The sequence below is a fragment of the Commensalibacter nepenthis genome, from assembly GCF_029953305.1.
GTDB classification, from domain to species: Bacteria; Pseudomonadota; Alphaproteobacteria; order Acetobacterales; family Acetobacteraceae; genus Commensalibacter; species Commensalibacter nepenthis.
Genome location: NZ_JASBAN010000001.1, coordinates 57,672 through 115,342 on the forward strand (window position 1 = coordinate 57,672; position 57,671 = coordinate 115,342).

Below are 57,671 nucleotides of genomic sequence, written 5' to 3' on the forward strand. Positions count from 1 at the left end.
AAATAATGTTTCATAAACACTACTAGCAGTAATTCCATCCTCTACTTTTGTTACAGAGGTGCCTTGAGTTTTTTTTGAAGCAATTTCTGACATAATTCTTTATTTCCACTTATGAGATTAAATTTTTTCGGGAGCTAGCTCTGATAATTCAGCTCTAAGTTTGTCACTTAAAGATTCATCTTTAAGAATATTTTCCAACTCACGGCGGAACTTTGCATTATCAAGCAAATTAGACTTCAAGTCACGAAGTAGGTTACGCATAGAAAGAAGAGCTCTTAATTGGGGAACTTGACGTGCTATTTGCTCAGGCTCAAAATCCTTCAAAGATTTAAAATCTAAACGAATATTTTCTTCACTGTTATCACCAGCAAGCGTATTTTCAACGGTCATATTCACTTTTGGATTAAAATCCGCAAGAACATTATCGAAATTATTTTTATTAATAGAAACTTTTTCTCTTTCTGATAAGGGTCTGTGTTCTTGACCATTACTATAATCTGCCATTGAGATTAATTTTAACGGCAATTCTACTAACTTTTGCGCTCCCCCCGTATGTAAATCTAATTTAATGTTAATACGTGCTGGAGGCACTTCTTTTTGAAAACTATCTGACATATAAACCCCTCACATTCGACGATATCAAAAATAACAAACATAAAATTAATTATTTTTATATCATAAAGTAATAATATTGATATAAGAATTATACTTACACCAATAAAATGATTCTTTCAAAACAAAAATATCTTAAATTTGAGTAATCTAATGGATAAAAATAACAAAAAATCTTTTAATTATAAATGGTTATTAGTTTTACCTATTGTATTATGTATTCTTTTTTTATGTTTTTATTATTCCTTTTCAGAAGTTGAAATTCAAAAACAGTTTTTTTCTTTATTTATTATTAAAATATATAATGTTTTATTATTAATATTAATAAGTATTTTAATTTTAATTAATTTTTATTTTTTTATAAAATATAGAAAAAAAAATATTCTATTAAGACCAAAACAAAATTCAAAAAATAATAAATCAAACGAATATATAAAAAGTATTTATATACATATTCAAAAATACTTAAAAGATAAATATGGATTATTATGGAAATACAAAACAAAAATTATTATTATTTTTGGAGAAAAAGAAAGTATTTATAATTTATCCTCTGACTTTATCCAAAATTTATGGAAAGAAGATAAAAAAGTAATTTTTTTATGGTTAGATAATGAAAGTGAAACATTTCCACACGAAGATGTGATTGAATTCTGTAAGTTACGAGGGCGACCTATTGATGGAATTATTTTTATAACATCAAATCATTATTTATCTAACACCATCTCTGTGCAAAAAATTTCTGTTGATATTCATCAACTCTATCAAGAATTGAAGGTTAAAATTCCTTTTTATATGTGGATGGTTAATAAGGAAAACAATGATAACGAAAAGGTTTTTTCTCAACCCATTTATTGTGCATTATCAGATCATAATTCTATAAATATCTTACAGGAATCATTATCTTCTTTTATCCCTCCTCTGATTTCTGCTGGGATAACACCTTTAACTGAGAATCATAAAAACACTTATTTACTTCAGCTGGCATCTAACTTGCTAAATGGCGGAAAAGAGCAATTAGCAAATAATTTAAAACCATTTATTGGTGGGAAAACACCTATCTATTTAATGGGTTTAATGTTTTCTCAAAAATTAAATATAAAATCTACTTATAAAAAAAATTGGTTTCAACACTCTAATTGGGAAGCCGTTGCAAATAATTTAAACTACATCTATCCCAAACGTATTAGCATGTCTCATGCTGAAAAATTCCAACTTGGATGTATAGGATTAATCTTAATATGGGGAGTAGGAAGTGTTGTTTCTTATTTTGTAAATAAGAATTCAATCGTTCACAATTCACAATTGGCTTATCAAGCAATTAACGAGCGCTTACCAACTGCACAAGGTTTATTAATACAAAAACAATTACAACAAGAAATAACTCATAAACAATTGCTTATTAAACAAGGATCTCCTTGGTATAGTCGTTTTGGATTAAATAAAAATACACAACAATTAACGGCATTATGGCCTTATTATAAACAGGCCAATCTGAGGTTAATGCAAAACCAAATTATTACTTTACTCAATAAAAAACTTACTTTTTTTACTGAAAATAGTAAAAACTCTGCAAATAACTTACAAACAAAAGAAGCATATGCTCTATTAAAAGCCTATTTGATGATGGCAAAATCAGAAAAGATGGATGCAGGATTTTTTGAAGAAGTTATTTTTCGACATTGGCAAGAACGTTCTAATGTAACTCAAGGAATCTGGGAGAATACAGCTCCTTCTTTATTAATTTTTTATGCGCAAAACCTTCCTAATCATCCTGATTGGAAAATTAACCCTAATATGATGTTGGTTGAAAATACTAGAAAAATACTGTTACATCAAATTGGAAATCATAAAGTCGAAGAAATCCTATATAATGATATCATAGGAACAGCATCACCTCATTTTGCAAAAGTAGAATTAAAAAATATTGTTAACAATACAGATGTAAATCAAGTTTTTTTTACAAAAGAAACTATTCCAGGTGTGTATACACGCAAAGCATGGGAAAATGAAATTAAAACAGCTATTGATCAAGCTATTGAAGCACCAAGACAAAATGTTGATTGGGTTTTAAGTGATAATCCAGAAACGACCAATGATCCCAATGACAATAAAGCACTTAAACAATTATTAACTGATCATTATTTTAATGATTTTCAGAAAAAATGGGCTATATTTCTAAACAGCATACAATGGCGTCAAAGCCAATCCATCGAAGATACAATAAAGCAATTAACTTTATTATCTGATGTAAAACGCTCTCCTCTTATCGCATTAATTAATACAATTAACTATGAAGGCAAAACAGGAAAACAAACAGAAGATATTCCTGGATCTCTAGTCCGTTCAACACGTAAATTGTTTTGGAATGATAAAGATGATGCTATCAACCAAAAAGAAACGGTTTCTTATCCTATGGACGATACTTTTGGATCTCTATTTGCAATTATAGAGGGAAAAGCAGGAGGAGATGGCACAACAAATATTAATATTCAATCATTTTTAACCAAGGTAACATTACTTCGATTAAAATTGCAACAAATTGCTAAAATTAATAACCCAAGAGCCGTTAATAACATGGTTTTTCAAGAAAAAGATGAACAATTAGCAGAAAGCAGTCAATATAGCCAGTTAATGGCTGCTTTTATAGGGGATTCGTTGGGAGGATTAGGAAATACTCTATTTGTAAAACCCATAGAGCAAATTAAACAATCCGTAACCCAGCCAGCTTCTCAAAATATGAATAATGCTTGGCAAAAAAATATTGCAGATGAATGGAATAAAGCCTTTTCCAAAAAATATCCTTTTGATCCTCAATCTAAAAATGATGTTTCTTTTGATTTGTTAGGACAATATCTGCGCCCAAATACAGGGCGTTTAGATCAATTCATTCAATCTCAACTTGGGCATCTGATGCATAAAGAAGGAAATATATGGGTCGTTGATCCTATGGCATCTGATGGTTTGGTTTTTAATCCTCAGTTTTTACAAGCTATTAATCAACTAAATGAACTATCAGAAGCTTTGTTTATTAGCCCAGATATGCGTTTTCATTTTGAAATTCAAGCTGTTCCATCCCCAAAAATTATTCGAAGTGAGTTTTCAATTGATAACCAAAAAGTTATTTATTTTAATCAAGCAGATGAATGGCAATTAGTAGATTGGCCCGGAGATGATGAGGTTCGTGGTGCTTCTCTTGCGGTTATGGATTATTCATCAAAATTAAAAAATTTAGCAGAATATGATGATAAATTAGGAATTATCCGCTTACTTGATAAAGCAAAAATTAAACAGCTTGATAGTAATATCTTTCAATTAACGTGGAAAATACCTCGTTCTAAACAAACCATAACATATCTATTAAGAAATGATAATGGAAAAGGAATATTAACATTTCTAGACCTAAAGAGCTTCCAATTTCCACAACAAATTTTTGAAGAGCAGTAATAATGATGCTTAAAAAACTAATTACAGGTTGCTTTCAACAAGAAGATGCCATCTCTCAAGCTCGCAAAGCATCTATAAAGTGGCAAGATTGGATATTACCAATTCCTGGTGTCAGTAAAGTAGGAAACGATCCAACATATGAAGATGACTTTCAATATATGCGTGATGAAATCAGCAAAATAACGGATACCAATACTCAAAATATTTTAATTTACGCAGAAGAACTCTTAAAAAATCATTGTAAAGATGTTCGTGTCATCACTTATTATATTTGGGCGCGTTTACATCAAGACGGTGAAAGTGGTTTTGCTGATGGATTATTATTATTAGCAACATTAGTGCATGAATATGGTGAAGAGCTACTCCCAACTAGGACAATCACGCGTAAACTAGCCTTTGAATGGCTTTGTGGTGTAAAAATACAAAATAGCCTATCTCTTTATCCAGAGGTTGAAAAAAATAATTTTAAAAATATTATTGCTGCATTAGCATGGTTACAGTCACAATTTGAAAGTTGGTCAGAAGAAAATCGTCCAAACCTCAATGGGTTAATTACTATTTTAGAAAATAGATTAGAAAGCTCTGGTGGAATTAATACAATTATTCCTCAAAATAGCACGGCTTCTTCTATATCTTCACCACAAGAAAAAAATAATTCTGAACAAAAATTTTCTGTTATTACCATTAAATCTGGTAGAGAGCTTTTAGAACAATCTCGCTTATTATCCTCTTACTTACACGAACAACCACAAGGATGGCTTTCCTCTGCCAGATTAATGCGTTGTATTCGATGGGATACAGTACATCAACTGCCATCACATGATGGTGGAAAAAAAACCAGACTTACTCCACCTCGAAGCGAGTTAAAAAATGCTTTAAAACGTTTATATATACAACAAAAATGGATAGAACTTCTAGAGCAAGCTGAAAACATGTTTATGGAAGGCGTTAACCATTTTTGGCTTGATATACAATGGTATGTTTATCAAGCTTTAAATAAATCTGACAATGAATATACAGAATGGGCAAAAATTATCAAAAACGATCTACAGATGCTATTAGATCGCTTACCTGGATTGCATGACCTAACATATGATGATGGTACTCCTTTTGCAGACGAGGTTACTCACCCTTGGATTGAGCAAAATGTTCTTTTAACTGAAACCAATTTCTTTGCCGATAAAACAAACTCATCTTTTCATGATCAAAATAGTATTTTAGATATGGAAAGTGAAGCGCTGACCATGATTGATAAAGAAGGGGAAGAGGCAACCTTAACATGGTTAATGCAATTGCCTGGTATTGATTCAACCAAAAGTCGTTGGCTACAAAGGCTTTTAATGGCACGTATCACTGAACAATGTGGAAAAATAGATATGGCTGTTCATTTACTAAAAGAGCTAGAAAAAGATGCAGAACCCTTTCAATTACAATTATGGGAGCCTGAATTAATGTTTGAAGTTAAAGCACGCCTCTTAAAGTTATTACGTATGAAAGCACAACGTAACGAAAGCGATAAAATTCGTTTATTAGAAAAAATGGAACAGCTGCTATCTGATCTAGTATCAATAGATCCTTCTCGAGCCTTTATATTATTTAATTAAAAAAAATAGGAAAAAATAATGGCTCATGACGATTTAATATTACGCTACTATGAAGCAGAAATGATGTATTTACGCGAGGCTGGAAAAGAGTTTGCGCAAGCTCATCCAGATCGTGCTGCACTACTAAATTTAGATAAAGTTAGCGACAGAGATCCGTATGTAGAACGTTTGTTTGAAGGTTTTTCCTTTTTAATGGGAAAAATGCGCCAAAAGCTAGATGATGATTTACCCGAATTAACTGAAGGTTTGGTCAGTTTATTATGGCCACACTATTTACGTACTATTCCCTCTTTGGCAGTAGTTGAATTAACCCCAAACTATCATAAACTAAAAGAACCAGAAATTTTATCTAAAGAGTTTGAAATTATTTCACAACCTATTGGTTCTAAAAAAACAAAGTGTCGTTATAGATCTACTAGAGATGTAGAGCTGCTACCTTTAAAATTAAGTAATGCTCAATTATTACATGAACCAGATGGTCGTTCAATCATTAGAATTCGATTTAATTGTGGTGATTTGGCTGAATGGGGCGATATTCATATTCACTCTTTACCAATTTATCTTAATGCTGATTCCCCGATTAGCTCTGCCTTGCATCTTTATCTAACACGATATGTTCAACATAGTTTTATCCGTTATTCAAATGCTTTTAATTCAGATCGACGACCAATAGATTTATGCTTTTCTCCTATGGGTTTTGATCCAGAAGATCGATTATGGCCTAAAGGAGAGACCGCTTTTAGTGGGTATCAACTTTTATTAGAATATTTCTCTTTTAGAGAAAAGTTTATGTTCTTAAATCTAAAGGGATTAGAAAAAATTCACTTTCCAGAGGCAATAGAGTGGTTTGAGCTAGACATTGTTTTAAACAAATTATGGCCACAAGATTTGCTATTTTCTGAAGAAAATTTTGTTTTATATTGCACACCTGTTATTAATTTATTTGAAATTGAAGCTGACCCCTTACGAATTTCAGGTTTACAACACGAATATTTACTGCGCCCATTAAGAATTCAAGATGGTCATACTGAAATATATTCTGTAGATCATGTAAAATCATCAAAACGTGCCGAACAACATGATTTTGTTCCCTTTAGCAGTTTTCAACATCGTGGAGGTATGTTACGTCATACAGCCCCAGAACGTTACTATCATACACGAGTACGCCGTGGAGCCTCTGGTCTATATGATACTTGGTTAATTCTTGGCGGGGATGCTTTTGAAAAAAACTTTGACTTTGAAGAAGAAATTTTATCTCTAAGGATTACTGCAACCAATGGGCAACTCCCACGTAGCTCTTTACGTAACAGCATATTAAATCAACCGCTTCACTCAACACAATTAGAGGTTAAAGTTCGCAATTTAAGTGCCCCTACAATGCCATGCTACCCACCATCAACAGATCGCTTTCATTGGCGTGTTCTTAGCCATTTAAGCTCTAACTTTTTAAGTATGCTGGATAATGCTGAAATCTTAAGGGGAACCTTGGCTTTATATGACTGGACAGATGATGAAATGAACCGTCGTCGTTTAGAGGCAATTATTCATGTAGAGCATTCTTTAATTCAACGTTTTGAAAAAGGCTTCTTATTAAGAGGCGTTGATATTGAAGTAACAATCAATAGCAACGGATTTTCTGGAGAGGGGGATATTTGCCTATTTGGCGAGATGTTAAATCAATTCTTTGCTTTATATACAGATATTCATTTGTTTAACCAGCTAACAATTACATTAAAACCTACTGGAAAGAGTTTTAGATGGAAAGAAAACCACAGTCAGAAAATTTCTGGTTAGTTAAAAAAATTGAAGATAAAATTATATCTATTAATTTCTATCGTTTTTGTCAGCTGATAGAAAAAACAGATATACATTATCCTGCGCTTGGAACAACCTCTTTGCTTAAAAACGACCTTATTCGTTTTAGGTCAGTTGAAGATATGGGGTTTCCCGTTAGTGAATTTAAAGAGGTTCAATGGTCTAAAACAAACCCTTCACTCCCTCCAACGATTAGAACGACTTTTCTAGGTCTTTATGGTATTGATTCTCCATTACCAACAATATTCTTAGATGATATTGCTCAAAAAAGAGAAGGATATGAAAGTGTCACTTCCTTTTTAGATATTTTTCATCACCGTATGATCACGCAATATTACCGTATATGGCGTAAATATTCTTACCCAGCTTCTTTTCAATCAGGTGGCACGGATGAAACCTCACAATGTTTACTCGGATTAATTGGTCTAGGCATCCCAGGAACACAAAAACATATAGCAACCCCAATATCCCGTTTTTTGGCATTACTGAGTGTAATGCGCTTACCAACACGTAATGCTGAGGGGCTAAGCGCTTTAGTGTCTGTTCTTACAAAAAATACCAAAGCTACTGTCAAACCTCATTCTGTTCAACATATTCCATTACTTAACCCCATCAAATTAAGCTCTAAAACACCTGTTCATTTAAACATACGCCATACTTTGGGAAAAACTGGAAGAGATGTGAATAGTCAAATTGCCTTAAATTTATATACAGAAGACTTTGAAGAAGCAAAATCTTGGCTGCCAGGAGGTGTTTTATTTATAGATTTTTTAATCTTATTGAGAGTTTATTTAGGATGGAGATATACTGCAAAAATACAATTAACTGTTCCTAAACGCGTCCTGCCTGATGCTAAACTAAACAAATCTCAGATTCAATTGGGACGAACAGGAATATTAGGATTAACCAAAGAAAAGAAAAAACATTCTAAAGAAATTATTACTGTCAAAATAGGAGGATATAAAGGCTTAAAGCCTCTTTCTAAGGTAACACAAGCTGAAAAGGTCTCTTATGTATATTAATAAACAAAAATTATTAGGTCTAGGGGTATGTTTGTTAATACTTTCTGGATGTTCCTCATCTAAAAAAGATGTACAACAGGCCTCTGTCAATGAACCTAAAAAAGCACGTCATATTAAAGAATTATATTTGCAGTTTAATACTGATAAAGAGTTAAATTTAAATCAAGACAAACAGCCATTATCTGTAATGGTAAGAATTTATCAATTTAAAGACAACCAAGCTTTTCTTCAAAGCAATTATAAGGAGTTATTGAAGGAAAAAAATAATGATATTAAACAAAACACTCTTAATCAATACGATATTATTCTTAAGCCAAACGAGAAAATATTATTACATCGCCCCTTAGAAAAAGATAGCATTTATATTGCTATAGTTGCCTTTTTTAGAAACCCAGACTTAGAAAAAAATAATTGGAAAATTATTATTCGAAGAGATTACCTCTTTAAAAAGAAACCAAGGATAATCGAGATTAGTTCAAATAAATTATCTTTAGAACCAACAAAAAAAGAGTTGAAAGCACAAGGAAAAAAATGAATCCTTCATTATATGAGATGTTAACTTTTAATTTTACTGGTGAGCTTGATCTTGATCAAGTCAACGATAAAGATCAAGTTATTTTATCTGTTATGAATAACATTGAAAGAATTCTAAATTGTCGTGCAGGAAGCCTTGCTCATTTACCAGATTATGGAATTCCAGACATGCATTCTATTCTACAAAATTTACCTGGGTCTGCATATAATTTGATGAATATTATTCAAAGAGTTTTATTAAAGTACGAACCTAGATTGAAGTCTGTAAACGTGGATCTAACTGCTGAAGATAAAACAGGATGTTTATATTACACAATAGAAGCACATTTGCATAAAGTAGGATTAGTTCGATTTGGTACAGAATTTGCTCCTGAAGGGCGTATTCTGATTAATTATTTGCGTCAACGTCAACAAATCGATTGAAGGACAGCAACATGACATCAATATTATCAGATAAACTTGGAAAAATTGGAAAAACACCAATTGCACTGAAAGAGTTTATGTCTTTAAAAGAGGAAGTGGGAAAACTAAACCACCCCGCTCGACCAGATATTGACTGGAAAAAAGTAGAGGAGCTTTGTAAAACTATATTACGTAAAAATGGAGCTGACTTACAAACTCTTTCCTACTATACTATTGCATTGACAAAATTATATGAATTAAAAGGATTAACCGAAGGTATAGATCTGATTGATACACTTATCGGCAAATATTGGTTTAATTTTTGGCCAGAGCAAACACATATTAGAGTTGAAATTATTGCTTGGTTAGTAAAATCTATTCAACAGTTTTTAAGATCCTATCAGTTTTCATATACTGACCTAACATCTCTTTATCATCTAGAAAATTTATTTAATCATTTATGTCAAAATTTCCAAGACTTGGAAATTAAACATTTAACAGGCATGACAGATTTATATCTATTAACATCTAAAACGGCAAAGCAACTTGAACGTCTTGAGCAAGAAAATGCGCTATCTAATACTGTTTCATTTGATCATATTAACAAAATAAAAAAAAACAGAGATCTTAAAAATAGCAATGATATACCCAACCTAACAAAACAAGAAAAAAACATCAATCCAGAGGTTAAAAAAACAACTTTAGATGGTGAACCTCTATCCTCCACCACGCCCTTTATTCAATCGGAGAAAAAACATCCAAAAATTATTTTTTGGAAAGGTTTTATAACTGGAGCCTGTGCTATTATGTTCGTTGGCATTGTTTCAGGAGGAGCTTTGTTTTACAAACAACACATAAACTTGCAAAATGTTCCTATAGTTCACAGTCACTATTTCCCTGAAAATTTAACAGATAGCCAAATTAATATATTAACCAAACTTGCAGAGAATAAAATTTCAAAAGAAACAACTGATAATATTTTAACCAATGGTCAAGAAACCCTTAATCAAATTGAAATACAACCTCTTTGGGGAGTCTATTATGGTGACTATCTGATTAAGTTATACCAATCCTTATTTCCTCAAAATGCACAAGTTATAAAACTACAAAAACAGTGGCAAAACAAACAGAAAGAACTAGCAGACCAATATATACAAACCAATACATATCAAGTAATCCAAAATCAATTACAAAACCTGCTAGATCGATTAAATGGACTTGATGAAAGGAAAGGTCGATATATTACTGTATCAGAATTAAAATCTATTGTTTTTTCAATTCAAAAACCTTTGCTTCAATCCCCACCTTTAGATGAATTGTTAAGGCAAATGAAAGAGCAAAAAAAGCAACAAAAAGATACCACAACTTTACAACAACAAATAGATATGCGCTTCATACAACTTCTTAATTATTATTATATGCTTCAACAGTCCAAATAATTTAACCTTTTATTTAGAGATTTCCCTATGAGCTGGCCTATTCCAACTTTGACAAAAAAAGAACTTCCCTCTCCTCCTAATTTATGGTTTTGGGGTATATTTTTTATATCCCTACAAATTGTTGCAATTATTATTGGAATATTCATTCTTAACTATGAAAACCCAAAACAAATTGTTGGATTATGCCTAATTCCGACTATTTTAGGATGGATTATTTTATATGTATTTTGGGTATTAAAATATGTAGGCTCTTCTTTATTGGTAAAATATTGGAATAAAGAAACAGATAAAACTGATTCTTTATGGAAAAAATGGGGGAAAAATAAAATTACTATACTAGGCAATGCTGTATTAACGCCTGAAGAAAATGGAGTAAATGAGCTACTAGGAGATAATCCTCCTGTTTTTCCACAAAAAGCACGCCCTTTACATCTACACCATCTTCCTATTGAGGAGCTTTTCGAAAACATTCATCAACAATTAGAAAAACAATATCCTAACTATACAAGTGATATACAAGAAATATTTTTATTACTGCCTGAATCCTCTTCTTCTAAAGAAACAGAGTATCAAAGCACTATAAAACAACAATGGGATAATAGAAATGTTCATATTTTACATCATATAGAAGAATTATTTCCAATATTTAACAATAAAATAGAAATAAAGAAAATAATATTACTTTTGTCATTACAATTATGGGACAATAATCAAGAAATTTATAGTGAATTTATAACAGCTCAACTATTATCCTCAGAGCTATTTGAAAAAAAGCAAGATATTAAACCTATATATGGTTATATCAGTCGGAATATGCTGCTCCCTTTATATAATATTGAAAATGACTTTCAGAAATTTATGACTTATGGGTGTGACGATAGTAATCAAATAAAATCAATTTGGACAAATAATATAGAGGACAGTTTCTTACCAAATATTGTTTTAGAATTAGAAAAACATAAAATCTCAGCGTTAACACATAATATCAACTATTCGTTTGGCCAATCCAGCCCCATATCGTTAATGCTTGCTATGACAACAGCACTGAAAGCTATAAAAACACAACAAGCAGAACAGTTGGTGTTTAATAAAATACAAAATAATATAGTATTATTTAGAATATCATCATAATCGATATTTTATCTGTAAACTCATTAAACAATATAAATTTACGGATAAAATATTTAAATCCATCAAATTGGGTCTTATGGAACGCTTGGTTTATAATCAGAAAAAACTTCGTTGCGACTGATTTCGACTTTTTTAATTTCTATTTTTTGTGAGTCTTTGATCAGATATAAATCTACTTTGCTTAACTTCTCATCAATATCCAAATAGAGTTGTATTGGCTCTGGTCCTGTCTCTTTTGCCAGTTTTTCAAACGCATCGATAATTTCGTTTTGATTAAACTCATAATCCAAGCGAATATCTTTATGTGTTTTTTTATCCCTTATGAATGTAATCAGACTAATAGGAACGGCTCTGGGTTTAGTTTGATCTTGATTTTGATAGCTGTAATATTGCTCCCCATTTGCATAAGTAGTTTTATAATCTTTTAATTCATATAAATTATTCGTTTTTAAAACCCACGAATATTTATTCATTAATCGTAGCCAAGGTTCAGACCCTGGAACTTTATGCTCTAAAATTTCTTTGCGAATTTTCTCACTGATAACGCGGTTAAAATTTGTAAATTTTTCAGGTGCCATTTGATCAGCTAAATATCGTTTACGACTCATTTGCTCTCCAAACACACCTTGAACAAAGCGATCCCAGTTCGGTTCCTCTATTTTATGGGCTTTAAATTGGGCAACAACATATTGTTCTCCTCCCCCGAATATCCAAACAGTGACTAATCCACCTGGGGCATAGGCTATATAGAAAGTAAAATTTTCCAAAAAAATTCGATAACTTCCTGTTATAATATTATTAATTTTATAATTTTCTAATTGCTTTAGTTTTTCCTGATCTAGGATCGCAGATCCCTCCCAAAATTGATTTTCAGGAATAGAAAAATAACGCACCGTAATTTTATAAGGAAGTTCCTGTTTTAACCCCAAAGGCGTTGCTTGCTCACCACCTCCCCAAGCCTCCATAGGTGGCCCACCAAAAGAGGTAAAAGCCATGACAATTTTATTGGCCTGATTGGTAAAATAATTATGGTTAAAATCCAATAAAACAGAATAATCCCCTGCTGATGCTACATTGACATCATATTGATATTCTTTGGATGCTGTAAGCATTTTAAATCCCCCTACTAAAATAAGAACTAAAATCAAGCCAAAAATTATTTTAAGTTTTTTATTCATGTTAAACATTATCTTTGATTTCCGCCCTATGGGGAGGATCAGTCTGTGCGTCTAACCCAACATTTGCAGGGATTATTGCGTCTGCCTCAAGGGAAATATGCAAATAATCATGATAAAGCTGCTGTTGTTCTTGGGCTGATAATCCTGCTTGAACCAAAGAGAATGTAGAACATTCATTATTTTTATAATTTGCCAATAAATATTGGGTAACCTGACCGTCAAGCTTATTTAACAAAGAATGGCTTTGCATGGAAGTAATCCCTTGATTTAAATATTTTTTCTTTAACCCATTATATTCCATTGCTGCCGCTTTTTTTGTTATTTCTTGCATCCCTTTGGCCAAGATAAATTGATAATCTTTACACCAAACAGTACGATTTCCATAAACAACAGTTGTGACAGAATTACCACCTATTGGAGCTTTATATCCTATTTTAAACTCCCCTCTTCCAGCCATATCAGAAGCACGAGGATCCCCACGAAAATATCCCTTTTCTTTGAACCATTCCCAACGAATTTCCCCTCCATAATAAGGAACAGACCCTTTATCAAGTTTAGATAAATATTTTTTTTCTTCAGTCTTAACCGTATATCCACCCCCAATATCGGAATGTGCCCCTGGGAAACTACACTCAAACCCAATACCATCACCAATGGCGGTATTAATATGGGTCAACGGAAAATGGTAACGATAATCATTTTGTGCCGTTAAATGCACAATACGCCCTGCAACATGTTTTGAACCTGTATTTAACTCAAACTCTTTGACATCATCATAATGATTTGTTCCTGCAGAAGAAACCGTATCATAAATCCCAACAAAATTAATTTGAACTTTTTTATTTTTCAGATCCGCATCTTCTTTTTTAACTTTTGTCAGTTGAGCACAAAAATATCGCGCGTAAAAAGATCCCCGACTAAACCCAAAAACATTAATAATAACTCTTTGAATTTTATCACTTTTACTTGTAAAATTCTTTAATTTAGTAATCGCCTCTTGAACCCTACTTTCTACCCCACTGGTTGACCAATATGTATCTGCAGGTCCATCCCCTGTAACCAATCCATCTTTGGCCATTCCTGCCCCCCATAACAAACTATCTGCTTTATATTTTGTCGTTCCTGCCCCTTGGATATAAATAATCTCGACTTTCCCATCTTTCTTTGTCGAGGCCATGTATAACAACGCAACATTAGAAAAATCATTGCCTTTACTGGTATCTCCAGCCTTCGTTTCACGATCCTTGTCTTCTTGTGTAGGTTGCCCACCCTTGCTGATTATATCCGCATTATCCAATCGAATTTGCGTATTAAACATATTATTATTCGTGCCATCAAAAAAAACATTGACCGTTAAGATTTTAATATTCACCTCAACTTGCGAGTTTTTTTGAGTATTTGTTGCAGCATCTTTATTTTCTGGCTGATTATTCAGCTTTTGTCCTGGTTGATTATCACTAATACTTGGCATAATAATTTTCCTTAGGTCTTACTTTTTTATTACTCAAAAAAATCATTCATCGTCATCTGCATAAAGATCAAGTTTATCCTTATTGGTGCTACTCTCTATTCTGGCTGTTTCACCTTTTTCATTAGTAACACCACGAATGATCTCCCCATCTCCAGTAACCAATTTATATTTAAAATGAGGAATTGGATTACCTTCATCATCCTTTACCACGAACATCTCATCATAATTCCCAATCGGTTCTGGCAAAGGTGGAATATTGAGTGGCATTGAGCCTGGGCTTTGCTTCATCACCACGGCAGTTCTTTCGATGATGTGGTCGGGTGCGTTAATAATGATCTGATCTGGGTTCATATGAATAAAGCTATTCTTTCCACAGACAAGGTTAATCTCTTTAGGTGAGTAAAGAGTCAACTTTCCATCATGGCTGGTAATCTGAATATCTTGCTTGGCATCGAGGTTCATGACGTTTGTTTGTGCCTGTAGCTCGACTTTGCCATAACCTGCGACGGCTCTAAGGTCTTTATTATGAGCAAAAAGAGATATTTCTTCACTAGCTGCTAGTGTAACATTATTCTTGGCATTGAGACTAACATCTTTCCCAGCTGTGGTAATCACGTTGCGCCCTGCATTATGTTGGATCGTAGATGGGGTAGTCTGGGCAATTCCAGCAGGGGCTGAGATTAATACACTGGCTTGTTGCAGCATCGTGATGGCACTCTCGATCAGTGTCATAAGGTTTAATGTATCCAATCCCGTTGCCTTTGACGCATCGGCTGCTTCTCTGAGCTGCTTGGCTTGATTAAGGGCTGCACTAAGCTGTCCTGTCGCCTCGATCATATCTAGCGAGGTAGAACTTGCCTTTTGTCGTCCATCTGCACTGATAAAGATGCCATTATTCGCTCTAATTGCTCCCCATTTATCGGTTCTCAGTTCAAATCCTTCTCCACGCTTTTGCCTCGAACTATCGACGAGATGTCCCATATTGAGTTGGGTCTTACCCCCATATTCTGTAGAGAGCTTAATATGCTCTTTACCTCGTTCATCCTCCATACGGATCTTGTTATTCGATGGGGTTCTCAGAACATTACGTTTATAGTTCTGAATAGTCACATGATCGCCATTACTTGAATCATGCAACGCATAGGCAATATACGGTCTGTCTGGATCACCATCTTCAAACGCAATGGCTACTTCTGTCCCATCCAAGAGTGGCCAGTGAAAGCCATAGGTGCCGCCACTATAAGGTTTGGCTAATCGAACCCACAGACTTTCTTTGCCCTTATCCCAAGTATCAAGGTCAAAATCGAACTGAACTTTATAGCGACCCATCTCATCAATATGACTGTAAGTATCAAACTTCTCGGTGCTACTTACTCGTGCTGGAATGGTTCCTGCAATATGCGGACGATCCAAGAGCTTAGGCCTAAAACCTACTTGATCGCTATAAGGAATGGCTTCAAAAGACATTTCATATTTACCATCCCTTGAGCCTTTATTGGTTGTAGAGACAATGAGAAAGCCACGCTTTAACGCTGGATCTGTTGAGCCTCCTTCAAGATCTAAGACCTTCCCAGGGTAAAGGGAGGGATCATTAGTCGTGCCGTAAATACGGATCTTACCATTTTTATAACGCTCATTATGCAGTCTTGCATGGAAAGACCCCGTTTCTATTTCAGGGTCTATATCTGTGCCTCTTTGCAGGTAGCGATCCCCATAATGATAGGGCACTCCATAAGTGGTATTATCTGGCTGCCAACTATCCGTCTGGCTATTCTGAGTAGCATTGGCGGTGCGATAGTTATAATCCTTAACCTTAGCCCCTGCTTGCACGACCTTATGATGGACAGATAAACCCCATACAGAGAGGATCCCTTTATCATTCATGCCAGAACCTGCTGGATTACGTACAGGGAGTGTATTGCCAAAGACATATTTAGTCTGGTCATCAGAGAAGACAACAACGTCTAGTTCAAGCCTACTATCCATATCAAAGCGATACCAAATCCCATCCCATGCGAGTTTACGGGCAATAAAATCATAATCCGTTTCTTTATATTGCATATCTTGTTCATGGGCAGGATAGGTATGAGCAATATCAAAATGGAAATCCTGACCTTCAAAGCTATGACGATCTCTAAGCACTTTCTCGACAATTTGAGGAATGGATTGGTTTTGAAAGATGGAGGTATATTGGGTCTTACGTAATAAGGCTAAACGAGGCTCAAGGGTAACTGCATAGGCTGTTTGGTCTTTAGAACTCCCAAGCTTTGAAAAGCCTGTAATAACGCCATAGACACGCCGTTGAGGCTCTAAATCTTGAGGGGCTTGAAAGAAGAACTTAGCCGTGCAGTTGAGTACATCTTGAGGGGTGATCGTGGGATCAACAGAAGTGAAATTAATCTGATACGAAAAAGGTTCACTTAAACACTCTTTACCTTCAAAACTCTGAATATCAATAGGGGAATTACAACCAGAAATAGTGAGATGATACCGATTATGCCCTGATCCAACAACACCTAACCCTTTGCCAGTAAGAAGAGCCTTAGTTGCATCGTCCACAACGTCAAACATTCCCATCTCATTACCATAATAATTATTAAAACAATATTATTTCAATATCAAAAAAATAAGAGGTTTTAATAAACAAGACAAGTCACAAAATTAAAATATTACTAACTAAATTTATTCATACAAAATTATACAGGGTCAATATAAATAGTTTGGTGACGATATAACGCTTTTAGCAAGTCTTGTCTTGTATGAAGTATAAGCAAAATATAAATGATTTTTGTTTTCTCATTGACTTCAAATAATATTCTATAATCGTCTTCATCTATTCTTTCACGAACGCTTAATCCATAATTTGCAAGGATAGTATTATATTTATATTGTTTTGGATTACGTCTAATTCTATCTATACTGCGTTTTAATAGGCTATCCGTAAACTCGGCTGTAGCCTTAGCACTTTTAAGCGTTATCGTTTTAAAAGCTTCAATATCAAATAGACATTGAATAGCTGTATCGGTTAGCTTTACCTGATACATAATATCTATTCTCTCGTTGCATTTAATTTTTCTAATACTTCTTCAAGAGTATGCGTTTTACCTTCAACAACATCCTTTTGTGCTTTTAACGTTAATTGCAACAAAGCTATTGCTTGTTTCTCTTGCTCTATTTCTTGAAGTTCCCTTTCTCTTGCCTCAACTGTTTGAATATAAAGTTGTGCGACCCCATTGCGCGTCACATAAACCCCATTTTCAAATAGAGCTACATCATTTAGTTTTTCTCTTGCTTCTTTTTGTGAAATAGTCATCATGATAAATCACCTCAACTAAAGGGTTATAAATTTATACTTAATTTATATCTTTTGATTAAAAAATACAAGTAAACACTGATAAAAAAGGGTCTTGTCGCAAATTTAATTATGTATTTTAGTATGATATAAAAATGGAGTGAGTATTTATATTTTAGGAACGATTTATGTCTATTGGTATCTATAGCAAGCTTATATTAAGATCTAAGGATGATTTTAAAGGTCGCCACTTTAGTGGGTTGATGATTATCCAAGCGGTAAACTGGTATTTACGCTATTGTCTTAGCTATCGAGACATTGAGGAATTGTTTTTAGAGCGTGGGATAAATATAGATCATAGCACGTTAAACCGTTGGGTATTACGCTATGCTCCTCTATTAGAAAAACGTTTGAGAAGCTATAGAAAACCCCATTGTGGTGAGGTGAGGATTGATGAAACCTATATCAAAGTAAAAGGTCAGTGGAAGTATCTATATAGAGCCATTGATAAGAATGGAACTGCTATTGATTTCTTGTTAACAGCTAAAAGAAATATCAAAGCAGCGCAACGTTTCTTTAGAAAGGCGTTTAAAAAAGATGGTCTATTCGCTCCAACCCATATTGGAACAGATAAAGCATTACCGTTTCCAAAAACCATACAAACCATGAAGAATGAGCATATCCTTCCCAATCACTGCGTTCATGAAACAAGAAATCTTTACAACAGGGAATAGAAAATGATCATTTTAGAGTAAAGAGAATTATCCCAAAGAATGGCTGTTTTCAATCTTTTCATACCGCAAGGAAAACACTCAAAGGATATGAGGCCATTCTCTGGATTAAAAAAGGACTGGGTTTTAAAGGAAAATGGACAATCAACGAACAAATAAAACTCATTCAAAGCATATTCGGTCTAAATAATAATATACCCGTCTAAATTAGCTAGCTTTATGGCTAATCACAGCACCATTCAATATTTGCGACAAGACCTCAAGCAGGCCTATCATTTGTGTCGGTTTCTAAATGTATGAATATTATGAATAACAACGCCCCATATATAGGTTTCTTTGTCTTTTATTTCTATGGAAGGATAATCAGGATTACCAGATTTAAGATAAGGAATACCATTTTTAAAAGTCAGACATTTACACGTCAGCTCCCCATCCAAAGCGGCAATAACAATATCCCCCTGTCCAGGGTTAAGAGATCGATCCACAATCAGTAAATCTCGATCAAATATTCCATAATCGATCATTGAATCTCCTGATACTCGAATATAATACGTGGAAGAAGGGTGCTGAATTAAATGTTCGGTAAGATCGAGAGGTCTTTCAATATAATCTCCTGCAGGAGAAGGAAAGCCTGCACAAACATAAATTTCGATATAAGGTTGGTAATGTTTTTTTTCATCATCGTAATATAATTCTTTGATATGCGTTACGATTGTGTGTTTCACGCTTAATTCTCCTGGATAGAGAACATAAATAGTGATTTTTTATCTAAAAAACAACACCATATCAAAAATGCCCATGAGCAAATTGACCGTTAAGAGTCAAAATTTGTAATTGTGTAGTTTTGATATGGAGGTTCAATTAATTATATTGAACCTCCCTTAATCTTACATCATTTCAATTTAAAAAGGTCAAATTATTTTGGTGGAGTAGAGGAAGTGCCATAACGGCCATTTTTTAATTGCACGGGATAACATTTTGCACGTGGATTACTCACAACTTTATAAGGCGATAATTCTTTCACGTTAATCCACACTGTTTTTCCATTAGGCCATAATATAGGAAGCCTATTATGGTCTTGTCGCAAATATTGAATGGTGCTGTGATTAGCCATAAAGCTAGCTAATTTAGACGGGTATATTATTATTTAGACCGAATATGCTTTGAATGAGCTTTATTTGTTCGTTGATTGTCCATTTTCCTTTAAAACCCAGTCCTTTTTTAATCCAGAGAATGGCCTCATATCCGTTGAGTGTTTTTCTTGCTGTATGAAAAGACTGAAAGCAACCATTCTTTGGGATAATTCTCTTTACTCTAAAATGATCATTTTCTATTCCCTGTTGTAAAGATTTCTTTGTTTCATGAACGCAGTGATTGGGAAGGATATACTCATTCTTCATGGTTTGTATGGTCTTTGGAAAAGGAGATGCTTTATCTGTTCCAATATAGGTTGGAGCGAATAGACCATCTTTTTTAAACGCCTTTCTAAAGAAAGGTTGTGCTGCTTTGATATTTCTTTTAGCTGTTAATAAGAAATCAATAGCAGTTCCATTCTTATCAATGGCTCTATATAGATACTTCCACTGACCTTTTACTTTGATATAGGTTTCATCAATCCTCACCTCACCACAATGAGGTTTTCTATAGCTTCTCAAACGTTTTTCTAATAGTGGTGCATAGCGTAATACCCAACGGTTTAACGTGCTATGATCAACGCTTACTCCACGCTCTAAAAACAATTCCTCAATGTCTCGATAGCTAAGACAATAGCGTAAATACCAGTTTACCGCTTGGATAATCATCAACCCACTAAAGTGGCGACCTTTAAAATCATCCTTAGATCTTAATATAAGCTTGCTATAGATACCAATAGACATAAATCGTTCCTAAAATATAAATACTCACTCCATTTCTACATCATACTAAAATACATAATTAAATTTGCGACAAGACCCGATGACTCGAATGGTATCTTCTGTTTTAGACAGTGGTTTAGCACTACCTAATTTATTATCGATAGGAATATAGAACACATCAGGACCACAAGCGGTCAGCCCCATACATAAAGATAGGATCGGTAATAAAGTATGTAATTTCATTTTTTATTTCCTGTTTGTGCTGGAGTATTTTTCTTATCAGCAGCTTTAGCTTTGGGATCTTCTTTCTGTTTTAAAGCAGGAGGTTTCATGGTTAATCCTGTTAGTCCGCCTGTGGCAGTATCAATGGCGATATTGCCCCCTGTTAATATGCCAGCCAAAGCCCCCATGCCACCAATAATCCCATCTTTAATGATACTCGATCCCAGCTTATTCAAATCCGTTTGGTCGTCGTATTTCGGAGTTTAGTTTGTAGGAGAATCTGTGACTTTGGTTACTTCGAAAAAAGGCTGACTGATTTGAAAGACCCGTTTTTTACCTAATAAGGTCGGATATTGATACAGAACTGATGATGCCAGATGATCTGCTATATAAGCAGGATCACGAGCATTGGTATCCATTGTACCATAACCCTCAAAAATCGTTTCATAGTCAGAGGGATTGTCTTGTGAATATGTGCAAAAATTCATACTTAAAGACGAGTTATTACAGGTAAAAAGGGGATTATCTTTGCCAATAGGTCTGACGATTTTAATTTTGTAATAGATGAGGTTCATGGTTACGGTTTGTCCTTGTGTATCCCACATATTGGGTTGCCCCGTGGTGGGATCTGTAGAAATCGGAACCTGCCATGTATAAGTCTTATCATACGTCTTTAATACTCCAGAATCAACCATCGCTATCACATTGGGTTTTCCACCTTTTGTCATTACTTCTTGTGAATTACCTTGACTATCTAACCAACTTATAGGTTTAGATGCCCCCCCCCTGACAATCGACCTGTATCCGTTAATTGATATCCTAAAGCTTGAAGATTTTCTTCAGTACTAAGCTTTGCCAAACCTATATAAAGAGCAGTATCTGTTGCTTTTGACCAATCGGAATCATCACTACGAGCTTTAGCAACATATTGAGTAATTCTCTCTGGCACGATGACTCGAATAGTATCTTCTGTTTTGGATAGTGGTTTAGCACTACCTAATTTATTATCGATAGGAATATAAAATACATCAGGGCCGCAAGCAGTTAGCCCTAAACATAAAGTTAGTACAGCTATTAAAGAATAGTTTTTCATTTTTTATCCCCTGTTTGTTCTGGAATGTTTTTCTTATCAGCAGCTTTAGCTTTGGGATCTTCTTTCTGTTTTAACGCAGGAGGTTTCATGGTTAAGCCTGTTAGCCCGCCTGTGGCAGTATCAATGGCGATATTACCCCCTGTTAATATGCCAGCCAAAGCCCCCATACCACCAATAATACCGTCTTTAATGATACTCGACCCCAGCTTATTCAAATCCGTTTGGTCGTCGTATTTCGGTTCTTTATTTGTATTTTCCTTATTTTTTTCATTTGTTTTATTCATGTTAGTTGTAGCATCTTCAGTTAGTCCTGTCTTATTCCCTATATTAGATTCATCTTTTTTATAATTAGGACTTTTAGGATCGAGAGGATTTTTATCTTTACCAAGGGGTCTGTCTGTTGGAAAAACGTTATTATAGATGGCATTTCCAACCAATCCCCCAGCCACACCTGCGGTTGTGGTTCCGACATTCCCACCCCCAATAATGGCACCCCCAATGGCAGATAATCCCCCAGCCAATGCAGAGGCATTATTCTTGTTCACCAAGGAAAAATCGTCGTTCTGATCAACAGCCTTGTTTAAACTGGTATTCAGATCTTTATCCCCTTGGGTTGCCGTATTAATCGTTGTATGAAGGTCATCCTTTTGTTTCTTCTCAGCATTATTATTCGCCGTTACCACGGTATTTATCCCTAGGTTCGCATAATTATTCATGACCTCGGTCGCCTTGTTTTGCAAGGCAAAGTTGCTATTGATTTCAGCAGCATTAAACTGATCTTTGATATAGCCATTGGCCGCGTCTGGATCACGCGATACTATACCCGTTGTTGATCCACTATTAATCGTGATATTCCCCCCAATAACAGAACTGGTTACAGAATGTTCATCATGGGAAATACTGTTTCCTGTAAAGCCCGTCGCCGCCGTACCCAAAACATTTCCTGGAATACCCATAACCTCTTGACCATTTTGGGTTCCAATCGCGTTAATACCGTGTTTATTACTAACGGTTTCGGTTCCTTTGATGTTCAAACCACTCCATTCTGAATGATTATCCAATGAATTGGCAACCAAGCTGCCTGTCGTAATTTGGTTTTTTGACGCATCCGCTGCACTGGTGATCGACCCCCCATTCAATGTCGTTGTGCCAGATACATTCACGTCCAATCCCCCTTTACCTGCTGAAATCCCAGATTGTGTTTTCTCTGTTGACTTGTAATCATTATGCATATTTTGATATAAACCAAAAGGTGAACTGTTTGAATAAGGAACCTCTGGTGCATCACCTTTGCTCCACCCAAAGCCAGAACCAATAGGCGTAGATGCACTGATCCCAACATTAAATTGATCGCTGTCAAATTTATTAGTATTTTGTGGTGTCGTAATATTCAAATTCCCTGTGTTAATCGTAATTGACCCATCACTAATCGTGCCATCAGCATTCTTGTTCGTAATTTGCGCACCATTGAGGTTTAAACTACCGTTTTGATTGTTTATCGTAACAGAATTCGTTCCGTTCACAACCGTATCAATTGCTGTTTTGCTGGAAGATTTAGAATTGCCAAACCCAAAGGATACATTTCCTGTTAATCCAAAACTGCCCCCTTTTGCCCCTAATGAAGTTGTCGCACCTACTCCAAATTTGTTACTGGAGGATGTTGATTTACTTTCACTCGTTTTGTAACCTGCATTTAAGTTAATATCCCCCCCTGCGTTAAAAATCACATCATTCCCACTGATATTCGAACCCGTGGCGTTAATATCATTTTTGGCATTAATATTCACTTTGCCGCCAGCAGTAACATTTGATCCAACATCTGTCGTCGTTTGTGTGATTGTATGCGATTTATTTGATTCATGACCAATCGTTGCCGTAGCACCAATCAAACTATAATCAACCCCTTTTGAACCATTCGCACCTAATAATCCCGCTTTTCCCATACCAGCATTTAAACCAGCATACCCTAGATTTGCAGCATTTAACATTTGCATATTCGAATCTGTGGCATTCGCAGCAGAAAATCCACTTTGTGCAGCAGAACTCAATATACCCGACGCCCCCACGGTTAATCCTGTGAATGAATCTTTGTGAGATTTATCATTATTAGATGTATTTGTGACGGTATTAAAATTAATACTATCCCCAGTCATATTCACATCTTGTTTTGCAATAATATTTGAACCATTGATATTAATATCACCATTGGCACTCATATTCACACCGCCACCCGTAGAGGCAATCGTGCTGCCTGTATGGGTTACTGAACTGGAAGTATTTTTGGTCGTGGATTTTTTCGTGCCAACTTGGGCGCTTAACCCTGTTTCATTGCCAAAGAACCCCGTCTTGCTTGTATGATGATAAGCATAATTATCAGACGTAGAGGTCAACGCATTCTCAGTAATACCCCCCTCTTTGGCAATCACATTCACATCATTCTTAGCAACCAAACCCCCAGCAATACTGATATTCTTTTTTGCCACCACATCCAATTGTCCACCAGACGTAATTGTAGAGCCAACCTCGTTCGTATAGGAATTGGTGCTTTGGAAAGAACTATGATTAAACGCCCCAGATTTATTGCCTTTGATGTCAGAGAAGCCACTGTCGGTCACGGCGTTTAGACCGATATTTCCCGCTGACGCTAAAGAGACATTCCCCCCCGCATTTAACGTGCTGCCAGAGAAATCTAAATCCCCGACAGTCGATTGCAAGGACGCATTGCCGCCTGCTTTGATCGTCGTGCCGTAATTTTTAATTTGACTGCCATTAAACGCCAACGTGCCATCAGACGCATGCGTCACACTCGATGCACCCGCATTTAACTCTATCGAACCAATATTAATAGACCCTGCTTGCATCGCCAAATCAGAGCCAGATTGAATGGTGCCACCATGGGTTATAATGCTGTCACTGGCTTTAATCCCAAGCGTGTCAGAGGCAATAATCTGCCCTTGCGATCCAAGGTAGGATCCCTTACCCCCATTCACAAGATAATCATTCACCGTATCCGCATTAATCACAGAGCCATTCTGTGCATTTAAAGAGATTTTCCCTCCTTTAATCGTCCCACCAATATTGCTGATATCTCCATTCGTAGCGGTTAGCGCAATCGAGTTTGTTCCTTGCATCAACCCAGAATTATAAATTGAACCCGCTGTGATACTAACGTCTTTCCCTTTGATCGCAGCACCCGCCAAAACATCCGTTTTAGGAGAAAGATAAAGCTTAGGCACTAAAACAGTTTGTCCATCAACGACTTGAGGCACATACCAAACAATATCTTCATCTAATGCTGCTTGTTGTTCTGAGGTCAAGGCTGTGCCAAATTGTAAACCCAATTTATCCTTCTGATGGCTCGCATTATCCAACATCGTTTTCATCGCATCAGAAGCCGTTTTATACGTCCCACCAGGATAACTTTGACCCGTCGCTTGTATATATTGTTGTTGAATATACTGAGTATCAAACCCTGAATCCCCAAGGAACGTATAAGACCCACTGATACTTAATCGATCCAACAAATATTGCGATCCATAAAAACTATTAATAGAGGTATATTGAGGACGCGTTTCAATTAAATAGTTTGAGCCCGGTGAAACAGAAGACGTATTGACGTTGGGCTGGGTTGGATTTTGAACAATAATCCCCCCAACAGAGACTGTGTTCCCTGTATTATTGGGCGAATTTTCAGATGGATTACCATTAATAATAATACCAGAACTATTATTGACAAGACTGCCTGTATTATTAGGCGATTGAACAGACGGGGCTTCATTCATAGCAACGCCAGAATGATCACTGACATTGTTTCCTGTATTATTAGGAGACTGAACAGAGGGAACCCCATTAATGGCAACACCAGAACTGTTACTGACATTGTTTCCTGTATTATTAGGAGACTGAACAGAGGGAGCCCCATTGATAGAAACATCATGATTATTACTTACATTATGCGTTCCCCCAGAATTACCAGTTCCTGTATTTGAACCTCCACCAGTAATTCCACCCCCTGCTATTCCATTTAGACTAGAATTACCGCCATTCACATTGGGGTTCGGTCTAAAAAGTGCTTGCCCTCCTGTTATAGAAGATAAAATATCATCAATAGTTACAGAACCAGACCCATTAAACCCAGGTAAATTTACATGTAAACCAGGATCAATCCCTTGTGGGTTTGTTACCCCACTATAGCCTAAATTATTCCCTTGCCCTTTAAGCGTATTCATATCAGAACCATTACTGGTTAACTGACTATTTCCTGGACCTGTTAAGCCATCTTTGCCTTTTTGACCATCGGTTGTTTGTGCATATTTTCCAGAAGGTAAATCAGGATTAGCATTGGTAAACTGATTATCCAAAGCATGCTCAATAATGGTTGTATTATTAACCTGCCCAGAAAACTGACCAATTAAGGTTCCTCCAGCAACAATCGAACCACTTAATCCTGTGTTAACTGTGTTATCCCCCCAGACTTTTTTAGGAGGGTTCGTCATAGAGTGCCCCCCAAAATCACCAAAAAATGGGTTTGTTATTTGAGAGGGATCTTTTGGATTTAACGTTCTGCAAAATTGCTTATTAAAACAAGTAACGGTAAATACCATATCATTTTGATAACCAACATTATCTAAAGATGCCCCCGCAAGCTGCATATTTCTGCCAGCTTCAATATGACTAACATCATTTGTAATGGCACCAATTGTCGTAATCTTTAAATCTCTCCCTGCAAAAATAATCGCAGATGTTCCGTTTAAGGTTGTTTTAGTACCTATACCAGTAACCTCCACACGCGTATTAGAATTGCCTGCGCCTTCAGAAAGAAAATAATAAACATAACCTGAAGCTGGTTTACCGTCTTGGGTATATAATCCTTCAGGCGCACCGATTTTTAAGATTTTGACATCACTGTTATAATAATACTGACCTAAACCCACAATTCCTGTCGTTGTCGTATAGGTATCAACGACTTGCCTATTCGTCAGCCCCTCATATTCTTGACCATCCGCATTAATAGCAGTGTTATAAACAGTAGTGTTATTTACGTTTTCTGTAGATAACGTCCCCACATACTTATTCTCAAAACTATTGGCATTCAGGGTAATATCCCCATTAGCACTTTGGGTGCGAATTAATCCCCCTGTATTTTTAACGTCCCCCATAGCATTAATGGTCATAGACCCTTGATCGGTTTGCAGAACACCAAAATTATCAATATTTCCTGATGAAGTAATCGTTAAATTATTCGTGCTGGAGATAAGCCCTTTGACATTATTCGTTAAACTTGCAACAGTTAAATTCACATCATTTGCAGCAATGAACACACCATTATTGGTAATAGTATTGGCAGTAACCCATAAATCCCCTCCAGAAGTAAGTCCGCCATCCTCGCTGATAGTATAATTTCCATTGATTGTTAAATGAACACCAGCACCTTGCACAGCGCCTAAAGATGCAAAAATAACGTTATTATTATTCACATCCCCATCTAAAATAGCAGTTAAAGTTTGATTGGCAATAATAGACCCCGTCGAGGATAATCCCCCACTTTGCACAGCCATGTTAATATCTTTAGAAGATTGAATAATCCCTTGATTAGTTAAATCCAGCGGTCTTGTCGCAAATTTAATTATGTATTTTAGTATGATGTAGAAATGGAGTGAGTATTTATATTTTAGGAACGATTTATGTCTATTGGTATCTATAGCAAGCTTATATTAAGATCTAAGGATGATTTTAAAGGTCGCCACTTTAGTGGGTTGATGATTATCCAAGCGGTAAACTGGTATTTACGCTATTGTCTTAGCTATCGAGATATTGAGAAATTATTCCTAAAACGTGGGATAAATACAGATCATAGCACGTTAAACCATTGGGTATTACGCTATGCACCACTATTAGAAAAACGTTTGAGAAGCTATAGAAAGCCTCATTGTGGTGAGGTGAGGATTGATGAAACCTATATCAAAGTAAAAGGTCAGTGGAAGTATCTATATAGAGCCATTGATAAGAATGGAACTGCTATTGATTTCTTATTAACAGCTAAAAGAAATATCAAAGCAGCACAACGTTTCTTTAGAAAGGCGTTTAAAAAAGATGGTCTATTCGCTCCAACCCATATTGGAACAGATAAAGCATCTCCTTTTCCAAAGACCATACAGACCATGAAGAATGAGTATATCCTTCCCAATCACTGCGTTCATGAAACAAAAAAATCCTTACAACAGGGAATAGAAAATGATCATTTCAGGTTAAAGAGGGGTATACCAAGAAATGGCTGTTTTCAATCTTTTCATACAGCAAGAAAAACACTCAAAGGATATGAGGCCATTCTCTGGATTAAAAAAGGACTGGGTTTTAAAGGAAAATGGACAATCAACGAACAAATAAAACTCATTCAAAGCATATTCGGTTTAAATAATAATATACCCGTCTAAATTAGCTAGCTTTATGGCTAATCACAGCACCATTCAATATTTGCGACAAGACCCTTCCTCTTAGGTTTGCACCCACAATATACCCATTACTACTTGTTGTTATCGCGATACACTTCCTTTAAACGCAAATAACTTAGTTTATTTTAAAAAGTTACGATATGTTACTTCATAAGCATTACCTAACTCCGCTTGTAATTTTTTTTGTAAGTTATCACCTTGTTTTATAAACGCAGTTTCATCTTCTAAATTTTTGAAGTTAGAAGATGCAGGATCATCATCATTAAATATCCCATCATATTCATTTGACCAATCCAATAATTCTTTTTTTAAAGCATCACTGATAGGTAAAATATTAGGATCAAAATCTCCTACCTCATAATCTGAATCATGTGAATTGTACCACAACGGATAACAAAAAAAATCAGCCATTAATTTTATCTTTTTCATTTAACACTCCCTTTTAGGTTTGCACCAACAATGTATCCGTTACTACTCGTTGTTATTGCGATACGTTCTCTTTTACCATTAATGGTAATTTCATAAATAGGTCTACCTGTTCCTTTCCCTTGATACCCTACAGGTTTTCCTTTAAGTGTTTCCATAATAAGATCTGGTATTTCAGATTCAGAAACCCCTTTACCAGCAAATTGGCTACCATGCTCTTCTATAATATGCTGTAATCCAGATTTATCATTCCCTTTTTCAAGAAAAACTATTCTACCATCTTCTAACTTCTCAACTCTTACAATTTTATCTGGTGAAAATTTCACACCATTAGCAGCCATTTCATCTAAATAGCTTTGGTTGATATTCTCATATTCACCACCATTATTATCGAAATCATCAAATTCTAAAGGCTCGTTTTTTTGAGGCGTAGCTTCTGGCTTATATTCACCTGTTTCATTGGTGATTATAGGTTTTAAAAGTGTTCCATCTTGAGCTTTTCTGAGGTCACTTTTCATCCCATCAAGAATAGATTGACTAATCGGTCTATCAGGATCTAACGCTACACTATAATCTTCATACCCGCTAATTGCACGTATTTGATCTTTAAGATCGTAAAAAGCGTCTCTATTTATTTTAGCTTGCGCGGGATCAATATACCGACCGTTACTATCCCAACCAGCTGGGTAATCACCTCTCCTTGCCTCCTCTTCGATCCTTTCGGGAGGTTCAGCTGCTTGATTATATTGTTGCAGATCGGAGGAAATCCCCAAGCCATTTAATGCACCAGAACCTCCATTAAGCGCACCACCAGCACCCGCACCAATTGCACCAGCAATCGCGTTTTCAATTGCGTTTGTTAATGCAGTGGCAACTTTGGGATCACCATTACTCTGAGCTTTTGCCCAATCATAAACACTATTGAAGGTTGTAGAAGTTGCTATATTCCCAGCAACAGCACTTCCCGCTGCAGCACCGACGTTTCCGCCAGTGGCTCCTGCGACGGCGGCGGAGCCAGCGGCTTCGAGAATGATGCGACCAATATCGTTCTTAACATTCGTTTCATCAAAGCCATTGACACCACTATTATGTAACGCATCAGACACTTGCCCCATGACTTCGCCGACCAGCTGCATGCCGAGTTGGCTGTTTTGTAGTTGGTTGGAAAGTTTATCGGCGTCAAACTTGTTGTCTAATCACTTGAAATTAAACTATATGAATAATTACCTAATATTTTATATAAAATCCTCTGATAAAACGCCTTCAGATTTTAATATTTCAATAAAACGATTAAATGATTTAGGGTCATGATCTATAACTTCATCTAATAAATCTTCTTCTATTAATGCCCAATGATATATACCATGCATTCTATTTTTAAAGTAAACAGCTCTATAATTAATTTTTGGATCAATAATTTTAACTTTATTAGAGTTAATCGCAGTTAATCCACCAAAATCTTTAGGTATCCCCAAAAAAAGTGTTTTTTCAGCACACCAATAAATTGCAACAATATCAATAACCTCACCATCATCTTCCATAATCTTCATTTGTTTACTCCTTTCATTGCATTCATTACATCAGTTGGGTTATTCCAGACTCTTTGAGGTGATGTTACCTTCATATCATACACTCTTCCAGTAATACTATTAAATTGATAATGAATACTAATAGATTTACCATCTGTATTTTTATAACGTGCCTGCATTTTCTTAAAACCTGCACTTTCAGGAAAGCGTGGATCATCATTTTTACCATCTAATGGTTCACCTTCAGTTGGATTTTTTTTGACTTGATTCCACCAAACTTGCTCTTGTAAATCTCTTGGATGGTCATAAGTTCCCTTTGATGGATCAGCAGTAGAGACATTGTCAGCATTTTCAATAATCTGCTGTTGTTCTGCTGTTAATTCAGGAGAAGCATTCGATGTTTTTTCACCTGTGACCACATCTTTGATTTTATCAGCAGCTTTAGATTCTGCATCTAAAATAGCGTCGCTGCCTTCCTGTATTTTTTTACCAACGGCACTATGTTCAATGGTTTCGACAACATCATCAATCTTATTAATATCTTTTGTTAAATTAATAAGGGTTTTATTTCCTGATAATTGTGCAGCTTTTTGAGCGGCTTTTAATGCACCTTCAACCAGTTTTTCTACAAGTCTCCCTCCAGCAGCATTATATTGTTGAAGGGCAGAACCTATACTAACACCATTAAACGCACCAGAACCACCATCAACAGCCGCCCCTGCCGCTGCACTTGCCCCACCTGCAACAATATTCATACCAAGATTGGTTAGGATTTTAGCGGCCTCTTCATCACCACCTGCTAAAGATACTGCATTATCCGCAATAAATTGTCCCATCGCTGCAACCGATGCGGTACCAGCAATAGAACTTCCCGTTGCGGCACCGACGTTTCCGCCAGTAACTCCAGCAACAGCGGCGGAGCCAGTGGCTTCGAGGAGAATGCGTCCCCAATCGTTGAATAGCTTTGTTTCATCAAAGCCATTGACACCACTATTATGTAACGCATCAGAGATTTGTCCCGTGACTTCGCCGACCAGTTGCATGCCGAGTTGGCTGTTTTGCAGTTGGTTGGAAAGTTTGTTTGCGTTAAACTTGTTGGCTAACTAGAAACTTTAACTAACTAAGCAAGTCTCGACTAACATCACCTGTTTCTAAAAACTCTTTAAATGCCTTGATAACCAAATCGAAATTTTGAACAATTGACCATGCTCCATAAGGTTCACCTAACATCGATGTAAACTCATCAAGAGCCGAAGGATTACGAAACGTTCTTATATCAATATCACCATCAGGCAATATTGTTTCCATCATCACTAAATAATTATGATTATCCGAATAAAGTCTTAACTCATAAGGTTTATGATTTTCCTCTTGATCATTACCAAGACCTAGAACTCCATCACGAATCTTTAAAACCGTTAAATGATTCATTAACTCTGTTATTGATGGTTGATTAATTAAAGGTAATTGCGTTCTTATCTCGTCACAACCTTGTAAATAATAACCTCCTAATCTAAATTTAATATTCATTTTTCAATCACCTTTAATGTTTTCATACCAGGCTCCCATATATACGTTTTAGGTAAATTAGTCTTTTCATCTATAGCATGAACCGTGACTAATTTTGCTCCAGATTCTTTTGCTGCAGCTGCAATATCTCCTCTACAAAAACCGCATACATCTTTACCTACCACATTTATTGTCAAATCAGCATCTTTAGTCAATCCTGCTTTATATGCCTGTTGAATCGCACCAATTTCTGCATGTGCATCAGCCATATTTCCATTAGGAAGTTTATCGTTACCAGTCTTTTCCTTTTTACTATTTATTCTATCTGCAATTAAAGTTGGCTCATCTTTGTTTGCTTGCTCTGCAGGTCGTGCTTTTTGATTGGTATCAGTAAATTTCTGACCATTTACTTCTAATTCTGCAGTAACTGTTGGTTTAACGGTGACATCGACATTGGTTCCGTCTTTGGTTTCGGTTTCTTTTGCAACACTATAATAAGTGTCGTTTTCCTTACTTGTCAGCAGTTTTTGGGCTTCTTCGGCAGCTTCTACTCCTCCTTTGACGATGAGTTTTCCTTCGCCAACTGTGAAGATACCCATTGCTGCTGCGGCAAGATTTAACGAAGCATTCTTATAATCCCCCTTGGTCGCATATCCTAACGCAAGCAACAGACTGGCTGGGTCTCCAATCACTGGGAAATAAGAAGCTGCTTCAAGCGAACGCATCGCCCAATCATATAAGTTATTTACAACTTTGCTTGTGGTTTTATCAACTTTGCCACCATCAGGGTCATTGGCTTGGTTATAAGCCTGCATGATCGCACCAAGGCTGGTGCCATTCATACCATTCCCACCCATTGCAAGATCAGTCAGACCACCCGTGCCACCCGCAATCGCATTACTCAGCGCATTCGCAATTAACAATTGAGTGTTCGGATCATCGCTCAGCTGCTTGCCAGCCTCCATCGCAAGCAATCGTGTTTGCGCAGAAACCAAACCACTCGCTGCCGTACTTGCTGCTGCACTTCCCGCATCACCACCCGTCGCTCCCGCAATAGCAGCATTTACAGCCGCTTCTAAAATAAGACAGTCAGTATTTACTTACTTAATAAATGCTCATAATCAACCATTAATTTTATCTTTTTCATTTCACACTTCCTCTTAGGTTTGCACCCACAATATATCCATTACTGCTGGTTGTTATTGCTATACGGTTTCTTTGAGTATTAAATAAACTCCATTTAGTTTAATAGCCACTACAATATTCTACTTCATAGTCACTGCCTAACTCTACTTGTAATCTTTCATACAAACGATATCCTTCTTGTATAAAGGCAGCTTTATCTTCTGAACTTTTAAACCCAGAAGATGCAGGGTCATCCATATTTAATATTCCATCATACTCATCTGACCAATCCATTAATTCTTTTTTTAAAGCATCACTAATGGGCAAAGTATCAGGATCAATATTTCCAGAATCGTCATCATCATTAATCCATAACGGATAACAAAAATAATCAGTCATTAATTTTATCTTTTTCATTTCACACTTCCTGCTGAGTTTGCACCAACAATATAACCATTACTACTTATTGTTATCGCAAGGCGTTGTCTTTGACCATTAATGGTAATTTCATAAATAGGTCTACCTGTGCCTTTTCCTTGATAACCTACTGGTTTCCCTTTAACTGCCTCCATAAGAATATCTGGTATTTCTGATTCTGAAGCCCCCATTTTGGTAAATTCCCCCTTATGCTTTCCTATAATATGTTGCAACCCAGAATCTTCATCACCTTTTTCAAGAAAAACTATTCTACCATCTTCTAACTTCTCAACTCTTACAATTTTATCTGGTGAAAATTTCACACCATTAGCAGCCATTTCATCTAAATAGCTTTGGTTGATATTCTCATATTCACCACCATTATTATCGAAATCATCAAATTCTAAAGGCTCGTTTTTTTGAGGCGTAGCTTCTGGCTTATATTCACCTGTTTCATTGGTGATTATAGGTTTTAAAAGTGTTCCATCTTGAGCTTTTCTGAGGTCACTTTTCATCCCATCAAGAATAGATTGACTAATCGGTCTATCAGGATCTAACGCTACACTATAATCTTCATACCCGCTAATTGCACGTATTTGATCTTTAAGATCGTAAAAAGCGTCTCTATTTATTTTAGCTTGCGCGGGATCAATATACCGACCTTTACTATCCCAACCAGCTGGGTAATCACCTCTCCTTGCCTCCTCTTCGATCCTTTCGGGAGGTTCAGCTGCTTGATTATATTGTTGCAGATCGGAGGAAATCCCCAAGCCATTTAATGCACCAGAACCTCCATTAAGCGCACCACCAGCACCCGCACCAATTGCACCAGCAATCGCGTTTTCAATTGCGTTTGTTAATGCAGTGGCAACTTTGGGATCACCATTACTCTGAGCTTTTGCCCAATCATAAACACTATTGAAGGTTGTAGAAGTTGCTATATTCCCAGCAACAGCACTCCCCGCTGCGGCACCGACGTTGCCGCCAGTAACGCCTGCGACGGCGGCGGAGCCTGCGGCTTCGAGGATGATACGACCAATATCGTTCTTAACATTCGTTTCGTCAAAACCATTAACACCACTATTATGCAGCGCATCAGACACTTGCCCCATGACTTCGCCGACGAGCTGCATGCCAAGTTGGCTGTTTTGCAGTTGGTTGGCAAGTTTATCGGCGTTAAACTTGTTGTCCATGTAACCATTGGCGTTATTCACATCTGTGGTATAGCCACCCTCTGTGCTGCCAGCATTGACATTGATATTCCCAGAGATCGCAGACTGGCTGGTTGATGTTTCGTCATGCTTGCGATTGCCACCAGCAATCAAACCAGAGTTCTGCGCAAGATTCCCAGCAATCACGCCCAATGGTCCCAAGGAGCTCCCCAAAGCCCCCGTGCCAACACTCAGTCCACCCCCCGTAGCCGTCGCATCCCATTTCGATTGGTTCTCTTGAGTTTCCGCAATCAATTTCCCCGTGTCAAAATGGTTCTTGGACGCATCTGCGGTGCTGCTAATCACCCCAGCCTTTAAATGCGTCGTGTCACCCACGTGAATATCAACACCACCATCCCCTCCGTAAATGCCAGAAAGATCCTTGCCAGTGCTTTGATAATGATCCTTGATATTCTGATTGCCATAGCTGCCACCAGCACTCCAGTTGCTCCCCGCTTTGACACTCAACCCCGCTTGACTGCTGCTGCTGTCATAATGTGAGGTGTCTTGGGGGCTGGTAATATCCAAATTCCCCGTATCAACCGTCACTTGATTTCCAGAAACAATTCCACCATTAATCGTCGTCTTACCAGGGGCGGTAATCGTCACTTTGTCCGTCGCAGATACATTCGTATTTACCCCAGTCGAACTGTCACCATTCGCATGTTGTTTCGACCCATTGGCATTCGCAGCAACCCCAATATCCCCTTTGGTATTGACCTCAATCCCAATCGCTCCACCAAAGCTGCTGCCTTTGCTAGAGGAATGCGTCGTATCAAAATCTGATTGCAACGTCACATTCTTCCCAAATAAGGTCACATCCTTACCCGATAAATTCGCAGCAGTCGCCGTTAAGTCACCATTATGCACATCATTAACATTATCCCCGCGCGCAACAATGCTCAGACTATTCCCAGCCGTGGCAGAAGAACCAACAACACTGCTTTGGGAATATTCACTCTTGGATTTGCTTGAACTAAATCCAGCCTGAACCGTACCAGAAAGAAGCCCACCCCCATATTTGTCAGCATTCGCAATCCCATTGCCAATCGCATATCCCCCTTGCATCGCATTCAACGTCTTGCCCGCAGCACTGCCCGAACCATTCACATTCGACGCCGCCTGACCATATTGCGCCGCTTGACCCACAGCAGAGTCAGAAGATACCCCAACTTTTAAGCCGCCAAATACAGAGGATTGTTTGTGCGTCTGGTCTATTGTGTTATGAACCGTATCAAAGGTTACAGACGATCCACTGATACTTAAATCATTCCCCGCACTAAGGTTTGTCCCCGTAAATATCGATGCTCCCCCAGAAATAATAGTTAAATTATTCCCAGCACTGACCTCACTGGGGGTCCATGTCGTCGTCTTGCTCGTATCCGTTTGTTTATCAGAATGATACCCAACAGACGCCATCCCCCCACTAAAGCTGGCACCCAGTCCAGAACTGCTCTTATGAGAGTAATCCTCGGTCGTATCTTTCGTCGCCATCGTCGAAAGATTATTGCCAGCAATTAAATTAACATCATGTTGACCTGTAACGGTTCCTTTGATCGTTAAATCATGACCCGCACCAATGGTGATATCTTTGCCCGCACCAACAAGCGACCCAATCTCTTCTGTTCGGGTTGAATTTCCTACCTCTTTTTCTTTTTGTAAAATACTAGAGCTTTTATGCGAGGAAGAGGACGAAGAGCTATTCGTAACAGAACCCAGAGTAATATCATGACCCGCCAGTAAAGTCGTATTCCCATCCCCAAGAACAACAGACCCCGCCAAATGAATATCATTCTTTGCACCCAGCGTAATATTGCCATTCGAAATAATATTACTACTGAGTGCTGTATTATAAGAATTCTGCTCACTAAAAGAACTGTGATTAAACGCCCCAGATTTATTGCCTTTGATGTCAGAGAAGCCACTGTCGGTCACGGCGTTTAGACCGATATTTCCAGCGGAGGCTAAAGAGACATTGCCTCCCGCATTTAACGTGCTGCCAGAGAAATCTAAATCCCCGACAGTCGATTGCAAGGACGCATTGCCGCCTGCTTTGATCGTCGTGCCGTAATTTTTAATTTGACTGCCATTAAACGCCAACGTGCCATCAGACGCATGCGTCACACTCGACGCAGCCGCATTTAACTCTATTGAACCAATATGGATAGACCCTGCTTGCATTGCCAAATCAGAGCCAGATTGAATGGTGCCACCATGGGTTATAATGCTGTCACTGGCTTTAATCCCAAGCGTGTCAGAGGCAATAATCTGCCCTTGCGATCCAAGGTAGGATCCCTTACCCCCATTCACAAGATAATCATTCACCGTATCCGCATTAATCACAGAGCCATTCTGTGCATTTAAAGAGATTTTCCCTCCTTTAATCGTCCCACCAATATTGCTGATATCTCCATTCGTAGCGGTTAGCGCAATCGAGTTTGTTCCTTGCATCAACCCAGAATTATAAATTGAACCCGCTGTGATACTAACGTCTTTCCCTTTAATCGCAGCACCCGCCAAAACATCCGTTTTAGGAGAAAGATAAAGCTTAGGCACTAAAACAGTTTGTCCATCAACGACTTGAGGCACATACCAAACAATATCTTCATCTAATGCTGCTTGTTGTTCTGAGGTCAAGGCTGTGCCAAATTGTAAGCCCAACTTATCCTTTTGATGGCTCGCATTATCCAACATCGTTTTCATCGCATCAGAAGCCGTTTTATACGTCCCTCCAGGATAGCTTTGCCCTGTTGCTTGAATATATTGTTGTTGGATATACTGAGTATCAAACCCTGAATCCCCAAGGAACGTATAAGACCCACTGATACTTAATCGATCCAACAAATATTGCGATCCATAAAAACTATTAATAGAGGTATATTGAGGACGCGTTTCAATTAAATAGTTTGAGCCCGGTGAAACAGAAGACGTATTGACGTTGGGCTGGGTTGGATTTTGAACAATAATCCCCCCAACAGAGACTGTGTTCCCTGTATTATTGGGCGAATTTTCAGATGGATTACCATTAATAATAATACCAGAACTATTATTGACAAGACTGCCTGTATTATTAGGAGATTGAACAGACGGGGCTTCATTCATAGCAACGCCAGAATGATCACTGACATTGTTTCCTGTATTACTAGGAGACTGAACAGAGGGAACCCCATTAATGGCAACACCAGAACTGTTACTGACATTGTTTCCTGTATTATTAGGAGACTGAACAGAAGGAGCCCCATTGATAGAAACATCATGATTATTACTTACATTATGCGTTCCCCCAGAATTACCAGTTCCTGTATTTGAACCCCCGCCAGTAATTCCACCCCCTGCTATTCCATTTAGACTAGAATTACCGCCATTCACATTGGGGTTCGGTCTAAAAAGTGCTTGCCCTCCTGTTATAGAAGATAAAATATCATCAATAGTTACAGAACCAGACCCATTAAACCCAGGTAAATTTACATGTAAACCAGGATCAATCCCTTGTGGGTTTGTTACCCCACTATAGCCTAAATTATTCCCTTGCCCTTTAAGCGTATTCATATCAGAACCATTACTGGTTAACTGACTATTTCCCGGGCCTGTTAAGCCATCTTTGCCTTTTTGACCATCGGTTGTTTGTGCATATTTTCCAGAAGGTAAATCAGGATTAGCATTGGTAAACTGATTATCCAAAGCATGCTCAATAATGGTTGTATTATTAACCTGCCCAGAAAACTGACCAATTAAGGTTCCTCCAGCAACAATCGAACCACTTAATCCTGTGTTAACTGTGTTATCCCCCCAGACTTTTTTAGGAGGGTTCGTCATAGAGTGCCCCCCAAAATCACCAAAAAATGGGTTTGTTATTTGAGAGGGATCTTTTGGATTTAACGTTCTGCAAAATTGCTTATTAAAACAAGTAACGGTAAATACCATATCATTTTGATAACCAACATTATCTAAAGATGCCCCCGCAAGCTGCATATTTCTGCCAGCTTCAATATGACTAACATCATTTGTAATGGCACCAATTGTCGTAATCTTTAAATCTCTCCCTGCAAAAATAATCGCAGATGTTCCGTTTAAGGTTGTTTTAGTACCTATACCAGTAACCTCCACACGCGTATTAGAATTGCCTGCGCCTTCAGAAAGAAAATAATAAACATAACCTGAAGCTGGTTTACCGTCTTGGGTATATAATCCTTCAGGCGCACCGATTTTTAAGATTTTGACATCACTGTTATAATAATACTGACCTAAACCCACAATTCCTGTCGTTGTCGTATAGGTATCAACGACTTGCCTATTCGTCAGCCCCTCATATTCTTGACCATCCGCATTAATAGCAGTGTTATAAACAGTAATGTTATTTACGTTTTCTGTAGATAACGTCCCCAGATACTTATTCTCAAAACTATTGGCACTCAGGGTAATATCCCCATTAGCACTTTGGGTGCGAATTAATCCCCCTGTATTTTTAACGTCCCCCATAGCATTAATGGTCATAGACCCTTGATCGGTTTGCAGAACACCAAAATTATCAATATTTCCTGATGAAGTAATCGTTAAATTATTCGTGCTGGAGATAAGCCCTTTGACATTATTCGTTAAACTTGCAACAGTTAAATTCACATCATTTGCAGCAATGAACACACCATTATTGGTAATAGTATTGGCAGTAACCCATAAATCCCCTCCAGAGGTAAGTCCGCCATCCTCGCTGATAGTATAATTTCCATTGATTGTTAAATGAACACCAGCACCTTGCACAGCGCCTAAAGATGCAAAAATAACGTTATTATTATTCACATCCCCATCTAAAATAGCAGTTAAAGTTTGATTGGCAATAATAGACCCCGTCGAGGATAATCCCCCACTTTGCACAGCCATGTTAATATCTTTAGAAGATTGAATAATCCCTTGATTAGTTAAATCCAGCTGTCCTACAACCCCACTTTGTGCATTGGCATACACAGATATATTTCCAGAAGACCCATTCCCCAAAGCCGCGAAAGTAAGGATTTTTCCAGATTGGTTTTGTAAATTATGGGTATAAAGGGTCAAATCTTGCCCAGATTGAAGTATCCCAGCATTATTATTAATTTGGTCTAATCCATTGCCATTTTGATCGCGTGCGATCTTCATGGCACCGTTCATACTGACAATCGTACCAGAATGATTATCAAGAGCAGGCGTCGTAATTTGGACATCGTTCATCGCTTGTAACCAACCCTGATTGGTCATCCCAGACGATGCGCTTAAAACCATATTCCCATTGCTGGTAATAATTTGTCCATTTTGAGCAAAAGACAAGATAGGAGCGCTTAAAGACAAAGTGCCTTTATCCGTTCCCATTTGAGCTTGGGCATTATTCGTTATTTGCGTATTTGAAGTAAGGGTTAATCCTTGAGCCCCATAGATATAACCATTAGCATTATTATTAATATTACCCGCAATATTGCCTGTAATCGAACCTCCAGCAAGGAGCAGTCCTGAATTATTCAGACCATTACCTGTAAAAAGGATACTTCCTTGATTGTAAGCTGTGATTTCACCTTTGTTTTGATTGGATAATACACCAGACACTTGAAGATCAATATTCGAATTGGAAAGGATTCCTCCTTGATCATTGTTCAAATCTTGTGCTTGAATAGTCAGATTACCTGTATTCCCGTCTAGGTTTTTAATCACCCCGTGATTTGTAATAGATCCGTTTGAGGCAACAATTTTTACATTACCAGTATCAGCACCCATAATACTATTTGCATTATTTACCAAAGAAGCAACGATTAAGCTCAGCCCTTGCCCTCCCCATAAGGTACCATTGTTGGTAAAGTCAGAGCCAATGGTTAACGTAAGTAATCCACCTGCCAAGATTTTGCTGCCTTGAGCACCATCAAACTGATTAAAATTAAGCGTTAAATCTTTGGAAGATTGAAGCGTTCCCCCAACATTATTAAAAGAGTGCAATCCCGCAGCAGAGGATCCTTGGTCAAGACGAATAACACCATTATCACTAGACAATACCCCATTCGTATTATTTAAATTCTGTGCTGCAATCCAAAGACGATTATAGGCTTGAATAGTACTATCATTATTGGTAACAGAAGCTACAGATACAACATTATTCTGGGTTGACCCAATCCCTTGTAACGTCACATCACCATTCGTACTAAGCATCACCCCTTTTTGACTATTGGCAATATTATTGGCAGTCAATGTTAAACCATTATTTCCTTGTATCCAGCCATTTTGGTTTTGAATGGTTTGAGCCGATAATTGCGCAGTTCGACCAATTAAGGAACCAGAAACCAAAATTGTATCATTATAAATCAATCCAGAATTCGCTGAACTATTTACAATGCTATTGGCATTAACACTCAATATATTATCTGCAGAAATATATCCACTATTGGTCAATGTTTGTGAGGCAATGGTTAAATTCTGTGGACTAATCATTAATCCATCATTATTCACAGTCGAAGCATTGATATTTAAATCTCCCCCTTGAACAATAATTTTACCATAAATATCTTGATTGCGAAGGTTGGATAATTGCTGATTAACGTTGAAGATTGCACCATTTTTAGAAAGCATTGTACCTTGGTTGGTCAAAATAGAACTATTAATCAATAATTGACTATTATCCCCAACAGCTTGAATATTTCCATAATTTGCAAGACCATTTTGTCCTAAAGCCGTTATATTGAGAGTACCCGCACCACTATAGATTAATCCTGATGTGCCATTAGAAAGTGCATCCGCAACAATTGTCACATCAGAACCACCAACCATTTGACCATTATTAACACTATCTCCAGAGAAATGTGCTTGTAATTGCTGTTGTGCGGTTAAAAGAGATGATGCTGTGCTTTGATAAGAAGACCCATTCAGAATAATATTGCCGTTGGCTTGGATATTACCATTACTATTATCGATAAAAGTTGGTTGCGATATTCCAATATTCAAATCACCACCCAGTACTAGAATATTACCACTCGTATTATTTAAATTGGGAGAATGAATATTAATCGCTTTATTCGCCTGTAAATACCCACTATTGGCTAGTAAATTTCGTATGGTAAGCGTTAGATTTCCATCAGTTAAAAGCTGCCCATTATTATTTTGTAAATTTTGCGCTGTGATTTGAATGTCTTGACCATTGCCAGATTGCAAAACACCTGAATATTCCCCCAAAGATTGATTTTGTATATCTCCAGAAATCTGTAAATTGATTCCCTGTAAGCTTTGCACAAACCCTGTATTCTCAAAAGAATTGGCGGTTAAAGAAACATTGCCATCCGATTGAATCATCCCCCCTGTTAATTGACCATTAACAAGAATCCCTTGATTTTTTATGGATTGATTGATGTTTAACTGAACCCATTCTTTTCCAAATAAAGAACCTGAATTTTCTAAAGAAGTAGCAACAATTTCTAAATTGCCCAATGAAGCATAGATATTCCCATTATTAATAAGATTGTGAATAATGTTAAGAGATCCATTGCCGTTTAAGCTACTAACAGACGCATCTTTATCTGCAATCGTTAAATTATTTGCTTGTAAGGTGAATGCATTTTGGCTTTGGATCGCTCCAGCAACAGATACATCGCCTGTGGCATTGATTTGTAAATCTTTACCTGCATAAAAAACCCCTTTACTGGTATCGGTATAACTGCCGATCGTCGCATTCACATATCCAGAAGTTGATTGAATAGTGCCATTGCTATTCTCAATATCGCCACTACGAAGCGTTAAATCCCCAGAACTATCACTTGTGCCAGAAACAATCGTCCCTGCAGTATTCGTCAATCTATTGGATTGGATATCAACATTACCGTTGTTTGAACCAATCTGACCTGAACTATTATCTAAATTATTCCCAGTAATTTTCAACAAACCAATAGGGGTTAAAATTCGACCTTGAATGTTTTCAATATCCCCATTCGCCGCAATCGTAACATTACCCCCCTGTTGCGTACCAATTTGACCAGAATTATTTTGAATATCTGTTGACGCATTCACATCAACAGCCCCTGATGTCGTTAAAATAATCCCACTATTACTATTATTTAACGATCCAACATGTAACGCAATATTTCCACCAGACGTTCTGACCAATCCTTGTTGATTATTAAAATCACCACTGGTCAGCGTAATATTGCCATTCCCTTGTGATCCAATTTGACCAGAATCACTATTATCCAATCCCCCTGTGGCTTTTAAAGTAATCGCATCATTCTTGGTTAAAATACGTCCTGAACGATTATTAATCCCACCATTCATCGCAGTAATTGCTAAAATACCTGCATTCGTATTAATCTGCCCGCTGTTACTAACAGATCCCGCAGTAATCGCCAATCCACCTTGATGAACAAAGATATTCCCAGCATTAACAAGCGCATTGACAAGAGTAACCGTGCCATTGCCCGATAAACTGCTTAAAGAAGCCTCAGCATTGCTGAGAGTTAAAGAGCTTGCAGATAACGATAATCCCTGTTCCCCTTGCATCGCATAAGTAATCGACATATCTCCAGATGAGTTAATCTGTAAATTCTTACCCGCATATAAAAGACCATTGGTTGTATCACTATAATTCCCAATCGTCGCAGTAACCAAACCATCAGTCGCTTGAAGAACACCGTGACTATTCTCAATATCACCAGTTTGCAGCGCCATATCTCCAACAGACGTAATTACAGTACCATTTGTATTCGTCAAACGACCGCTCGTAATCTGTATCAGACCATCTGGTGTAATAATCTTACCATTATCATTTTGTAAATCTTGCTGCAAAGCAAGTGTAAGATCACCTTGCGTTAAGGCACCAATCTGACCATTATTATTATTTAATTGATTGCCCGTAATATTGACAAAACCATCAGGGGTTACCATCTGACCTTGTGTATTATCAATATCCCCCTCAGCTACAAGCGTGATGTTCCCTTTATTTTGAATACCAATTTTACCTGCGTTATTGGCAATATTTTGCGTGGCTTGAATATTAATTTGACCATTATTGGTTAAAATCGAACCTTGTTGGTTATTTAAGTTGGCAATAGTTAATAAAACATCCCCAGTCGATGTGCGAATTAACCCATTTTGGTTCAGTAAATTCTTGCCCTTAATCGTCACATTACCCTTATTTTTAACCCCAATTTGACCATTACTATTATCAATGCTCCCTTTTGCCGTAATTGTTACATCACTAGCATCCACAATTAAGGAACCATTTTTATTCGAAAAATCGCCTTTGATATTAAAGTTTAATCCACCAAAACCAATCTCAAAGCTTCCATTATTACTAAAAGAACCGACATCAAGCGCCAAACTGCCCTTAGAAAAAGAGATCGCCCCATTATTTGATAATAAATTCGCAATTGTAAGGGAACCATTCCCACTTAAGCTACTAATCGATGCATTTTTATTTGCAATATCTAAATTATTCGCTTGCAAGGTAAACTGACCCTGACTTTGAATAGCATTGGCAATAGATACGTCCCCAGAGGCGTTTAAAGTTAAATCTTTACCCGCATAAATAACCCCTTTACTGGTATCCGTATAACTTCCTATTATCGCATTCACATCACCATTCGTCGCTTGAATAGTGCCATTGCTATTCTCAATATCTCCACTCGTAAGGGTCAAATCTCCAATATTAGTACCCGTGCCTGCTATAATCATGCCTGAGCTATTGATTAAACGTCCTGAACTAATCTCAACATTGCCGTTATTAGACCCAATCTGACCTGAACGATTATCTAAATTATTGCCAGTAAGCTTTAAAAACCCAACAGGCGTGACAAACTGACCTTGAGTATTATCAATATCTCCATTCGCCGTAATCGTTACATTACCACTCTGTTGCGCGCCAATTTGACCAGAATGATTTTGAATGCCTTGCCCAGCAGCCAAATTCATCGCCCCTGATGTCGTTAAAATCGAGCCTTGATTATTATTTAAAGAACCAACACTTAACCCAACATCCCCGACAGAAGTTCTTATTAACCCATTTTGGTTATTTAAATCCCCACTTTGAACGGTAATATTGCCATTCCCTTGAGACCCAATTTGACCTGAACCATTATCCAGATTGCCTGTGGCTTTCAGCGTCAGCGCATCATTCTTGGTTAAAATACGCCCAGAATGATTATCAATCCCACCATTATTCGCAGTAATTGATAATGCACCCCCATCCGTATTCATCTGCCCATTATTACTGACAGAACCCGCCGTAATGACCAATCCACCTTGATTAACAAAGATATTCCCAGCATTCATAAGCGCATTGATAAGAGTAACCGTCCCATTACCCGATAAACTACTTAAAGAAGCTTCTGCATTACTTAAATTGAGTGATCTAGCCGATAACGATAATCCTTGCGCTCCTTGAATAGCATTGGCAATCGACATATCCCCAGAAGCATTCAGCTGTAAATTCTTACCCGCATAAATCAACCCACCATTCGTGTCAGTATAATTCCCAATATGCGCATCAACAAACCCATTCATCGCTTGAATAGTGCCGTTGCTATTCTCAATGTCACTACTCGTAAGCCTCAAATCACCAGAATTATTACCTGTGCCAGAAACAATCGTCCCCGCAGTATTTGTCAATCTATTGGATTGAATCTCAACATTGCCGTTATTAGACCCAATCTGACCTGAACGATTATCTAAATTATTGCCAGTAAGTTTTAAAAACCCAACAGGCGTGACAAACTGACCTTGAGTATTATCAATATCTCCATTCGCCGTAATCGTTACATTACCACTCTGTTGCGCGCCAATTTGACCAGAATGATTTTGAATGCCTTGCCCAGCAGCCAAATTCATCGCCCCTGATGTCGTTAAAATCGAGCCTTGATTATTATTTAAAGCACCAACACTTAACCCAACATCCCCAACAGAGGTTCTTATTAACCCATTTTGGTTATTTAAATCCCCACTTTGAACGGTAATATTGCCATTCCCTTGAGACCCAATTTGACCTGAACCATTATCCAGATTGCCTGTGGCTTTCAGCGTCAGCGCATCATTCTTGGTTAAAATACGCCCAGAATGATTATCAATCCCACCATTATTCGCAGTAATTGATAATGCACCCCCATCCGTATTCATCTGCCCATTATTACTGACAGAACCCGCCGTAATGACCAATCCACCTTGATGAACAAAGATATTCCCAGCATTGATAAGCCCATTCACCAGCGCAATCGTGCTATTACCCGATAAACTGCTTAAAGAGGTTTGCGCATTACTCAGGATCAGAGACCGAGCCGATAACGATAATCCTTGCGCTCCTTGAATAGCATTGGCAATCGACATATCCCCAGAAGCATTCAGCTGTAAATTCTTGCCCGCATAAATCAACCCACCATTCGTGTCGGTATAATTCCCAATATGCGCATCAACAAACCCATTCGTTGCTTGAATAGTGCCACCACTATTCTCAATATCACCACTACGAAGCGTTAAATCTCCATCATTCTTATCAACACCAGCTATAATCGTGCCATTACTATTCACTAAACGTCCTGATTGAATCTCAACATTGCCGTTATTAGACCCAATCTGACCTGAACGATTATCTAAATTATTCCCAGTAAGCTTTAAAAACCCAACAGGCGTGACAAACTGACCTTGAGTATTATCAATATCTCCATTTGCCGTAATCGTTACATTACCACTCTGTTGCGCGCCAACTTGACCAGAATGATTCGCAATCCCTTGAGAAGCATCAATTCCCATATTGCCTTGGGTCGTCAAAATCGAACCTTGATTATTATTTAAAGCACCAACACTTAACCCAACATCCCCAACAGAGGTTCTTATTAACCCATTTTGGTTATTTAAATCCCCACTTTGAACGGTAATATTGCCATTCCCTTGAGACCCAATTTGACCTGAACCATTATCCAGATTGCCTGTGGCTTTCAGCGTCAGCGCATCATTCTTGGTTAAAATACGCCCAGAATGATTATCAATCCCACCATTATTCGCAGTAATTGATAATGCACCCCCATCCGTATTCATCTGCCCATTATTACTGACAGAACCCGCCGTAATGACCAATCCACCTTGATTAACAAAGATATTCCCAGCATTGATAAGCCCATTCACCAGCGCAATCGTGCTATTACCCGATAAACTGCTTAAAGAGGTTTGCGCATTACTCAGGATCAGAGACCGAGCCGATAACGATAATCCTTGCGCTCCTTGAATAGCATTGGCAATAGAGACGTCCCCAGAGGCATCAAGCTGTAAATTCTTGCCCGCATAAATCAACCCACCATTCGTGTCGGTATAATTCCCAATATGCGCATCAACAAACCCATTCGTTGCTTGAATAGTGCCACCACTATTCTCAATATCACCAGTTTGCAGTCTCAAATCACCAATATTAGTATCCGTGCCAGAAACAATCATCCCCGCAGTATTTGTCAATCGATTGGATCTGATAAGTATATTGCCCGCACCCGTAGAAATCTTACCATTATTATTTTGCAAATCATTTTGTGTCGTAAGATTAATATTCCCAGCTTGTTCTGATCCGATCTGACCGTTATTATTTAAAATAAATTGCGGTGCATAAATCGTAATAGGAGCATAATTCGCAACAATCAAACCATTATTATTATTTAAACTATTAAGCGTTAAACTAACAAACCCATTATGACTTTGAATTAATCCATTCTGATTATTAAAATTATTACTTTGAACAGTAATAAAGCCACCTTGATTTGCCCCTATCTTACCTGAGCTATTATCGATATCATTCGTCGCTTTCAGAACAATACTATTTGCACTAATAGTTCCGTTATTATTTGAAATATTCCCATTGATAGTGGCTTGAATAGATCCCGTATCTGATCCAATCTGTCCGTTATTCACCAAGTTTTGACTTGTTAATGAAATATCTTTTTGTGCATGAACACGCGCTGATTGATAATTATGAATTTGCTGAGCGCTTAATTGTAACCCCGACTGACCTTCAATCGAGCCTGAATTATCGATCGCATTCTCAACCACGATCGTGCTTTTATTGGCACCTTTAGCAACAATCTGCCCTTTATTGGTTAAGGATTTGCCTTGTAAAGAAAGTCCATTATTTGCCCCAATCGTTCCTGTGTTTTCAATTACATCAACACGCGCATTTAAACTATTTTGTGAAGCCAATTCTCCAGCAATCACCAACTTACCATCCGCAGTCAGCTGCATATCCCCAGCCGTAGAAGCCATCCGTCCATCAACACGAACCCCAGCACCCTTTTCATTTACAAGCATTTGAATATGGTTGCCTGTCATGCCCCCCAAGGCAGAGGTCTCAATTGCAAATTCTGGAGCTTGAGAACCATCAGCAGCCAAAGGCGTTGCCGATCCATCAGCATAATGATAGGTATTGCGACCCGCAGTAATACGAATATCCTGACCATTCACAGGCGCATTAATACGCACTTTACGACTGATAATATCTAAAACAGGAACTTCTGCAAAATTACCCCCAGCCCCATCAAAGCCAACTTCACCTCCACCAACAGTAATGGATTGTAAATTACCATTCGCGTCTAAATTAGGGTGACCTGTTGCCAACGACGCTCTACTGGTATTAATAAAACCACATCCCGCACAGGTAATTCCATTCGGATTGGCAATGATAACTGCCGCTTGTTTTCCTGCAACCTCGGTATATCCCAATAATTTTGTTGGCGAATAGCCAGTAACCTCATTAATAATCGTATGCGCACTTGATCCATCTTTGAGGTTTGAATTTCCTGTAATTTGTCCTGCAAGCTTGGTATTGGTAATGGTAGATGAATTATTAAGAATTTGCCCCTTTTCATTCACATTATATTGATTAAATTTGTTATGAGACACCCCAGCCCCATTAGGATGGGCAATATTAATCTGATCAATCCCATTATGCGTTATATCAACCGTTGGACGTTGATTAACAGGAGGCGCTGTATCCACAACAATATTCGCAGAAGGTCTGGGAGCCGCTATCGCTGGTAAGGTCGATACCAGATTCCCTGTTAAAAACAACCCAGATGCCATCAACCCTTTTAACCGTTTGTAAACTGAAGCATGGCGAAAAGACATAAAAGAATATTTTTTTGGGGACATAATTGACCTAGCGATAACACAATCAAATAATATAATATCTAAAGAGATAAACTCATAAATTAAGCGTTACGATATATCAAAAGCATTTCTAAGCAACAACAACTATTCGATCAATTTAGAAAAAATCATGAAATGTTGTAATTAAAATACAGATTATAAATTCATTAATCACATCAATATTTTTACCTTGCACATTCATGAACGACAAGGTAGCTGTGTTTTTATTATAAAGTCGCAACCAAACCTAGATCATCAGGATTTCTCATGAGAAACTTATTATTATCCAGTGCTATTCTCTGCGCTTTTGCTGTCAATATCACACCTCTTTTTGCTCAAGATAAAACAAATCAACCAACGACTCATAGTAATAATACAGCAGCTCCTGCACCCATTACCATCAATCAACAAGTTGGCTCTTGGCAACTTCATTGTGCCTATCCCAATAAAGAAGAACAAAAACAACAAAAAACTACCTCTCAAGGATGTATTGCCCAACAAAGCTTGATGATTAAAGGCAAAGATAATACTCAAACACCCATTGCTTCTTTGCTTCTAGAAAAAGTAAAAGATAACCAAAATCCAACCAAGGCTAATCCATTCAGACTAACAATCGTCACCCCTCTTGGATTTTCACTACAACAACCCATTACCTTAGCAATCGATCACGGTAATCAAACTCAGCTCCCTTGGGTAACATGCACAACCAATGGCTGTATTGCGTCCGAAATGATCGATAATAAATTACAAACCTCTCTCGAAGCCAATAAAATGGCACATCTCATTATTCATCGTGTCAATAAAACAACCGTCACGATTAATTTTAATATCGAAGATCTTCATACTGTATTGACGTCAATGAATGACCTTATCAATAAAAAAGCACCTTAATTGTTATTCATTTAGATAACGACCATGAATTTAAAAACCTATTTTTTTCGATCTGTGATTGTTGGTGCTGTATGTTTGCCTATAATAAGTGAACATGCTGTTGCGCAAAATGTTCCTCCACCTACTTTTGCGCTCCCAAACGTCAATCAATATCAGCAATATCTACAGCACAAAGAAAGACAACAGCTGATGGAGGGGCTTCCCCCTCCATCCAGTAATGTTCAGATCAATCAAAATAAGCATAATGATGCACCAACTGAGCATTGCGTGACCATTCAGTCAATCGAAGTGGTAAACACACAAAATCTGCCCCAATCAAACGTTAATCATATTACCAAGCCATGGCATAATAAATGTATGAGCCTTGGAGACATGAATTCTGTTTTGAACAAAATTAATAAAGCCTATATTGATAAAGGGTTTGTCACCACTCGTGCGTATTTACCTCAACAAGATCTAAAATCTGGGACATTGCATATTGTCGTTGTTGATGGGAAAGTCGCTGGGTTTCAATTCAATGGCATTTCCCCCAAGAACCATGAAACCATGGCATTTCCTTGGGTCAAAGGTGGGGTGTTAAACCTTCGTGATTTAGAGCAAGGCATCGATCAGATGAACCGCCTCCCCGATTGGAGTGCCTCTATGAAAATCGCCCCAGGAGATCAACCAGGAACCTCTATTGTCAATATCAACGCAAATAATCCAGGCATTTTACATGGACAAACCTCTGTTGATAATAATGGACAAAGCTATTCTGGCAGAACAATCAGTAGAACGATTGTAACTGCTGAAGATCTTTTTGGTCTGCTTGATATGTGGTCTGTTGAATATGACCATTCCTTGAATAACCGTCAAACTGATGGGCATAACTCCTTCTTTACCGCTGAAGGGTCTATCCCTCTTGGACCATGGACCTTCTTTGGGGGATGGTATCGTTTTGATGATCTTTATCACATGGGGTATCCTTGGCAAGGACGATTTAGGTTTGATTCAACCCAAAAAGATTTTCATATTGGGGCTTCTCGGGTTGTCGCACGCAACTCTGTTGGGGTAACCACTCTACAAGCAACTTATGAATTAAAATCTTTTGATACCTATATTAATCGTTCGCGCGTTGGAACACAAAGTGCCGATTTATCCTCGCTCAATTTAAACGCCAGTGAATCCATGCATATTTGGGGAGGTGTATGGTATGCAAGTCTTGGCATGAAAATAGGTCTGGGTGGGGGAATGGGTACAAAAACATGGGTATCCAATCAAGGAACCTATAATCCCCATACCCAATATGTCAAACCCACCCTGGATATTGATGGGTATAAACCCATTACCCAAGATCTGATGTGGCATACGTCTATTCATGGAGAATATGCCTCTAAAAACCAATATGGAAATGAACAAATGCAAATCGGCGGTCCTTATACCGTCAGAGGCTATTTACAACAAACGCTGATGGGAAATGCAGGGATCTATATGCGAAATGATCTTGCATGGTCTTTACCCACCCAAGCAATGCATTGTGATGGCTATCAGCCCTTTTGTAATGGGCTCATCAAAGGAACCGAGCTCTATGGAATATTCGACGTGGGTATGACCAGAGGCGTTTTCACATACGCCGATATGCCCAAAACAGAAAAAGGCGGAAACCTCGTCGGCGCTGGCATCGGAATACGTAAAACCTCTGGAACCATCTTTTGGAACGCCTCCGCAACCCACGCACTCACAACCGCAGGTCTTCCCCCAGAAGGGTGGATCGCCATGTTCAATATAGGCGTCAGGTTATAATCATAACAAAACTTATCCACATTCCTGTGGGTAAGTCTGAATATAATCTTAATTTGCGACAAGATCGGCTATTGTTATTCAAATGTGATAAAATACTACCTCAGATGAAAAATAAATAAAGGGTCAGTATTAAATACTTCAATATTTACTTCCCAATTTATAATTAATAGGGTATAATATTTACCATAGTTAAACTACTGTAATGGTGAAAAATTATGACAACAGAAACAATAAATCATAGCACCTTGTCAAAGTTAGTTGAAGCAGGAACAGTAAGCGGAGCGCATGTTGTCGGGCAAAATGGTGGATGGTCAGTATTTATCCAATTCGGAAAAATAAAAAAACAATTAATCACCAAAAATAATCATGATATTCGCTTATTTAAAAAGTTGGAAACATTGGTTTCTTATTTGCGTAATATTGGAATTGTAAAATTTGACGTAGATGCACTAGCCTATGACAGTAACATAGTGACTAGCACCAAACGTCCCGACAGATCGGAAGCTTTACGTAAAGCACACGAAGCTGCAGCCTATGATAAATGGTTTCGAGAAGAAGTACAAGCCAGTATAGACGACCCGCGCTCAAGTCTTTCCAATGAAGAAGTTAAGAAGTACGCTACAACCCGTCATGCCAGATTGCTAGAACGTATTAAATGAAATTAGAATGGCGACCTGCCACAGAAATCGATCGAGATAACATAGCAGAATATATCGCAAAGGATAATCCACGTTCTGCTATAGCATTAGATTTAGAATTTGCAAAAAAGGCAGAACTGGCAAGAGCAAATCCAGCTATGTATCGAGTTGGACGTATTAGTGGCACACGTGAAATTGTTGTACAAAATAATTATGTAATGGTGTATAAAGTGGATAATAAAGCCAAAATTATAACAATATTGCGCATACTTCATGCAGCACAACAATTTCCAAAAAAACTTGTTTTGTAATAGTAGACAGTAAAAGCTGAGCTATTCATACAACAACATGAACAATACTAGAGTTAATTTTTTATAAGCCTAATAAACGGAAAAGTTTTTGGACGAACCTTATTTCACCACAGGCAATTCATCCCATCTAGTTGTATATCTCTGGCTAACAAATTCGCGTTTTAGGTTCCATGATGCTTTTGGATTTATTCCTCCAAAACTGACAGTATTGCGCCCCATCTTTTTATTGATTTGATCCAAAGTCTGCATGAGTGTAACATTGCGTGCTTTGGTTTCTTCATTTTCAGCACGACTAAAGAAATCAAATTGCCTTTTCTCTTTATCAACAAGATCAAGCATCATGACCCCAGATTTATGATAAAGGTAATTTTCCTTAAAAATACTCTTTAGACCTTTTTGAACAGCCTCTATAATTTGACGTGTATCATTGGTGGGATAAAGCAGGGGAACCACGATTGATGGATGGTATTGTGATGCTCGATCATGAAAGCGGTTGGTCCTTAAAAATACCAAAACTGATTGAGCCAAAGAATGCTGGTATCTTAGCTTTTCAGCACCACGACTGGCATGAATACGAACCGCTTCCTGGAGTTCAAAAAGCTCTTTGGTTGCTTTGCCAAAACTCCGAGATGTCATAATATTCTTTTTAGGTATATCTAATGCATCAAGCTCAATACATGATGTGCCACGCAGCTCTAATACGGTGCGTTCCAGAACAACGGAAAAAAGTTTACCTAAATGGCTGGCATCACTATTTCTAAGCTTCCATGCTGTATCAATACCCATTGAGATTAATTTAGCGGACAGTTTACGACCTATCCCCCAAATTTCTTCGATGGGTAATTGTTTTAAAGTTTCTTCAAAAATAGGATCATTCGTGTTTAAAAAATATATGCCTTCATGTTGTGAATTTTTCTTAGCAATATGATTGGCAATTTTGGCAAGTGTTTTGGTTTTTGATATTCCAATAGAAACTGGTATCCCAGTGCGTTGACGAATGATCTTCCTTAAAAAATGACAATATTCAATATAGTTTTCTTGATTTTGCAAATTTAAGAATGCTTCATCAATAGAATAGAGCTCCGTATCATAAAGATAATCTTGAACAATAGAAAATACTCTTTGGCTCATATCCCCATAAAGCTCATAGTTTGAACTTAATAAAATTATCTTTTTTCGTATGTCTTGTGGGATTTTAAACGCTGGCATACCCATTGGCACAAAGGGTTTGAGTTCATTAGATCTGGCAATAACACAGCCATCATTATTGGAAAGAATACCAATAGCTTTTCTTTCTAATTTTGGATTAAACACTCGTTCACAAGAAGCATAAAAATTATTGCAATCAAGCAGGCCTATCATTTGTGTCGGTTTCTAAATGTATGAATATTATGAATAACAACGCCCCATATATAGGTTTCTTTGTCTTTTATTTCTATGGAAGGATAATCAGGATTACCAGATTTAAGATAAGGAATACCATTTTTAAAAGTCAGACATTTACACGTCAGCTCCCCATCCAAAGCGGCAATAACAATATCCCCCTGTCCAGGGTTAAGAGATCGATCCACAATCAGTAAATCTCGATCAAATATTCCATAATCGATCATTGAATCTCCTGATACTCGAATATAATACGTGGAAGAAGGGTGCTGAATTAAATGTTCGGTAAGATCGAGAGGTCTTTCAATATAATCTCCTGCAGGAGAAGGAAAGCCTGCACAAACATAAATTTCGATATAAGGTTGGTAATGTTTTTTTTCATCATCGTAATATAATTCTTCGATATGCGTTACGATTGTGTGTTTCACGCTTAATTCTCCTGGATAGAGAACATAAATAGTGATTTTTTACCTAAAAAACAACACCATATCAAAAATGCCCATGAGCAAATTGACCGTTAAGAGTCAAAATTTGTAATTGTGTAGTTTTGATATGGAGGTTCAATTAATTATATTGAACCTCCCTTAATCTTACATCATTTCAATTTAAAAAGGTCAAATTATTTTGGTGGAGTAGAGGAAGTGCCATAACGGCCATTTTTTAATTGCACGGGATAACATTTTGCACGTGGATTACTCACAACTTTATAAGGCGATAATTCTTTCACGTTAATCCACACTGTTTTTCCATTAGGCCATAATATAGGAAGCCTATTATTGACAGCAGGATGACGAATATCCACCAAAGCTACATTATCAGAAGTTCCAACCTGGTTAGCATTTAAATCAGAAGACGCATAGACAGGTGAATTTTGTGGAACGGAAGGATCATTTGGCAATCTACCGTTTTCTACCCATCTATTAAAATCTGCATCTGTCCAAGCTTTACCTGCTTGCATACATTGATACCCCTTTAAATATCTTGCTGTTTGAAAGCCTCCATTATGAGAAGGAGCCTGAGCCATCGCAAATGAGGTTGTTATAAGAGTTCCTAAAGCAAAAAGGGAGAGGGTCAATTTCATTGTTTTTTCCTTGTTATTATGATTTTAAAACGGAATTATTAGCTGAAGCTCCCATTTTATTGGCAACGGCTGCTCGCCATTGACCAACAGTTGTTGAAGAAGTAATGCCATTGGCTGCTAACGTTGAAAATGACATTCCTGATAATACTGTAGACATTGAATCACTATCATTGGCTTTTGCAACAGCTGCTCCATATTTCGTTCCAAAATTGTAATATCCTCTTACATCAACATTGTTTGGATTAGAAATGCCATTATTTTTCAGGTAAGTGGCACCATCTTTTAAATATTGTGAGGCTGCAATCGCTTGAATAGTAGGATCATTTTGTCCATTATTAATTTGATCCTGAGTAAGATTTAGGCTGGGATTCTCAACCATTGCTTCTTTAATCATAGCATTATAAGTACTTTGCGTCATTTGAAAAGCACCTGTAATACTTCCATGGGTTGAAGTTACATTTGTACAATTACTTTCCATAACACAAGTTGCTGCCAAAGCATCTGCATTAATGCCAACAGTTTCAGCATAGGTTGCAGCTTGTTGTCCCCAATCTTGAGTCATCATTTTTTGCAGACTATCTCCGCCTGATGTGGAGGAAGATGAGGCTGAATTGCTATTATTATTACTACTTGTAGTAGTATTTGTTGAAGAAGAGTTAGGAGGTGTCCAGTTTATTCCTACTTCTGGATAGGTAGGTTGGATTTGTGGTGGATTATTCTGGGCCATTACCATGGTTGGAATAAAACACAGGCTTAACAATCCCAATTTAATCTTTTTTTGATAGTTCATATTTTAAGAAAAACTCCTCATAGGAAATGTATTTCTTAAAACTCTTTTTTTTCCATGCGACTGGGAATTATTATTTTTGTTTTTTTATGAATTTAGTGATTTTTGTAATTTGTCTTTGTATTTTTCTTTCTGGGTAAGATTTATAATGTGTTTTAAGATAGTTAAACATTTTTTTGGCTTTTTGTGTATTTTTACTTTTGGGCTGTAAGCATAGATAAATTCCTTTGCAAAGCACTTCGACCAAAATTAATTTAGTAAAAAAATCTGTTTCATTTTGAAAATATAATGGTAAGCGTTCGCTATGGTAAATAGTCACGGATATAGCAGGCTCCTGATAATTTGTTTTTTGACACAAACGGAATAGGGAACGTATTGCATATAAAGCAATATCTTTGAGTTCTTGTTGCATGCTTGTGTAATAGACATCCAACACAGATCCATACTGGTAAACTGCTTCCAAAAAAGAATTTCTTTTTTCTAAGATTAAGGCCTTTTTAAAGAGGTTAATGCCATAGTAAATAGCTTCCTTTCCATAAAACATTGATCTTTATCATTCCTTATTAAAAAATTGTTAAGCAAACAAAATTATATGAATTAATGCGACTGGATTTTTGGGTCTTGTTGCAAATTTAATTATGTATTTTAGTATGATATAAAAATGGAGTGAGTATTTATATTTTAGGAACGATTTATGTCTATTGGTATCTATAGCAAGCTTATATTAAGATCTAGGGATGATTTTAAAGGTCGTCATTTTAATGGATTGATGATTATCCAAGCGGTAAACTGGTATTTACGCTATTGTCTTAGCTATCGAGACATTGAGGAATTGTTTTTAGAGCGTGGAGTAAGCGTTGATCATAGCACGTTAAACCGTTGGGTATTACGCTATGCTCCTCTATTAGAAAAACGTTTGAGAAGCTATAGAAAACCCCATTGTGGTGAGGTGAGGATTGATGAAACCTATATCAAAGTAAAAGGTCAGTGGAAGTATCTATATAGAGCCATTGATAAGAATGGAACTGCTATTGATTTCTTGTTAACAGCTAAAAGAAATATCAAAGCAGCACAACGTTTCTTTAGAAAGGCGTTTAAAGAAGAGGGTCTATTCGCTCCAACCCATATTGGAACAGATAAAGCATCTCCTTTTCCAAAAACCATACAGACCATGAAGAATGAGCATATCCTTGCCAATCACTGCGTTCATGAAACAAAGAAATCTTTACAACAGGGAATAGAAAATGATCATTTTAGAGTAAAGAGAATTATCCCAAAGAATGGTTGCTTTCAGTCTTTTCATACCGCAAGGAAAACACTCAACGGATATGAGGCCATTCTCTGGATTAAAAAAGGACTGGGTTTTAAAGGAAAATGGACAATCAACGAACAAATAAAGCTCATTCAAAGCATATTCGGTCTAAATAATAATATACCCGTCTAAATTAGCTCGCTTTATGGCTAATCACAGCACCATTCAATATTTGCAACAAGACCGTTTTTAGTGATCAGAGTTATTGTAGGAGTGAATAATGAAAGAGTTTGAACTATATAATTGTGAAGATTTATAGCATAAAATCATCTTTAGTAGCGCTCCAGCGATTACTTTTAATTAAGCTGGTTGCTGAACAAGTCATTATCAATTCATCTACCCACTTATGATAAACCATCAAATATGACATATAATTTAAACTTAAAAACGCTTTTCTCTCTGTTTCTCATCGGTATGATCGGGGGATGTGTGGGGATTGGGTTAACGTTATTAATACATTTTTTACAACATCTTGCTTTTAATGCTCCTCTGGATGCAATTATACCTTTTCGAGTCATGGTTGAAGAAGCATCTCCACTCAGGCGCGTATTGGCGTTGCTGGCTTGTGGTTTAATTGGCGGTGTTGGTTGGTTCTATATTCATCGTTATGGGCAGCCTTTGGTGGACATTAAAACTGCCGTTCAAAACAAAGATAAAAACCTCCCTTTCCTCACGACTTTTTTTCACTCTTTATTACAAATCATCACGGTTGCAATGGGTTCCCCACTTGGACGAGAGGTTGCCCCCAGAGAGATGACTGCTGCCTTTGCTAATCAATGGATCAATTTTATTCAATTTTCAGACGAAGAACGTAAACTATTGCTAGCTTGTGCCTCAGGTGCTGGATTAGCCGCTG

Annotated in this window: 43 protein-coding genes and 1 pseudogene (2 of these 44 cut by a window edge); 16 read left to right on the forward strand and 28 right to left on the reverse strand. The window is 37.2% G+C overall.

Translation table 11 applies throughout. From position 1 onward, the window contains the following. A protein-coding gene (tssC, locus tag QJV33_RS00305; protein ID WP_281461436.1) for a type VI secretion system contractile sheath large subunit crosses the window boundary here: on the reverse strand, positions 1-93 show its 5' portion. 1,455 nt of this gene lie to the left of the window's left edge; only the first 93 of its 1,548 coding nucleotides appear in the window; it begins with the start codon at positions 91-93; its stop codon lies off the left edge, out of view. 24 nt (positions 94-117) lie between these two features. Continuing rightward, positions 118-615, reverse strand: a complete 498-nt coding sequence (tssB, locus tag QJV33_RS00310) for a type VI secretion system contractile sheath small subunit (protein WP_281461437.1) — start codon at positions 613-615, stop codon at positions 118-120. Between the two features lie 150 nt (positions 616-765). On the opposite strand from tssB, the gene QJV33_RS00315 reads away from it, so the two are divergent. The 8 genes from QJV33_RS00315 to QJV33_RS00350 are packed head-to-tail and all read left to right on the forward strand — an operon-like array spanning position 766 to position 12,006. Continuing rightward, complete coding sequence (locus QJV33_RS00315) at positions 766-4,059, forward strand: ImcF-related family protein (protein WP_281461438.1); 3,294 nt, start codon at positions 766-768, stop codon at positions 4,057-4,059. A 2-nt stretch (positions 4,060-4,061) separates the two neighbouring features. Next, on the forward strand, positions 4,062-5,663 hold the full coding sequence (tssA, locus tag QJV33_RS00320) for a type VI secretion system protein TssA (protein ID WP_281461439.1): 1,602 nt from the start codon (positions 4,062-4,064) through the stop codon (positions 5,661-5,663). 18 nt (positions 5,664-5,681) lie between these two features. After that, on the forward strand, positions 5,682-7,457 hold the full coding sequence (gene tssF / locus QJV33_RS00325; RefSeq protein ID WP_281461440.1) for a type VI secretion system baseplate subunit TssF: 1,776 nt from the start codon (positions 5,682-5,684) through the stop codon (positions 7,455-7,457). Next, positions 7,421-8,500, forward strand: a complete 1,080-nt coding sequence (gene tssG, locus QJV33_RS00330; RefSeq protein WP_281461441.1) for a type VI secretion system baseplate subunit TssG — start codon at positions 7,421-7,423, stop codon at positions 8,498-8,500. Before tssF ends, tssG begins: the two co-directional genes overlap by 37 nt. Beyond that, a complete protein-coding gene (gene tssJ, locus QJV33_RS00335) occupies positions 8,490-9,035 on the forward strand; it encodes a type VI secretion system lipoprotein TssJ (RefSeq protein WP_281461442.1) in 546 nt (181 codons plus the stop codon). The genes tssG and tssJ overlap by 11 nt, the downstream gene beginning before the upstream one ends. Beyond that, positions 9,032-9,457 (forward strand): type VI secretion system baseplate subunit TssE, encoded by a 426-nt coding sequence (gene tssE / locus QJV33_RS00340; protein ID WP_281461443.1) that lies wholly within the window; start codon positions 9,032-9,034, stop codon positions 9,455-9,457. The genes tssJ and tssE overlap by 4 nt, the downstream gene beginning before the upstream one ends. An 11-nt stretch (positions 9,458-9,468) precedes the next feature. Beyond that, positions 9,469-10,875: a VasL domain-containing protein gene (locus QJV33_RS00345; RefSeq protein WP_281461444.1), complete on the forward strand. Its 1,407-nt coding sequence runs from the start codon at positions 9,469-9,471 to the stop codon at positions 10,873-10,875. Between the two features lie 48 nt (positions 10,876-10,923). Further along, a complete protein-coding gene (locus QJV33_RS00350) occupies positions 10,924-12,006 on the forward strand; it encodes a hypothetical protein (protein WP_281461445.1) in 1,083 nt (360 codons plus the stop codon). A 74-nt stretch (positions 12,007-12,080) separates the two neighbouring features. Here the strand turns inward: QJV33_RS00350 and QJV33_RS00355 are convergent, their stop codons facing one another. The 5 genes from QJV33_RS00355 to QJV33_RS00375 form a co-directional block, all read right to left on the reverse strand. Then, positions 12,081-13,184, reverse strand: coding sequence for a DUF2931 family protein (locus QJV33_RS00355; protein WP_281461446.1), 1,104 nt, complete (start codon positions 13,182-13,184; stop codon positions 12,081-12,083). Between the two features lies 1 nt (position 13,185). Beyond that, entirely contained in the window at positions 13,186-14,655 is a 1,470-nt protein-coding gene (locus QJV33_RS00360; protein WP_281461447.1) for a T6SS phospholipase effector Tle1-like catalytic domain-containing protein, read from the reverse strand. A 42-nt stretch (positions 14,656-14,697) separates the two neighbouring features. Further along, positions 14,698-17,226 carry a type VI secretion system Vgr family protein gene (locus QJV33_RS00365; RefSeq protein WP_281461448.1) on the reverse strand — a complete coding sequence of 843 codons (2,529 nt, stop codon included), beginning with the start codon at positions 17,224-17,226 and terminating at the stop codon, positions 14,698-14,700. Positions 17,227-17,351: 125 nt separating this feature from the next. Then, a complete protein-coding gene (locus tag QJV33_RS00370) occupies positions 17,352-17,699 on the reverse strand; it encodes a type II toxin-antitoxin system RelE/ParE family toxin (protein WP_281461449.1) in 348 nt (115 codons plus the stop codon). 5 nt (positions 17,700-17,704) lie between these two features. Continuing rightward, entirely contained in the window at positions 17,705-17,971 is a 267-nt protein-coding gene (locus QJV33_RS00375; RefSeq protein ID WP_281461450.1) for a hypothetical protein, read from the reverse strand. Between the two features lie 164 nt (positions 17,972-18,135). Between QJV33_RS00375 and QJV33_RS00380 the strand changes: the two are divergent. Then, a pseudogene (locus tag QJV33_RS00380) lies at positions 18,136-18,884 on the forward strand (IS6 family transposase). A 66-nt stretch (positions 18,885-18,950) separates the two neighbouring features. On the opposite strand, the gene QJV33_RS00385 reads toward QJV33_RS00380, so the two are convergent. The 8 genes from QJV33_RS00385 to QJV33_RS00420 form a co-directional block, all read right to left on the reverse strand. Further along, entirely contained in the window at positions 18,951-19,403 is a 453-nt protein-coding gene (locus QJV33_RS00385; RefSeq protein ID WP_281461451.1) for a LexA family protein, read from the reverse strand. A gap of 191 nt (positions 19,404-19,594) precedes the next feature. Then, positions 19,595-19,792 (reverse strand): hypothetical protein, encoded by a 198-nt coding sequence (locus QJV33_RS00390; protein ID WP_281461452.1) that lies wholly within the window; start codon positions 19,790-19,792, stop codon positions 19,595-19,597. 13 nt (positions 19,793-19,805) lie between these two features. Beyond that, positions 19,806-20,555, reverse strand: coding sequence for an IS6 family transposase (locus QJV33_RS00395; protein WP_281461410.1), 750 nt, complete (start codon positions 20,553-20,555; stop codon positions 19,806-19,808). Positions 20,556-20,600: 45 nt separating this feature from the next. Beyond that, a complete protein-coding gene (locus QJV33_RS00400; protein ID WP_281461453.1) occupies positions 20,601-20,777 on the reverse strand; it encodes a hypothetical protein in 177 nt (58 codons plus the stop codon). Beyond that, positions 20,774-20,992, reverse strand: coding sequence for a hypothetical protein (locus QJV33_RS00405; RefSeq protein ID WP_281461454.1), 219 nt, complete (start codon positions 20,990-20,992; stop codon positions 20,774-20,776). The genes QJV33_RS00400 and QJV33_RS00405 overlap by 4 nt, the downstream gene beginning before the upstream one ends. Positions 20,993-21,019: 27 nt before the next feature. Next, entirely contained in the window at positions 21,020-21,484 is a 465-nt protein-coding gene (locus QJV33_RS00410; RefSeq protein ID WP_281461403.1) for a hypothetical protein, read from the reverse strand. A 35-nt stretch (positions 21,485-21,519) separates the two neighbouring features. Continuing rightward, positions 21,520-21,849 (reverse strand): hypothetical protein, encoded by a 330-nt coding sequence (locus QJV33_RS00415; protein WP_281461404.1) that lies wholly within the window; start codon positions 21,847-21,849, stop codon positions 21,520-21,522. Then, positions 21,846-27,407 (reverse strand): beta strand repeat-containing protein, encoded by a 5,562-nt coding sequence (locus tag QJV33_RS00420; protein WP_281461455.1) that lies wholly within the window; start codon positions 27,405-27,407, stop codon positions 21,846-21,848. Before QJV33_RS00420 ends, QJV33_RS00415 begins: the two co-directional genes overlap by 4 nt. Before the next feature lie 126 nt (positions 27,408-27,533). On the opposite strand from QJV33_RS00420, the gene QJV33_RS00425 reads away from it, so the two are divergent. Beyond that, a complete protein-coding gene (locus tag QJV33_RS00425) occupies positions 27,534-28,283 on the forward strand; it encodes an IS6 family transposase (RefSeq protein ID WP_281461456.1) in 750 nt (249 codons plus the stop codon). Positions 28,284-28,421: 138 nt separating this feature from the next. On the opposite strand, the gene QJV33_RS00430 is transcribed toward QJV33_RS00425, so the two are convergent. The 8 genes from QJV33_RS00430 to QJV33_RS00465 all read right to left on the reverse strand — a co-directional run bounded on the left by QJV33_RS00430 (position 28,422) and on the right by QJV33_RS00465 (position 48,633). Next, a complete protein-coding gene (locus QJV33_RS00430) occupies positions 28,422-28,730 on the reverse strand; it encodes a hypothetical protein (protein WP_281461457.1) in 309 nt (102 codons plus the stop codon). Further along, entirely contained in the window at positions 28,727-29,863 is a 1,137-nt protein-coding gene (locus QJV33_RS00435) for a hypothetical protein (RefSeq protein ID WP_281461458.1), read from the reverse strand. The genes QJV33_RS00430 and QJV33_RS00435 overlap by 4 nt, the downstream gene beginning before the upstream one ends. A 99-nt stretch (positions 29,864-29,962) precedes the next feature. Then, complete coding sequence (locus QJV33_RS00440) at positions 29,963-30,277, reverse strand: hypothetical protein (protein ID WP_281461459.1); 315 nt, start codon at positions 30,275-30,277, stop codon at positions 29,963-29,965. Then, positions 30,274-31,299 (reverse strand): hypothetical protein, encoded by a 1,026-nt coding sequence (locus tag QJV33_RS00445; RefSeq protein ID WP_281461460.1) that lies wholly within the window; start codon positions 31,297-31,299, stop codon positions 30,274-30,276. The genes QJV33_RS00440 and QJV33_RS00445 overlap by 4 nt, the downstream gene beginning before the upstream one ends. Before the next feature lie 73 nt (positions 31,300-31,372). Then, a complete protein-coding gene (locus tag QJV33_RS00450; RefSeq protein WP_281461461.1) occupies positions 31,373-31,786 on the reverse strand; it encodes a DUF6911 family protein in 414 nt (137 codons plus the stop codon). Continuing rightward, a complete protein-coding gene (locus QJV33_RS00455; protein WP_281461462.1) occupies positions 31,783-32,760 on the reverse strand; it encodes a cytidine deaminase-like fold-containing protein in 978 nt (325 codons plus the stop codon). The genes QJV33_RS00450 and QJV33_RS00455 overlap by 4 nt, the downstream gene beginning before the upstream one ends. A 250-nt stretch (positions 32,761-33,010) precedes the next feature. After that, the gene (locus tag QJV33_RS00460) at positions 33,011-33,289 is read right to left on the reverse strand and encodes a hypothetical protein (RefSeq protein ID WP_281461463.1); all 279 of its coding nucleotides are present in this window, start codon (positions 33,287-33,289) and stop codon (positions 33,011-33,013) included. A gap of 14 nt (positions 33,290-33,303) precedes the next feature. Further along, on the reverse strand, positions 33,304-48,633 hold the full coding sequence (locus QJV33_RS00465; protein ID WP_281461464.1) for a hemagglutinin repeat-containing protein: 15,330 nt from the start codon (positions 48,631-48,633) through the stop codon (positions 33,304-33,306). A gap of 264 nt (positions 48,634-48,897) precedes the next feature. Here QJV33_RS00465 and QJV33_RS00470 point away from each other — a divergent pair, with 264 nt between their 5' ends. From QJV33_RS00470 to QJV33_RS00485, 4 genes are all read left to right on the forward strand, one after another. Then, entirely contained in the window at positions 48,898-49,521 is a 624-nt protein-coding gene (locus QJV33_RS00470) for an invasion associated locus B family protein (RefSeq protein ID WP_281461465.1), read from the forward strand. A 24-nt stretch (positions 49,522-49,545) separates the two neighbouring features. Next, positions 49,546-51,303 (forward strand): ShlB/FhaC/HecB family hemolysin secretion/activation protein, encoded by a 1,758-nt coding sequence (locus QJV33_RS00475; protein WP_281461466.1) that lies wholly within the window; start codon positions 49,546-49,548, stop codon positions 51,301-51,303. 215 nt (positions 51,304-51,518) lie between these two features. After that, positions 51,519-51,962, forward strand: coding sequence for an antitoxin PaaA2 family protein (locus QJV33_RS00480; RefSeq protein WP_281461467.1), 444 nt, complete (start codon positions 51,519-51,521; stop codon positions 51,960-51,962). Continuing rightward, entirely contained in the window at positions 51,959-52,252 is a 294-nt protein-coding gene (locus QJV33_RS00485; protein ID WP_281461468.1) for a type II toxin-antitoxin system RelE/ParE family toxin, read from the forward strand. The genes QJV33_RS00480 and QJV33_RS00485 overlap by 4 nt, the downstream gene beginning before the upstream one ends. Before the next feature lie 99 nt (positions 52,253-52,351). Here QJV33_RS00485 and QJV33_RS00490 read toward each other — a convergent pair whose 3' ends face one another. The 5 genes from QJV33_RS00490 to QJV33_RS00510 form a co-directional block, all read right to left on the reverse strand. Beyond that, a complete protein-coding gene (locus QJV33_RS00490) occupies positions 52,352-53,614 on the reverse strand; it encodes a Y-family DNA polymerase (RefSeq protein ID WP_281461469.1) in 1,263 nt (420 codons plus the stop codon). Further along, on the reverse strand, positions 53,611-54,063 hold the full coding sequence (locus QJV33_RS00495; RefSeq protein WP_281461470.1) for a LexA family protein: 453 nt from the start codon (positions 54,061-54,063) through the stop codon (positions 53,611-53,613). Before QJV33_RS00495 ends, QJV33_RS00490 begins: the two co-directional genes overlap by 4 nt. A 191-nt stretch (positions 54,064-54,254) precedes the next feature. Beyond that, positions 54,255-54,716 carry a hypothetical protein gene (locus QJV33_RS00500; protein ID WP_281461471.1) on the reverse strand — a complete coding sequence of 154 codons (462 nt, stop codon included), beginning with the start codon at positions 54,714-54,716 and terminating at the stop codon, positions 54,255-54,257. A gap of 16 nt (positions 54,717-54,732) precedes the next feature. Continuing rightward, positions 54,733-55,506 carry a hypothetical protein gene (locus QJV33_RS00505; protein WP_281461472.1) on the reverse strand — a complete coding sequence of 258 codons (774 nt, stop codon included), beginning with the start codon at positions 55,504-55,506 and terminating at the stop codon, positions 54,733-54,735. A gap of 70 nt (positions 55,507-55,576) precedes the next feature. Next, complete coding sequence (locus tag QJV33_RS00510; RefSeq protein ID WP_281461473.1) at positions 55,577-56,047, reverse strand: hypothetical protein; 471 nt, start codon at positions 56,045-56,047, stop codon at positions 55,577-55,579. Positions 56,048-56,197: 150 nt separating this feature from the next. On the opposite strand from QJV33_RS00510, the gene QJV33_RS00515 reads away from it, so the two are divergent. Both QJV33_RS00515 and QJV33_RS00520 read left to right on the forward strand, forming a co-directional pair. Further along, positions 56,198-56,947, forward strand: a complete 750-nt coding sequence (locus tag QJV33_RS00515) for an IS6 family transposase (RefSeq protein WP_281461474.1) — start codon at positions 56,198-56,200, stop codon at positions 56,945-56,947. Between the two features lie 231 nt (positions 56,948-57,178). Continuing rightward, positions 57,179-57,671, forward strand: the 5' portion of a protein-coding gene (locus QJV33_RS00520; RefSeq protein WP_281461475.1) for a chloride channel protein. 758 nt of this gene lie beyond the right edge of the window; only the first 493 of its 1,251 coding nucleotides appear in the window; it begins with the start codon at positions 57,179-57,181; its stop codon lies beyond the right edge, outside the window.

Bases quoted from the DNA above. Each gene is read 5' to 3' on its own strand.
- tssB (WP_281461437.1), bottom strand. From the start codon at position 615: ATGTCAGATAGTTTTCAAAAAGAAGTGCCTCCAGCACGTATTAACATT.
- QJV33_RS00315 (WP_281461438.1), top strand. From the start codon at position 766: ATGGATAAAAATAACAAAAAATCTTTTAATTATAAATGGTTATTAGTT.
- tssA (WP_281461439.1), top strand. From the start codon at position 4,062: ATGATGCTTAAAAAACTAATTACAGGTTGCTTTCAACAAGAAGATGCC.
- tssF (WP_281461440.1), top strand. From the start codon at position 5,682: ATGGCTCATGACGATTTAATATTACGCTACTATGAAGCAGAAATGATG.
- tssG (WP_281461441.1), top strand. From the start codon at position 7,421: ATGGAAAGAAAACCACAGTCAGAAAATTTCTGGTTAGTTAAAAAAATT.
- tssJ (WP_281461442.1), top strand. From the start codon at position 8,490: ATGTATATTAATAAACAAAAATTATTAGGTCTAGGGGTATGTTTGTTA.
- tssE (WP_281461443.1), top strand. From the start codon at position 9,032: ATGAATCCTTCATTATATGAGATGTTAACTTTTAATTTTACTGGTGAG.
- QJV33_RS00345 (WP_281461444.1), top strand. From the start codon at position 9,469: ATGACATCAATATTATCAGATAAACTTGGAAAAATTGGAAAAACACCA.
- QJV33_RS00355 (WP_281461446.1), bottom strand. From the start codon at position 13,184: ATGAATAAAAAACTTAAAATAATTTTTGGCTTGATTTTAGTTCTTATT.
- QJV33_RS00360 (WP_281461447.1), bottom strand. From the start codon at position 14,655: ATGCCAAGTATTAGTGATAATCAACCAGGACAAAAGCTGAATAATCAG.
- QJV33_RS00365 (WP_281461448.1), bottom strand. From the start codon at position 17,226: ATGTTTGACGTTGTGGACGATGCAACTAAGGCTCTTCTTACTGGCAAA.
- QJV33_RS00370 (WP_281461449.1), bottom strand. From the start codon at position 17,699: ATGTATCAGGTAAAGCTAACCGATACAGCTATTCAATGTCTATTTGAT.
- QJV33_RS00375 (WP_281461450.1), bottom strand. From the start codon at position 17,971: ATGATGACTATTTCACAAAAAGAAGCAAGAGAAAAACTAAATGATGTA.
- QJV33_RS00390 (WP_281461452.1), bottom strand. From the start codon at position 19,792: ATGGCTAATCACAGCACCATTCAATATTTGCGACAAGACCATAATAGG.
- QJV33_RS00395 (WP_281461410.1), bottom strand. From the start codon at position 20,555: ATGTCTATTGGTATCTATAGCAAGCTTATATTAAGATCTAAGGATGAT.
- QJV33_RS00400 (WP_281461453.1), bottom strand. From the start codon at position 20,777: ATGAAATTACATACTTTATTACCGATCCTATCTTTATGTATGGGGCTG.
- QJV33_RS00410 (WP_281461403.1), bottom strand. From the start codon at position 21,484: ATGACAAAAGGTGGAAAACCCAATGTGATAGCGATGGTTGATTCTGGA.
- QJV33_RS00415 (WP_281461404.1), bottom strand. From the start codon at position 21,849: ATGAAAAACTATTCTTTAATAGCTGTACTAACTTTATGTTTAGGGCTA.
- QJV33_RS00420 (WP_281461455.1), bottom strand. From the start codon at position 27,407: ATGGCTGTGCAAAGTGGGGGATTATCCTCGACGGGGTCTATTATTGCC.
- QJV33_RS00425 (WP_281461456.1), top strand. From the start codon at position 27,534: ATGTCTATTGGTATCTATAGCAAGCTTATATTAAGATCTAAGGATGAT.
- QJV33_RS00430 (WP_281461457.1), bottom strand. From the start codon at position 28,730: ATGAAAAAGATAAAATTAATGGCTGATTTTTTTTGTTATCCGTTGTGG.
- QJV33_RS00435 (WP_281461458.1), bottom strand. From the start codon at position 29,863: ATGCAGCTGGTCGGCGAAGTCATGGGGCAAGTGTCTGATGCGTTACAT.
- QJV33_RS00440 (WP_281461459.1), bottom strand. From the start codon at position 30,277: ATGAAGATTATGGAAGATGATGGTGAGGTTATTGATATTGTTGCAATT.
- QJV33_RS00445 (WP_281461460.1), bottom strand. From the start codon at position 31,299: ATGCAACTGGTCGGCGAAGTCACGGGACAAATCTCTGATGCGTTACAT.
- QJV33_RS00450 (WP_281461461.1), bottom strand. From the start codon at position 31,786: ATGAATATTAAATTTAGATTAGGAGGTTATTATTTACAAGGTTGTGAC.
- QJV33_RS00460 (WP_281461463.1), bottom strand. From the start codon at position 33,289: ATGACTGATTATTTTTGTTATCCGTTATGGATTAATGATGATGACGAT.
- QJV33_RS00465 (WP_281461464.1), bottom strand. From the start codon at position 48,633: ATGTCCCCAAAAAAATATTCTTTTATGTCTTTTCGCCATGCTTCAGTT.
- QJV33_RS00470 (WP_281461465.1), top strand. From the start codon at position 48,898: ATGAGAAACTTATTATTATCCAGTGCTATTCTCTGCGCTTTTGCTGTC.
- QJV33_RS00475 (WP_281461466.1), top strand. From the start codon at position 49,546: ATGAATTTAAAAACCTATTTTTTTCGATCTGTGATTGTTGGTGCTGTA.
- QJV33_RS00480 (WP_281461467.1), top strand. From the start codon at position 51,519: ATGACAACAGAAACAATAAATCATAGCACCTTGTCAAAGTTAGTTGAA.
- QJV33_RS00485 (WP_281461468.1), top strand. From the start codon at position 51,959: ATGAAATTAGAATGGCGACCTGCCACAGAAATCGATCGAGATAACATA.
- QJV33_RS00490 (WP_281461469.1), bottom strand. From the start codon at position 53,614: ATGATAGGCCTGCTTGATTGCAATAATTTTTATGCTTCTTGTGAACGA.
- QJV33_RS00500 (WP_281461471.1), bottom strand. From the start codon at position 54,716: ATGAAATTGACCCTCTCCCTTTTTGCTTTAGGAACTCTTATAACAACC.
- QJV33_RS00505 (WP_281461472.1), bottom strand. From the start codon at position 55,506: ATGAACTATCAAAAAAAGATTAAATTGGGATTGTTAAGCCTGTGTTTT.
- QJV33_RS00510 (WP_281461473.1), bottom strand. From the start codon at position 56,047: ATGTTTTATGGAAAGGAAGCTATTTACTATGGCATTAACCTCTTTAAA.
- QJV33_RS00515 (WP_281461474.1), top strand. From the start codon at position 56,198: ATGTCTATTGGTATCTATAGCAAGCTTATATTAAGATCTAGGGATGAT.